The sequence below is a fragment of the Arthrobacter sp. SRS-W-1-2016 genome (assembly GCF_002009585.1).
Taxonomy (GTDB): domain Bacteria; phylum Actinomycetota; class Actinomycetes; order Actinomycetales; family Micrococcaceae; genus Arthrobacter; species Arthrobacter bambusae_A.
In genome coordinates, this window is sequence record NZ_MTPV01000057.1 from 1 (window position 1) to 56,325 (window position 56,325).

Below are 56,325 nucleotides of genomic sequence, written 5' to 3' on the forward strand. Positions count from 1 at the left end.
CACCCCCCCCCCGAACCGCGCGTTTTTCCGCTCCCCCCCCCCCCCCCCCCCGCCCCCGCGCCCCGCGGGGGCCCCCCCCCGGGGGGGCCCCCCCCCCGCCGGCGGGCGCCGCCCTCCCCGGGGGCGCCCGCCGTCGTTGTCGGCTCAGCCTTTCAGGTGTTTCGCGAAGTGGTCCTCGATCCGCTGCCAGGCTTCCGGAGCCGCGGCCGGATCGGGTTTGATGCCCATCACCCGCATCAACGGCCGCAGAGGCCGGGGTCCGACCGCAACGCCGTTCATGAAGGCGTGGCCCGCCGTCGGGAATTCCTTGACATCGTGCTCGATCCCGAGCGTCGTCAGGGCGGCCTCCAACTTCGCGGCCGCTCCGGGCATTGACCGGTCCTTGGCTCCGTAGTTGGCCACCACGGGGCAGGCGCCTTCCAAAGCCTGCTCCAGGTGCCGTGGCAATTGGCCATAGTTGACGGAGGCGGCGTCGAACTCGTCGTGGGCCATGAGCAGGGCGAAGGCGCCGCCCATGCAGAATCCGATGACCCCCACCTTTCCTGTGCACCGGGCATCGCTGCGGAGCCAGGAACGTGCCGTGGACACATCCGTGAATGCCCGCCCCGTGCCCGCGACCAGTGAGCGCATGGTTGCCACGAGGCAGCGCCTCGCGCCGCCGTCGCTGTAAAGGTCGACGGCGAGCGTCAAGTAACCGGCCGCGGCCAGCCGGTCCGCGTGCCTGTGCATCTCCTCGTCGAGGCCGAAGGCTTCATGGATGAGCACGACGCCGGGAAACGGTCCTTCGCCGTCGGGCTCGGCCAGGTAACCCCGCAGGGTCTTCGAGCCTCCTGCCAGCGCGCTTTGAGCGCTCAAGTCGATGTGCACCATGGTGCAATCCTGCCAGACCACGCGAATGTCTTCGCCGGAGGCTTTTGTCAGCGGTCGCCATTAGGCTCGATGCATGGACCACAGCACCACGCTCAGCCAGCATGTCAACGCCTCGCGGGAGAAAGTCTGGGCCGTCATTTCCGACATTCCGGGCTCTGCCAGGACCCTTTCCGGAGTCAAAGCCATTCAGATGCTCAGCGAGGGACCCTATGGTGTGGGCACGCGGTGGAGGGAAACCCGCGCCATGATGGGCAGGGAAGAGACCGTGGAAATGCACGTTGCCGAGTGTGATCCTCCGCGCGCCACCACGGTCAAGGCCAGGCAGGGCGGCGCCGATTACACCACCCGCTTCACCCTCGAAGAGCGCGACGGCGGGACCGAGCTCGCGTTGTTCTTCGGCGCCGAAGTCCTCAAGCCGACATTCTTCAGCAGGGTCCTGATGGCCGCGTTCGGAAAGCTCGGAATGAGCGTCACCCGCAAGGCGCTTGCGAAGGATCTCGTCGAGATCGCGGCGAAAGCGGAGACGCTCTGATGGCGGTTGCCAAGGTGACGGCACCCCGGATCTCCCCGATCAGGCTCGACGAGCTTCGCGACGATCCCACTCCGGACTTCCAGCGCGGGGAACGGTACGACGGCGTCCGACTCACCCGCGCCGTGGCCGACGGAGCGGAGCTGAGCGGAGCGGACTTCATTGAGTGTGAATTCAATCAGGTCTCCTTCAACGAGGCGCAACTGCGTGGCGCGACCTTCCGGGACTGCATCCTGAATGAGCCCTACGCCCCGGTGTTCACCGCTGCACGGACCTCGTGGCGTGAAGTGGAGATCAGCAACCCGCGGTGGGGTTCGGCGGAGATGTACGAGGGCGCCTGGCACTCAGTGAAGATCGACGGCGGCAAGCTGGACTTCCTGAACCTGCGTGGATCCAAGCTCACGGATGTGGTGATCACGGGCTGCATCATCAACGAACTCGACCTCGGGGCTTGCTCCGCAACGCGGATGGTGCTCAAGGATTGCACCATCGGGACGCTGGATGTCTCGGGGGCCAAGCTCAAGGATGTGGATCTGCGTGGCTCGGACTTCCGGATGATCAATGGACTTGGTGGACTCTCCGGCGTCGTCATCGATGATTACCAGCTCACACTGCTGGCACCCCTGTTGGCCGGACACCTGGGTATCCGGGTGATTTGAGTGACGGTTGACCGCGGCGCGGCGCCGTGTAATCTTTATAGAACGAACGGTCGGTAAATTATTCGCCGGCCCCGCTCCCTTCGCGAAGGATGTTCTCATGGTCGAGGCTTTTCTTGTTGGCGGTGCCCGCACCCCTGTAGGCCGTTATGGCGGCGCGCTTTCCGCGGTCCGGCCTGATGACCTGGCAGCGCTCGTGGTCCGTGAAGCCGTGGCCCGTGCCGGCGTCGACCCCGACGCGATCGATGAAGTCATCCTGGGCAACGCCAACGGCGCCGGCGAGGAAAACCGCAATGTTGCCCGCATGGCAACCCTTCTCGCGGGATTGCCCCTCCACATCCCCGGAATCACGGTCAACCGCCTCTGCGCCTCCGGAATGAGCGCCATCATCATGGCCAGCCACATGATCAAGGCCGGCGCTGCGGACATCGTGGTGGCGGGCGGCGTCGAGTCGATGAGCCGGGCCCCCTGGGTGCAGGAGAAGCCCACCGCAGCCTTCGCCAAGCCGGGCCAGATCTTCGACACGTCGATTGGCTGGCGCTTCGCCAACCCCCTCTTCAGCAAGGGCGAGCTGTCCCGCGGCGGCAAGATGACCTATTCCATGCCGGAAACTGCCGAGGAAGTCGCCCGCGTGGACGGCATCTCCCGCGAGGACGCCGATGCCTTCGCCGTCCGCTCGCACGAACGCGCGCTCGCCGCCATTGCCGGCGGCCGGTTCAAGGAAGAGATCGTGCCGGTCACGGTGAAGACCCGCAAGGGCGAGACGATCGTGGACACGGACGAAGGCCCACGTGAGGGAACCACCATGGAGGTCCTCGCCGGTCTCCGCCCAGTAGTCGCAGGCGGCTCCGTTGTCACGGCGGGCAACTCCTCCTCCCTCAACGACGGCGCGTCCGCCATCATCGTTGCGTCCGAGGCTGCCATCGAGAAGTTCGGCCTCACCCCGAGGGCCCGCATCATCGACGGCGGCTCGGCCGGCTGCGAACCGGAAATCATGGGCATCGGCCCCGTTCCGGCTTCCCAGAAGGTCCTGGCCCGGTCCGGGCTCACGGTCGGTCACCTTGGCGCCGTCGAACTCAATGAAGCCTTCGCGACGCAATCGCTCGCGAGCATGCGGCGCTTGGGCCTGGATCCGGACGTCGTCAACCTCGACGGCGGTGCGATCTCCCTGGGGCATCCGCTCGGTTCCAGCGGCTCGCGTATCGCGATCACCTTGCTGGGCCGCATGGAACGCGAGCTGGGCAGCGCCGACCGCAAGATCGGCCTCGCGACGATGTGCATCGGCGTCGGGCAGGGCGCGGCCATCCTCCTGGAAGGCATGTAATGGCGTTGAATCCCGAGGAATTCCGAACCCTGCTCATCGAGGAGCGCGAGGATCGCGTCACCGTCCTGCTGAACCGGCCCGAGGTGCGCAACGCGATCGACCAGCAGATGGTGGATGAACTCCATCGAGTGTGCGATCACCTTGAACGCGAGCCGAAAATCCTGATCATTGCCGGCGTCGAAGGCGTTTTCGCGTCGGGTGCCGATATCGGCCAGTTGAGGGAACGCCGGCGCGACGACGCTTTGCGCGGCATCAACTCCACGATTTTCGTGCGGATCGCGAAGCTGCCCATGCCGGTCATCGCGGCCCTGGACGGCTATTGCCTGGGCGGCGGGGCCGAACTCGCCTACGCCGCGGACTTCCGCATCGGCACGCCCAGCCTGCGGATCGGCAACCCGGAAACCGGACTGGGCATCATGGCCGCGGCCGGCGCAACGTGGCGCCTCAAGGAACTCGTGGGGGAGCCGATTGCCAAGGAAATCCTCTTGGCGGGCGCCGTTCTCCGGGCCGAGGAAGCCCTGCGCATCAACCTCATCACCCAGATCCATGATGCCCCCGTGCTGATGGAAGCGGCCCACAACCTTGCCGACCGGATCGGCCGGCAGGACCCCCTGGCTGTCCGGATCACCAAATCCGTGTTCCACGCTCCGGCCGAAGCGCATCCCGTAATCGACACCCTGGCCCAAGGCATGCTTTTCGAATCGCAGGCCAAGTTCGACCGCATGCAGGCGTTCCTGGACAAGAAGAGCGCCAAGCAATCCAGCGACAACCCGTCCAGCGACAACCCGTCCAGCGACAACCCAGACAGGACCCGAAAATGACAGCAACGTCCGCCATCCCGCATGTTGTCGGTGTCCTCGGCGGTGGCCGCATGGGCGCCGGTATCGCCCACGCCTTCCTGATCAAGGGCGCCACCGTGATCGTCGTCGAACGCGACCACGAATCCGCCGCAGCCGCGCAAGGTCGCGTTGCCGAGGCGGTGGCCAGGTCTGTTGCGCGTGGCACCCTGGCGGAAACAGCCGAGGAGGCCCTGTCCCGGTTCAGCACCTCTACCGACTACGACTCCTTCGTCCACTGCGGACTCGTCGTCGAAGCCGTGCCCGAGGACTACGAACTCAAGGTTGCGGCCCTCAAGGCTGTGGAGGAGCACCTCTCCGCTGACGCTTTCCTGGCCTCCAACACTTCGTCGCTCTCCGTGACCGGCCTCGCGTCGCAGCTGCGCAGGCCCGCCAATTTCGTGGGCCTGCACTTCTTCAACCCTGTCCCGGCTTCCACGCTCATCGAGGTCGTCCTGGCCAAGGAGACGTCGCCCGAGCTCGCCGCCACGGCGAAAAGCTGGACCGAGGCACTCGGCAAGACCGCCGTCGTCGTCAACGACGCACCGGGCTTTGCCTCCTCGCGGCTGGGTGTTGCTATCGCGCTCGAGGCGATGCGCATGGTTGAAGAAGGCGTCGCGTCTGCCGAGGACATCGACGCGGCCATGGTGCTCGGCTACAAGCACCCCACGGGACCACTGAAAACCACGGACATCGTAGGCCTGGATGTGCGCCTGGGCATCGCCGAATACCTGCATTCGACGCTGGGGGAGCGGTTCGCCCCGCCGCAGATCCTGCGCGACAAGGTTGCCCGCGGCGAACTGGGCCGCAAGACCGGCAAGGGATTCTTCGACTGGACTGACTAGCGCCTCGGGTCCCCCAACTGACTCGCATTTAATGTCGTTTTGAGGCTCCAAAACGACAACAACTGCGAGTCACTTGGGCGCCCAACTGCTACTTGGGCGCCCAACCGCGGTCCAGGAGTACGGCACTGATTTTCGCGACGGCGGACCGTGCGTCGTTCTCCGTGTGCCGTTTTGAGATCCTCACCAAGTGCCATCCGGCACGGGCGAAATCCTCTTCGCGGGCGATGTCCCGGACTATCTGGGCCGGCTCGGAATGCGGCTCGCCGTCGTATTCGACCGCCACGCGGTGTTCGAGATAGCCCAGGTCCGGTTGACGCACGACGCCGGCACCTAGCTCAGTGGCTACGTTAAGTTGCGGTTCGGGCAGCCCGGCATTTTCGAGGGCCAGCCGGAGCCGGGTTTCGGGGGCAGAGTCTGAGCCGATCCGTGCCTGTTCGAGAGCCAGGCGTGCTTTGCGGATTCCCGGCGTGCCTTTGTGCCGGTCCAGCATGTCGGCCAGCTGTTCCAACGTTGCGTACGGCTCTGTCCGGCCTTCAAACTCCGGGCGCGGGATCCGCACCAGATAATCGGCAACAACGGTCAATTCATCCACGCTCATCCTCCTGGACACATCGAGCCAGGTCCTGGTGCGCGTGGTGACCAGGAGGCCATCAAGACTCGTGATTTCGTCGTCGAAGAACTGCCCTACATGCCCAACCACCCCGGTTCGCCGAGGAATGGCCATGGTGTCCGGGCGTGAAATGTGAATGCGCGGATCATCCGTGCCGGGCAAAAATCCAGGGAACCGCCACAGGGCGAAAGCCGTTGCGTGCGAAGCAGCCGAAAACTCGGTCACAGCAGTGAAAGGCCGGACGAAACCGACGTCCCTCGGCTGTCCTTGGACCAGTGACTGGTCTGGAATCCTGATGCCGCGGCTTGGCGAGGGCAGCGATTGGTGCCGCAACCGCCGTCGGCTCACGCCGGCGTCGACCGCTTCTTGAAAGGTGAACGGGGCGTGCGCCAGCAGCGCCGGCAACGGTTGCGGGGTCTTCATCGCCTTATCGTTGCAAATCCTGGAACGCCATTTTGGGTTATCCACAGGCAATTGCCCCGGCACCCCAACTGACTCGCAGTTGTTGTCGTTTTCAGGCCCCATAACGACAACAACTGCGAGTCAGTTGGGTCGGTTAGGCTGGCTGGGTGACCCTCATTGCACCTGTGACCCTGGACGGTCGCTTCGTAACCCTGGAACCACTTAGCACCGAGCACCACGACGGCTTGGTGGATGCCGCCAAAGACGGCGAGTTGTGGAAACTCTGGTACACCTCGGTCCCGACGCCGGAGGGCATGGCCGCGGAGATCGACCGCCGGCTTGGGCTGCAGGAGCAAGGATCCATGCTGCCGTTCGCCACGCGGTCGAAGGCGGACGGCAAGCTCATCGGCATGACCACATACATGAACATCGACGCCGCCACTCCGCGCGTCGAGATCGGCTCCACCTGGAACGCGTCTTCGGCACAGGGCAGCGGGAGCAACCCGGACTCCAAACTGTTGCTCCTGGGACATGCGTTCGAAACCCTTGGCTGCCCCGCCGTCGAATTCCGGACGCACTGGCTCAACCACCAGTCCCGCGAGGCCATCGCACGGTTGGGCGCCAAACAGGACGGCGTCCTCCGGAGCCACTCCCGGACTGTGGACGGCGTGCTCCGCGACACCGTGGTGTTCTCGATCCTCGAACACGAGTGGCCCGCTGTCCGCACAGGCCTCGAATTCAGGCTCGCGAAGCGCCTCCCCAAGTAGCTCGCAATTGATGTCGTTTTGAGCGCTCATAACGACATTAAGTGCGAGTTAGTTGGGTTAGCCCGAGCCACATCCCTCCTCCGGAAGCAGCCCCACATGGTCGAACAACTCATGGCGTTCGCGCTGACCTGCGTCGTCGTGGTCCTCGTTCCAGGACCCGATTTTGCCCTGGTGCTGAAAAACGCGCCCCGCGGACCTGGATCAGCGGCGACCACCGCGATCGGAATCATGGTAGGCAACACGATCCTTGCCCTTCTCGCCGTGCTCGGCGTCACGGCGCTCCTAAGCGCGTCGGAAGCCCTGGGCAACGTCATCAGGATCGCCGGTGCCGCGTACCTGCTTTACCTGGGGACCCGCGCCCTGCTTGAGGCCTTCGGACGCCCCCGGAATCTACCCACCGCGGCCCCTGAGCCCAGGCTTGGATTCCGAGGTAACTCACCATTCCTTCAAGGAATGGTGAGCAATCTGCTCAACCCCAAGGTCGCCGTCTTCTATCTGTCCCTTTTCCCCCAATTCAATCTCGCACCGCTTCCCCCTCTGGGCCAGCACGCGTTGATGGCGGGCATCTTTCTGCTCACCGCGCTGGTTTGGTATGTCGCGCTGGTTCATGCGCTCAAGAGAATCTCCACGGCACTGGCCCGTCCCCGGGTGAAGCGAATCATCACGGGTGGATCCGGGACTGTCCTGATCGGCGTCGGCGGGACAATCCTGACGAAGTCGCTGGTCGCCAGCTAACGGCCCGCCCTTCCTGCCAACGCTCGCTCACCTATATCCGCCTCCCCGGAAACCCTCGCTCACCTATCCTGCATGTGGTTAGCTGTCCGGTATGGATGGGATCTCAACCGCCGCCAAGCAGCGGGGCGTCCATTGGGACGGTGCGGTGAACGCCTGGCACATCGCCGGAAGCGTGTACCGGATGGGGCGGCGGGAATGGCTCACGGACGCCGGGTGGCAGCAAATGTACGACGCCGGCATCCGCACCGTGATCGACTTGCGGACTCTTCGTGAGCAGCAGCCCAGGGAGGTCGATCCCGAGGTTTCAGCGGAGGCGACCGCGCGCTTTGACATCGTCCATTGCCCCACCGAGGACCCGGAGGACAAGGAATTCACCGAGCTCTTTGGCCCGTATTTGAAGGACCCTGCCCACTACGCCGACTATGTACGGCTCTTCCCGGACAAGCTCGCCGCAGTTTTCAAGGCCATCGCCGCGGCACCCGACGGGGTGGTAGTGCACTGCGCGGCCGGGCGCGACCGTAGCGGGATCATCGCCGTGATGCTGCAGAATCTGGCAGGAGCGAGCGACGAGGAAATCGTGCGGGGTTACCAGCAGGGAATGCGTGGAATCAACGAGCGCCACCGTCACCATCGCGCCCCTCACGCCCATGATCCTTTCCTCGAGGAAGACGCCCTTGAAGCGATGTTGTCCGTACGCACGGCCAGCCTCCTGGAATTCGCGCATTCCCTTGACACCTTCGCCTTCCTACGAGCGAACGGCGTTTCCGGTGCGGAAGTTGCCGCCATCCGGGCCAAACTCAACGCTCAGGGGAAGTAGAAGGACGCCGCCCGAAGCGGCATCTAGTGTGCAGATCGGGCCTCTCATGTATTCTGGGGATATTACCGAACGGCCGGTCAGTAATTTGCGGTCGTTCTGTCCATTTCGTGCCCGTGCCTTGGAAGGACCCGTCGACGATGACCAGTACCGCAGTCGCTCCGGAAGCCACAACCGTTGAAACCGTGCCCAGTTTCGTCCAGGGCGAGTGGTGGACCCCCAGCGCCGACGCCACCGCAGGCGTGCCCGTCCGCGACGCCAGCACGGGCGAGATCCTCGCAACGGTCAACACCGACGGACTGGACCTTGCCGGCGTCGTGAACTACGGCCGCACGGTGGGCCAGCGCGAGCTCGGCAAGCTCACCTTCCATCAGCGCGCCCTCAAGCTCAAGGAACTGGCGCAGTACCTCAACGGCCGTCGCGAGGAGTTCTACACCTCGTCCTTCAAGACCGGCGCCACCAAGATCGACTCGATGGTGGACATCGACGGTGGCATCGGGGTGCTCTTCACCTTCGGATCGAAGGGCCGTCGCGAACTGCCGAACTCGCAGATCGTGGTGGACGGTCCCATGGAAGTCCTGTCCAGGGACGGTTCCTTCGCCGGCGAGCACATTTACACCCGCATCCCGGGCGTCGCAGCGCAGATCAACGCCTTCAACTTCCCCGTGTGGGGAATGCTCGAGAAGTTCGCGCCTGCGTTCATCGCCGGCGTCCCCACCATCGTCAAGCCAGCCACCCCCACCGGTTACGTTGCCGCCGTCGTGGTCAAGGCAATCGTCGAGTCGGGCATCCTCCCGGAAGGCTCGCTGCAGCTCATCTCGGGATCCGCCCGCAGCCTGCTCGACCACCTCGACTACCGCGACATTCTCGCCTTCACCGGCTCCGCCTCCACCGCCAACTCGCTGAAGTCCCACGTCAACGTGGTCCAGGGCGGCGTCCGCTTCACCTCGGAAACCGACTCCCTCAACGCCGCCATCCTCGGCCCCGACGCCGTGCCCGGCACCCCCGAGTTCGACGCGTTCATCAAGTCGGTCGTCACCGAAATGACGGTCAAGGCCGGCCAGAAGTGCACCTCGATCCGCCGCACTATCGTGCCCGAGGCCCTGGTGTCCGACGTCGTCGCCGCCATCGGTGCGCGGGTGGACGAGCGCGTCGTGGTCGGCGACCCCCGCGCAGAGGGCGTCACGATGGGCGCCCTCGCGTCCCTCGAGCAGCTCGCCGACGTCCGCGCCGCAGTGCAGTCAATGCTCGACGCCGGTGGTGAGCTTGCGTACGGGACGCTCGATTCGCCGTCGGTCACCTCGCTCGACGGCACCGTCGGTGTCGTGGAGGGTGGCGCGTTCATGTCTCCGGTCGTCCTGAGCTGGGCCGACGTGGACTCGGAAGCAGTCCACTCGCTCGAGGCATTCGGTCCGGTGTCGTCCGTGATCGGGTACTCGGACCTCGACGATGCCGTCCGCCTCGCCGCCCGCGGTGGCGGCTCCCTCGTGGCCTCCGTGTGCACCAACGATCCTGCGGTCGCCCGCGAATTGGTGACCGGAATCGCGGCGCACCACGGCCGCGTCCTGATGCTCAACCGCGAGGACGCCCGCTCGTCAACCGGCCACGGCTCGCCCGTGCCGCACCTGGTCCACGGCGGCCCGGGCCGCGCCGGTGGTGGCGAGGAACTCGGTGGTATCCGTTCCGTCATGCACCACATGCAGCGCACCGCGATCCAGGGCTCGCCGAACATGCTCACGGCAGTGACCGGAGTCTGGCACGCAGGCGCGGACCGCAACTTCACGGTGGAGACGGAAGGTACGCACCCGTTCCGGAAATCACTTGCTACTCTGCGGATCGGTGATGCCGTGCGGTCCGAACTGCGGCAGGTCACCCTGGACGACATCACCGCTTTCGCCAACTCAACCGGCGACACCTTCTACGCCCACACCAACCAGGAAGCGGCCGAAGCCAACCCGTTCTTCCCGGGAATCGTGGCGCACGGCTACCTGCTGCTCAGCTGGGCCGCAGGACTCTTCGTGGAACCTGCTCCGGGTCCCGTCCTAGCCAACTACGGCCTGGAGAACCTGCGCTTCATCACACCCGTGGCCGCAGGGGATTCGATCCGCGTCACGCTCACGGCCAAGAAGATCACCCCCCGCGAGACCGACGAATACGGCGAGGTAGCCTGGGACGCCGTGCTGACCAACCAGAACGACGAAATCGTGGCCACCTACGACGTCCTGACCCTCGTCGAGAAGTAACCCCCTTCGGACGCGCGCTCACGTATGAGGGTGTTTGGCCCGACGCCCGCTCACGTATGTGGGTGTTTGGCCCGACGCCCGCTCACGTATGGGGGTGTTTGGCCCGACGCCCGCTCACGTATGGGGGTGTTTGGCCCGACGCCCGCTCACGTATGAGGGTGTTTGGCCCGACGCTCGCTCACTGTGCCTGCATACGTGGAACGCTCCCCAGCACTGGGGAGCGTTCCGTGTCTGAGGAGTTCTATTGCCCGGGGGCGCGGTATGCCGGGGTCTTCTTGGCAGCTTCGTCGAGATCCTCAACCGTCATGAGCGGCTTCAAATGCAGGCGCACGGCGCCAGTCGCATTGATCATGAGTGACAGGGCGGCGGCGCTAGCCGCGTCAGGGATTTCGAAGACCCCGACGACGTCGGTCTCGCCGAAAGCGTAGTAGAAACATTCGAGCGATCCGTCTACGGATTTGAGTGCATCGACCACAGCATCGCGGCGCTTGGTGCCGCCCTCGCGCAACAGCCCGTTGATTCCGTCGCCGACGTAGTTTGCTTCGAACAGATATTTCGTCATTGTCTTCCCGTCCCGTGATGTCCAGGACTCGGGCCTCCTGCGGTGCTCCCATCACCCGTTGAGGGAAGGTCCCGGAGTTGTTCCCCTGCGAGGGGGCTTTGCACATCGTAGGCCGAGGCTGCCGCCCTGACAACGGGCCAGACCAAAGTTTGCTCACAAGGTCTTTCCGATCGCGTGCGGCGTAAGATTTTTTGCGTAGGAGGTGGCGAAGTGAACCTAGCACTGAGAACAGCCACAACCGTCTTGCCCGTCGACGACGTGGACCGAGCCCGCAGCTTCTACGCAGAGAAACTCGGCCTCCCTCATCGCGGCATGACCTGGGATGGAAATGATTTGTTCGGCATCGATGGTGGTCCCATGCTGCAGTTGATGCCCATCAAGGACGGCATGCATTCATCGCACACTGCCCTTTCCTTTGAAGTCAGCGACATCGAGCGGACAGTCGGCGAAATGGAGGCGAGCGGCGTCGAATTCCGGGATTATGATCTCCCCGATCTCAAGACCGAACACCACATTTGTACTACCGACGCCGATCGTTGCGCCTGGTTCATGGACACGGAAAACAATGTCCTCTGCGTCCACGAAAGCTTGGGTATCCAGGCCGAATACCAGCTCTGAAAAGCATCACCGCACCACGCAGAACGCTCGCTCACTTTTTAGTGAGCGAGCGTTCTGCCACTTGGGGATATATGTGAGCGGGCGTCGGTTGAAAGGGCCGTATATGTGAGCGGGCGTCACAGGGGGAGGGCAGGGAGAGGGACGGAGGGGTGCCCCGGAACCGTCCTACGCCGAGGCGTGCAGGCCGTCGAACGCCATGGTGATGACGTCGTCGGCCAGGCGCTGCGGGGAGAGCGAGCCGCCCGGTTTGTACCACTCCACGATCGAGTTGATGGTGCCGAACAGGAGCCGGGTCACGGTGCGGGGATCGATGTCCTGGCGCAGCGTGCCTTCTTCGCGGGCGGCCGAGATCAGCGCGGCCACCTTGTGGTCGAAGGCACGACGCCGTTCCAGGGCGTCGCGCTCAATGTCGGTGTTGCCGCGGAGCCTCAGGAGCAACGTGACGAACGGCAGCCGGTCCACCAATACGGCGATGGTCTGCCGCAGCACGAATTCCAGGCGGGCGTCTGCTGCCCCGGTCACAGCTTCGGGCTGTTCGAGGATGGCCTCGAGCCCACCTAGCGCGTGCTCCAGGGCGAGCTTCAGGAGGTCGCCCTTGGACGGCACATGGTGGTAGATAGCCGACTTTGAGATTCCGAGGTTTTCGGCCAGAATGCCCATGGACGTGGCGTCGTAGCCGTGGCGGTTGAAGACGTCGACGGCGATGAGCAGCACTGATTGCTGGTCGTATCCGGGGCGTCCCCGCTTGGTTACTGTTTCACTAGGCATGCTGGCCATTTTCTCATGAACGTTCGGTTGATCCGTGTATCCGCCGGGCCGCGTTACCTCTTGGGTCGCATGTCGTAGACGCGGCGCAGTTTGCCGTTGGAACGCTCGAGCGAACCCGGCTCTACGACGTCGACGACGCACGAAGAACCCACATGGATCTTGATCTGCTCGCGCAAGGCGTGTGCCGCCGTCGTACCCGCCTCGATCGAAACGTTCTCGCGGCGCTCAATCTTGACCGTCAGCGAATCCATGCGCTTGCCCTCTGGGCGGGTGAGCTCGAGCTGGAAATGAGGACTGAGCTCGGGGATGCGCAGGGCGATTTCCTCGATCTGCGAGGGGAAGAGGTTCACGCCGCGCAGGATGATCATGTCGTCGCTGCGGCCGGTGATGCGGCCCATGCGGCGGTGCGCGGGGCGGGCGGTGCCGGGCAGCAGGCGGGTGAGGTCCTTGGTGCGGTACCGGATGATCGGCAGAGCTTCCTTGGTGAGCGAGGTGAAGACGAGCTCGCCCGGTTCGCCGTCGGCCAGCACGGCACTTTCCCCGCGCGAGGGATCGAACGGATCGATGATCTCCGGCCGGAAGTGGTCCTCCCAGATGTGGCAGCCATCCTGGGTCTCCACGGCCTCGCCCGCGACGCCCGGGCCCATGACCTCAGAGAGCCCGTAGATGTCGCACGCTTTGATGTTCATGGTGGTTTCGAGCTCGTGCCGCATTTCCTCGGTCCACGGTTCGGCTCCGAGCACCGCGTACTTGAGCGAGGTCGACGCCGGATCGACACCCATGTGGACCATCGCGTCGGCGATCGTGAGCAGGTAGGTGGGCGTTGCCAGGATGGCGTCCGGCTTGAAGTCCTGGATCAGCTGGATCTGGCGTTCGGTCTGGCCTCCGGACATCGGGATGACGGTGCAGCCGAGCGCTTCGGCACCCGCATGGGCGCCCAGGCCGCCGGTGAACAGGCCGTAGCCGTAGGCGTTGTGGACCTTCATTCCGGGACGGACCCCGGATGCGCGAAGCGAGCGGGCCACCAGGGTTGCCCAGTTGGCGAGGTCGTTCTTGGTGTACCCGACGACGGTCGGCCGGCCCGTGGTACCCGAGCTCGCGTGGATGCGCGCTACTTCGTCCTGGGGCACGGCGAACATCCCGAAGGGGTATTCCTGGCGAAGGTCTTCCTTGGTGGTGTACGGGAACTTGCCGAGATCGGACAGTTCACGGAGATCCGAAGGGTGGACGCCGGCGTCGTCGAACTTGCGCTTGTACAGCGGCACGCGATCGTAGGCGTAGGCCACGGTGTGCTGGAGGCGGCTGAGCTGCAGGGCCTCGAGCTCGTCGCGGGAGATGGTTTCTTCGCGATCCAGCTGTGCGGTGTTAAGCGGTGCGTCGGGAGCGGCGACGGTGTTCTGTGTCATGGTCTTCCTACTTCTTGGAGATGGTGCGGCTGCGGCCACGGAACTCGGCGATGAGCTCGCCATAGCTGCCCGGATCCTCGGGCGAGCCGGCTGCGGCGGCTTGGCTTGCGTCGGCCGCGAAGATTTGGATGTCGTACAGGCCGCTGCGGCCGTTGTTGGCGCGGCGGTTCGCGACGGCGGTGATCACCTGGCCTTGATAGGCCGGCTTCAGGAAGTTGATGTCGACGCCGGCGGCGACAGTTATGGTGTCGGCTTCCGACGGCGAGGGGTTGGCTGGGTTGCATGCCAAGGCAAACGCTGAATCAGCGAAGGCGAAGATCATTCCGCCGTGGGCCATTCCGAAGCCGTTGAGCATTTCCTGCCGGAGCTTCATGCGGACGGTGGCGTGGCCGTCGTCGACCTTGAGCACCTCCAGGCCCATCCACTCGGAGGCGTAGTCGTTCTTGAGGATCTGGTGCTGCGCTGCGCCAGAAAGGGTGGTCTCAACCATGCGTCATTGCCTCCAGCTTTATTTACCGAATGTTCATTAGGTAATCCCAGTTTGCTTGAACTGTCAAGAGGTGACCGCTCGGCGGGCCCGATCCGGACCCCCAAAAACCCGACGTAGTAGCCTCGAGTCATGCCGCTTATCGAACTGCCCATCCGGACTGCGAGGCTCGTGCTTCGCCGATTTGAGGCCGCTGACCTGGAGCGATTCCACGGCTACCAGTCACTGCCCGAGACTGCCAGGTTCCTGCTCCGGCAAGAGCTGACCCTCACGCAGTCCATGGAAGCGCTCGGCCGTTACGCCAACTTCACCTTCGAGCAAGAGGGCGACTGGGTGTGCCTCGCCATAGAGCGCGCGGACTCGCCGGGGCTGCTTGGCGAAGTGGTACTCAAATGGCTGCCGGGCACGGGGCAGGCCGAAATCGGCTGGATCCTCGCTCCGGAAAGCCGGGGCCAGGGCTACGCCGCCGAGGCAGCCGAGGCCGTCCTCCGCCTGGGTTTTGAGAAGCTGATGTTCCACCGGATCGACGCCAAATTGGATGCCCTGAACACCTCGTCGTCGGGATTGTGCGAGCGGCTTGGGATGCGCCGGGAAGCCGAGCTTGTGGACAACTGGCACTACAAGGGCCAATGGTCCACTGAAGTCATCTACGCAATGCTCGACTCTGAATGGCGCGCGCGGAAGTAATGCCCGGGGGTAGCCCGGACCTCAGAGAGCGCGTAGGACCTCCGCAAGCTGCTCGGCGTAAGCCTCGGCGCGTCGGACGGATGGCTCTGAGTACGCGCCCGCGACGTCCAGCAGATTGAGGCAGCCGAGGAATCGGCCGTTGTGGACGATTACCGCGTTGATCGCTGCGCCGAGATGGAGCGCGCCAAGGACATCCTGGTGTTCGAACGCATCGGAGTCGATGGCTCCCTGGTCCGAGGCGAGGAATGATTCCTGTTGTACAACGCAGTGCTGGAGCCAGTCTTCACCCAGTTCGCTTGAGATCCCTCCCAACCGGTAGAGCCCCGGCATGGTGGAAAACACCCGGACCAGGTCCCGGGTCCCCGGGCGCCAGAGGGAGATGGTCGTCAGCAATGCCCCCACGTCCGCCGTGGCGGAGGCGGCGATATCGGCGAGCTTGGCCGACGCGGCCGCAGGGAGCGGAATTTCGACGTATTCCTCCTCGAATTGGGGGACTGTCATGGTGCGGGCTCCAGTTCTTTCTCGGGTGCGATGGATGCGGTTGCCCGGGAGAGCAAGATGACGCCGGCCAATGCGGCCGTACCGCCCAGGAGTGAGGCGACACTGGGGACTTCGCCCAGCAAGATCCACCCGAGCAACAGGGACAGCACAGGCACGACGTACAGGAGCGAACCTCCCTCTGCCACGCTGGTCCGCGACAGCGAGACGTTCCAGAAACCGTAGGCCACTACGGTGCAGATCACCACGAGCAGGGCCAATGCCAGCCACGAGTTCAATGTGAACCCAGCCGGCGTCACTGCGAACCGGGCGGTCGGCAGGGTTGCCACTCCACCGATGAGGGATCCCCAGAAGACCACTTCGAGCGGGGGGACGCGTGCCAGCAGGGGCTGTTGGACGATGAGGAATGCTGACAGAAGAAGGGCGGCTGCCACGATGTACAAGGCGTCGCCGTTGAAGCCGACGGCCACGGAATCGCCCAGCGTAATGACTACGACGCCCGCTACTGCGAGCAGCATCCCCCAGTAGCCCAGGCCGGACGTTCGCTCCCGCAACATGAGATGACCCAGGGCGAACGCGAAGACCGGGGAGATGTTCAGGAGGAGACTTGTTGTTCCTGCTGGAACGGTCGTCTGCCCTAGGTTCAGCAGCAGCCCGAATCCTGCATACCCAAGTAATCCAGCGACCAGCATCCTCGGAATATCACGACCCCGCAGCGTAAGCCGCTGGCGCCGGACCAGCAAGATCAAGCCAAGCACGACGGCGGCACCCAAGTAGCGCAGCGGCGTCAGGTCCTGGGGGTCCATCACTTTCAGGGCCTCGCGGGTAGCCACGTATGTGGGCGCGGAAGACAGCACCATCAGCACATCTGGTCTTCGGTACCATCCGGTCACAATTGGGGCCTTCCCGGTGAAATGGCCCTTTGTTTCAGGGCGGTTAAATTATTCAGGGAACTATTGCTCTCCCAGACGATTTATTCGTACAGTACATGAATTAGATCGTTCGCGGAAGAAATAAAGATAAGGATTCGGCACCATGGATTCACGGATCGAAGCACCAACAGGGTGGCTGTCCCGGCGCACCCTTCTCGCCGGTTCAGCCCTGTTGCTGGCCCCCGCGGTCCTCGCAGCCTGCGGGGTCAGCCCGTCGTCGTCGACCACGGGAGCCGCGACCGGCACTGCCCGCCAGGGCGGGACGTTGCGCATCGCCCGGCCGCCGGCGTCGAAGGCCGAAACCTTGGACCCTGCCAGTTCCTTGTCCGCTTATGAATACCTGGGCGCCCTGTACAACCGCTTGGTCAAGCTTTCGGCCAAGGGGGAGCTGCTTCCGGACCTGGCCGAGTCGTGGACTTTGTCGGCAGACGCGATGACCTGGACTTTCGTCCTGCGCAAGGGTGTGACCTGGCACGACGGGAAGCCGTTCACAGCACAGGACGTCATTTTCTCGATTCAGCACATCCTGGATCCGGCCACCAAGTCTCCGCAGGCCGGGGTGCTTTCCCCCTTTGTCGATGGCAATTCCATCAAGGCTCCGGATGCCACAACCGTGGTTTTTGCCCTGAAATCTCCGAACGCCGAATTCGCGAGCTTGTTGACCGGTTACAACTGCTACATCATCCCCGCTGGTTCCGCGGCCACTATCGGTGCCACCGGCATCGGCACTGGTCCGTTCAAACTGAAGAGTTTCACGGCAGCAGGGCCCGGTTCCATCGTGCGTAACCCCAACTACTTCGGCGACAAACCAGCATTGGACGGAATTGAGTTCTCCTCCATTGCCGACACCCAGGCCCGGGTGAACGCCTTGCTAGCAGGGCAGGTTGACCTGGTTGCCCAGACCAACCTCGACTTCGCCACCGCCAAGACGGTTTCGGCCTCTTCGGTCGCAACGGTCTCCAGCGTGAAGAACGCCCAGTGGTATCCGGTACCCATGCTCAACACCAGCCCGGAATTCAAAGACCCGGATATCCGCCGCGCATTCGCTCATGCCTACAACCCTGACGACGTGTTCAAACTGGCGGTGCAGGGCAACGGAACCATCGCGCACAACAATCCCGTGCCGCCCTCCGAGGCCTACTACCTCGACTATGGCCTGGGTTACGACCCGGATAAGTCGAAGGCCCTGCTGAAGGCAAAGGGCTTTGACCACTTCGATGTGCCCATCTACACCTCCAGCTACGATCCGGTGCTGTCGCCGCTCGCGCTGGCCCTGCAGAGTTCCATGAAAGCCGCCAATATCAACCTGGCCGTGACCAACTCTCCTGCGGATTCCTACTTCACCGACGTCTGGATGAAGAAGCCGTTGATGACCACCTACTGGTACACCGGCCGCCCCATCGACCAGTTGCTGAACCAGATCTTCCGTACCGGGTCCTCGTACAACGAGACCGCGTACTCGAATGCCACGTTCGATCAGACTCTGGATGCGGCCCGCGCCACCGTGGACCCGGCCAAGCGGAAGACGCTCTACCAGGATGCGCAGAAAATCCTGGTCGACGACGGCGGCTCTCTCACTCCGTTCTTCTCCGACCGGATCACCGGGCTGAGCAAGCAGGTAGTCAACTACAGCGAGCACGGCTTCGAATTCGACTACATCAACATCGGGCTGCGTGCGTAGTGCTCACGTTTTTCGCCAAGCGGTTGGGTTGGTCCGTCTTCACGGTGCTGCTGGCCACGGTGCTGGTCTTCAGTGCCATCCAGTCTCTGCCGGGAGATGCGGCCACCCAGCTGCTGGGCCAGAACGCCACGCCGTCGGCGGTGGCCACTATGCGGCAACAACTCGGATTGGATGAGCCGCCTGTCTCACGTTTCTTTACTTGGCTCGGCAATGCATTGCACGGCGACTTTGGGAACTCCCTCGTCGGCGGCGGCAGCGTCGCGAGGGAGGTGGGTTCCGCCTTGGTGAACACGTCCCTCCTGGCCGGCATCACCATCGTGATCGGCATCCTGCTCTCCCTTGTACTGGGCCTTGTTGCCGGCCTGACCCGCGACCGGTGGCCGGACATATCCATTTCCACGCTGGCGCTTGTGGGAATGAGCGTTCCGGAGTTTGTGGTCGCCACCGTGCTGGTGCTCCTCTTCTCCATCTACATCCCGATTTTCCCGGCAGTGGTGATTGCGGGGCAGAACGCTTCCCTCACGGATCTTCTACCCTCTGTGTGGTTACCTGCCGGGGCCCTGATCTGCGTTCTTGCGGCCTACATCATCCGGATGATGCGCACCTCGGTGATTGACGTGATGGAGAGCGAGTTTGTCCGGACAGCCATCCTGAAGGGCAACTCGACTTCACGGGTAGTCTTCAAACACCTCCTGCCCAGCGCCATGTTGCCCACCTTGAATGTGATCGCCATGAACATCGCTTGGCTGATCGGCGGTGTGGTGGTTGTGGAAAGCATTTTCAACTATCCAGGGATCGGCACCCTGATGATCAGGTCTGTCCAAACGCGTGACCTTCCCACCATCTTGCTGATCACGGTTATGAGCGCGTTGACATATGTGGTGTGCAACCTGCTGGCGGACTTTGCAGCGTTTCTGCTGAATCCGCGGCTGCGATACCCGAGGAGCAGCAAATGAGCGCAATGACGACGACGGCCCCGGCGCCCAAAGGCGCGGCCCCCAAGTCCCCGAGCAGCTTTGCACGGACCGTCCGGTCCATCCTGAAGTCCCGGGCAGCCACTTTCGGCTTTGCTCTGGTGATAGTGAACATCGCCGTGGCGGTCCTGGCCCCGGTGTTGACCTCCTATGATCCGATCGCCACGGATGCGATGAGCGCACTGCAAGAGAGCTCCGGGGCCCACTTGCTGGGCACGGATGCCCTCGGCCGCGATACCCTGACGCGAACCTTGTTTGGTGGCCAGTACGCATTGGCCATCAGTTTCACTGCCACCGCGCTGACGGTTTTGCTGGGATCCGTCATCGCGGGGATCGCAGCGTACCGCGGCGGCATTGTGGATGACATCATCACCAGGGTTTTGGATTCGGTGCTGGCGGTACCGGCGATCCTGTCCATGTTGGTGGTGGTGACCATCTTCGGTACCGGTCCTTGGGTCATCATTTTGGCCGTTGTGGTGGTTTACACCGGCGGGGTGACCCGTATTGTCCGGGCCGCGGCAATGGATGTGATGCCCAAGGACTTCATCACCGCAGCCAAGGCTAGGGGCGAGGGGATGTTCTCGATCCTCGTCCGGGAAGTCTTCCCCAATGTCCTGGACATCATCCTGGTGGAATTCGCCATGCGGGCCTCTTGGGTTGTGCTGCTTATCAGCTCGCTGTCCTTCCTGGGCTTCGGCGCCAGCCCACCGACGCCGGATTGGGGCCTCATGGTTGCCGAGAACCGGAACTTGATGGCTGTGGTGCCATTGGCCACGTTGTCGCCCATCGCGGCGCTGGCGTCCTTGATTGTTGGACTCAACCTTGCGGCCGATGGGCTTGCGAAGAGCTTCGGCATCGACCGAATGAAGGAGGTGCTGGGCTAGTGACGATAGATGCAGCCGACACCACGTATGAAGCAACAATGCGCAGCGGAACGGACATTGTCCGGATCCAGAACCTCAGCGTTTCCTACCTCTCGGGAAAGCGCCAGGTGGACGTCCTCAAGGACGTGACCCTGCAGTTGCGGCGCGGCCACGTTTTGGGGCTGGTAGGGGAGTCGGGTTCCGGGAAATCCACGCTGGCCAGTGCCCTGCTGGGCTCCCTGCGGAGCACGTCGTTCGTGTCAAACGGATCCGTGCACGTTGCGGGCCAGGACGTCTTCGCGCTCGCTCCGCGGGAGCTGCGCCGCCTTCGCATGGCTGAGGTTGCGATGGTCCCGCAGAATGCCGGAAACGCGCTGACTCCCACCATGAAGATCGGAGAGCAGATCGCCGAAGTCCTTCACCACCTCAAGGGAAACAAGGCCGCCCAGCGCGCCCGGGCCGAGGACTTGCTCCGTTTGGTCAGGCTTCCCAACCCCGGGCCAGCGCTGGACCGGTACCCGCATCAGTTTTCCGGCGGGCAACAACAGCGCATCGGCATTGCCATGGCGCTCGCCGCAAATCCGTCCCTTCTCGTCCTCGACGAACCGACTACGGGGCTGGACGTGGTCACGCAGGCTGCCATCCTTGACCTCCTGACGGAGCTGCAGCAGACGCTGGGCATGTCCATGGTGATGGTCAGCCATGACTTGGGCGTCATTGACAAGATGTGCACGGACATCGCCCTGCTCCGCAAAGGTGCGGTGGTGGAGTCCGGCTTGACCCGAAGCATCCTTGCACAGCCGCAACATGCATACACGCGCGGCCTCATAGATAGCGTGCCGCGCATCGACACCCCAGGCATCCCTCCTGGAATGGATCAGGCAGTCATCGACGCCGGGACCGTTCGGGAAGGCGCCGTGGAGTTGTACATCCGTACTCCGCCCCGGGAGGCCAAGCCCGTGCTGACCGTCCGGGACCTGACAATCGACTACCGCAAGAGGCCGGTTCCCGGGACGGGTCCCACAGTGCAGGATGTCAGCTTTGAGGTCAACGCCGGCGAGATTGTGGCGCTTGTGGGCGAGTCCGGTTCCGGAAAGTCCACCATCGCCAACGCGATTGCGGGCTTGCAAAAGAGCGAAGGGGGACAGATGTCCCTCACCGGGGCCGGTGACGGGTCTGCAAACCACCGGGAGAGTGGCGGCAATCTGGCCCGGACTGTGTCTAGTCGCCCCAAGAGACTCCGCCAAGCCGTGCAGTTGATCTTCCAGAACGCCGATACTTCGCTGAATCCGAGGCACTCGGTCCGGACGGCTATCGCGCGGCCCCTGACGCTTTTCGGCGTCAAAGGAGCCACCGTGGAGCGGGCCCTGGAAGAGGTGGAACTCCCGGCCAGTTTCGCTCAACGATTGCCCGGCCAGCTCTCGGGTGGTCAACGCCAGCGGGTTGGCATCGCCCGGGCCATTGCCGCCGGCCCGTCCCTCGTCCTGGCGGACGAGGTTGTGTCAGCGCTTGACGTCTCGGTGCAATCCTCCATCCTGCGCCTGATGGACACCCTGAGCCGGGACAAGGACATCGGCTTCCTTTTCATCACCCATGACCTCGCCGTCGTCCGGTCAGTAGCGGACCGTGTAGTGGTCCTGTATCTCGGACGCATCGTCGAGGACGGCACGGTGGAAGAGATCTTCTCTCACACCTCCCATCCATACACCCGGCTCCTGCTGGACTCGGTGATCGAACTCGGCGATGACCACGGGGCCAAGGCGCAAGGTGTCCGGGACGAAATCCCTGATGCCCCGCCCGAGCTCGGGTGCCCCTTCGCTAGCCGGTGTCCGATTGTCCGCGACGTTTGCCGCACGGTGGTCCCGCCCATCATCCAGGTTTCGGACACACACCGCATCAAATGCCACGCTGACGTGGCAGACCTCCGCCAGGCGCCCGCTGCCCCCTAGCGCTGCACGCACCCTAGAAAGGAAATACCCGTGAAGATCCGCCTGGACTTCCCACATTCCGTCACCGTCATGGAACACGTCCTCATTCCGATGAGCGACGGCGTCCAGCTGGCTGCCACAATCTGGCTTCCTGAAGACGCGGTCTCACAGCCGGTGCCTGCACTGTTGGAATACCTGCCCTACCGACGCGGGGACTGGACTGCGCCGCGTGACGCGCAGCGCCACCCCTGGTACGCGGGCCATGGCTACGCCTCGATCCGTGTGGACATGCGCGGCTGCGGAGATTCCGAAGGCGTCATGCTCGACGAGTACCACCCGCAGGAACAAGCAGACGGAGTTGAGGTCATCCGGTGGCTGGCCGCCCAGGCCTGGTGTACCGGAAAAGTAGGAATGTTCGGAATCTCCTGGGGCGGATTCAATGCCTTGCAGCTCGCCGCGGAGCAGCCGGAGGCGCTTAAGGCTATTGTCACCGTCTGCTCCACGGACGACCGCTATGCCGACGATGTGCACTATTACGGTGGTGCGATGCTTGGCATTGACATGACCTCCTGGGCTGGAACCATGCTGGCGTTCCAATGCCGCCCGCCCGCGCCTTGGCGGGTTGGCGACGCCTGGGAAACCATGTGGAAGGAACGCTTGGAAGCCCTCCAGCCTTTCTCCGAAATTTGGATGGACCACCAAGAACGCGATGACTACTGGCGTCACGGTTCGGTCTGCGAGGACTACTCCAAAATCACCGCGGCCGTCCTGGCCGTCGGAGGCTGGGCGGATCCCTACCGCAACACGGTTTTTCGGTTGCTGGAGCATCTTGACGCCCCCGCGCAAGGTCTGATCGGGCCCTGGTCGCACCAGTATCCAGACATCCAGCGCACGCCCGGGCCCACCATTGGCTTCCTCCAAGAGACCTTGCGTTGGTGGGACTACTGGCTCAAAGGCATCGAAACGGATGTCATGGCTGAACCCGCGCTGCGCGCTTATCACCAGGACTCCGTACGGCCTGCCACCCATTACCCGGAGCGAGCGGGCACCTGGGTGGGACTGGACGGCTGGCCGTCCGCCGACGTCGGGCAGCGGCAATTCAACCTAGCCTCAGATTTGCACAGCCTGGCAACGGACGCCGCCGGGATGGCCGTCGTCGACACACCGCAACACAACGGCGGGGATGCCGCCAGGTGGTTCCCCTTCGGGAATCTGTCCGATCTGCCGCCGGACCAGCGTGCCGAGGATGGGCGCTCGGTCGTATTCGAGACGCCTGTCCTTGCAGAGGACATCAACCTGTTTGGCTACGCCCGGCTCAAGGTGCGGGTCAACAGCAGCACGCCCCGGGCCAATGTGATTGCTCGGCTCTGCGATGTCGGGCCGGACGGATCGTCCACCCTGATCACCCGCGGGGCCATCAACCTGGCAAGGCGCAACGGGATGGACATGGCGGAGGAGCTCGTTCCGGGTCAATTCGTGGACGCTGAGATCGAGTTGACGTCCATGTCGTGGCAGATTCCGGCCGGACACAGGCTCCGGCTCGCATTGGCCACGACGTACTGGCCTTGGATCTGGCCACACGGCGAACGAGGGTTTGTGACCGTTGACGCCGGGCAGAGCGTACTGACGCTTGATGACCTCGATCCGGTCGCCATTGGAAGGCGTGACATCACCTTCGAGGAGGCTGAGCAGGCCGCGCCCATGGACATTAGGCCCGGCCCCGCCCAGACACCCCGCCCCGAGCGTGAGGTCAGGTACGAGCCGCAGTCGGATTCCTGGACCTTGACTGTGGACCCGAACTACGGCGGCAACCGGATTTACCCGGATGGCCTGAACTTTGGTGAAGAGGCCCTCGAGCGGTATTCGATATCGGGAAACGATCCCCTGACGGCGCGTGCTGAGTCCATGTGGAACGTTTCGCTGCAGCGCGAGGACTGGGGAGTTAGGATCGAAACCCACGCTACGGTCACTGCGAGCAAAGACCATTATGTGCTGCACAACGAAGTCAAGACGTTCAAGGACGAGCAACTATTCTTTGAAAAGACTTTTGAGAAGCGCATCAGTCGGACATCGGCCTGACCCGGGGAAACGAGGACGAACGACATGACAACTACCGCCAAGGACCACGAAGAGCGGCCCCGCGCCAAGACTGTCAGCGAACGGCAGCGGCACCCTACTGAAGTGCGGCGCCAGCTGGTGATTGATGCCGCGCGGGACCTGATCGCGGACAAAGGGCTGTTCAATGTCCTGATCCGCGACATTTCGAAAGCCTGCGGAGTGTCACCCGGGACCATCACCTACCACTTCAAGAGTCTCGACGAAGTTCTGATGGAAGTTGTCAAGGCAGAAACCGCGGACTTCTACGTTCCGCTCCAGGAAAGCGCCAGAGGGTCGGGCGACCCCACTAAGGAACTGCTGTATTTCCTCGAGGGGATGTTCGGCTCCGACGCGAGTTCCCGTCGGCACTGGCTGATCTGGTTCGACTTCTGGTCCGCTGCGGCCAGGGATGAAGCCTACGGACGCTGGATGAGCGAACACTATGACGGCTGGCGTAGCGCCTTGCGCGAGATTACCGAGCGTGGAGTCAGCGAAGGATCCTTCGTCTGCGACGATCCCCAAAGCTTCGCCATCGAAACGGCCGCCATGGTGGATGGCCTCGCCGTCCAATGCTATGCGCGGGGTTCATCCCTTCCGGTGGAAACCTCGCGGAACCTGCTTATCGCGTTCGTGAGGCGTGAGCTCCAGATCAGGTGAAGCGGGACTTACGCCGACATGCGCGAGAATAGCGGGTACCGCCGGTGTTAAGGTGGGCTGAGCATAAGAGAGATGGGGATCTTGACGTGGGCGCATCGGGCGTGGCTGTAGTAATCGAGGATGACGATGACATCCGTGAGGTAGTCCATGCCGTCCTCGAGGCATCGGGCCTGGAGGTTTACGCGGCCGGAAACGGCATCGATGGCGTGGATGCCGTCCGCCGTCACAACCCCGACGTGATCACCTTGGACCTTGGCCTGCCGGACATTGACGGGATCGAGGTCACCCGTCGCGTCCGGGAGTTCAGCGACGCGTACATCATTATGCTCACGGCCCGAGCGCGCGAAGTGGACACCCTGCAAGGGCTGGCCATCGGCGCCGACGACTTCGTCACCAAGCCCTTCCGCCCCCGCGAGCTCCTGGCCCGGGTCGAGACGCTTCTTCGCCGGCCGCGCGGCAGCAAGCTTTTGAGCGGTTCCGCGGGGAGCCCGACGGCGGAGCTGCCGCCGGCCCAGGCGCCGAACGCACCCACCGCGCCCACCCTCGTGATTCCGGGGGCCGAGCCTTCGGGGCTGGAACACAACGGCCTCTTCCTTGACGTGGCCACGCGGACTACCCGGGTGGGTAACGAAGAGGTGCAATTGACCCGCACCGAGTTCGACCTCCTTCAGGCCCTGATGGAGGCTGGACGCGTTGTCCGAAGCACTACTGGGCTTGCCCGCTGGCTCCATGCCAGGGAGTACGAAACCGGAGGCTACGTCAGCGAGTCCGAAGAGCGTGCGATCCAGGTGCACATCGCCAATCTGCGACGGAAACTCGGCGATTCGGCGCAGTCGCCGCGTTGGGTGGAAACCGTGCGCGGCGTCGGTTACCGGCTGGCAGCAAAGACGTCCGAAAACTGAGCCAATCTTAAGCGAACCTTTAACGGGCCTCCTTACGCTGGGAATGTCAACTTCGGATTTTTACGGCTCAAAGGAGCACTGCATGAAAAAATTCGCCGCAACACTTCTCATGACGGGCGTGCTCGCTATTGGCGGATTTGTCACCCCCGCCAACGCCGCCCCGAAGCACGACACCACGAGCTCCACGAGCTCCACGAGCTCCACGAGCACCACAGTAACGACGGTTACCACCGGCACCGTTGTGAACTACGCTCAGACCGGTTGGTGGCCCAACTGACTCACAGTAGATGCCGTTTTGGCGCCTCATAACGGCATCTACTGCCAGTTACTTGGGTAGAGGCACATAGAACACCGCCCCGTAGTCAGCGGCGCGCCTTAGCTCTCTGTATCCAAGGGGAGCCGGACTGAAACCGTGGTTCCCACGCCAAGGGCGGATTCGACATCGAGCCGGCCGGAATGGCGTTCCACAATGTCGTGGGCTATCGCCAGGCCAAGCCCGCTGCCTGGGATGGCCGCGGTGGAGGCGTTTGAAGCGCGGAAGAACCGCGTGAATACTTGCTCGATTTCCGTTTCCGGGATCCCGACGCCGGTGTCCTCCACGCTGACCACGACGCTGGGAACCGTGCCTGGATCCGAGGTGATCCCGCTGCTGACCGCCACGTGGCCGCCGTCGGGCGTGAACTTGATCGCGTTGCTGATGATGTTGGCGAAGACCTGCTCGAGCTTGGCTTCATCGGCCTGGACAGTCACGGTTCCCGGCGCGTGCATCACGGTGAGGGACAGCGAACGGGAGTCGGCGAGCGGCTGCAACGTCGAGACAACAAGCCTGAGCAAGGTGCCCACATTCACGCGGCTCAACTGGAGATCCCCGGAAGTGTCCTGGTGCGAGACGGTGAGCATGTCTTCGATCAGCCGTCGGAGCCGCTCGGCATTTCGTGAAATGACGTCGACCATGCGCTCGACACCTGCGGGAAGAGGTCCGCCGGCGCCGCTGCGCATCATGTCCAGATAGGCCGTGATGGACGTCAAGGGAGTTCGAAGTTCGTGGTTCACCGTGGTGAGGAAGTCTGTCTTGGCCTGGTCGAGCTCCTGGAGCTTGTACATGACCTGCTGTTGCGCGCCGATCAGGTGGCTCTGCATCAGGCCATACGCCAAGTTCCCCGAGACGTGCTGGATCAGGCCTATTTCGGCGCGGGTCCATTCCTGCGCCGTGTCCGGGCGCGCGATCCAGATGACCCCCAGAACGAGATCTCCCTCGCCTACCGGCACCACAACAGACGCCGACGGCGCACCCGCACCACTCGGCGCACCCGCACCACCCGGCGCGCCCGCGCCTCCCGGCGCGCCCGCGCCACTGGATTCACCCGCGGGAGCCCGTTTCGGCAGCGGCTGCACCTCCGCTTCCGCCCACAACCGTTCCGCGAGTTCGAACGTGGCGATGTCCCCGGTGAGTTCGCCCGGCAGGACTCCCGGTACCAGTCCCGGAGCGTTCCATTCGGCGCTGACTTGCGGCACCCGCGTGTCCGGGAACGTCGTGAACCAGACGTGTTCCGCGCCCAGGGCCTCGCCGATACCCTTCACCAGATGCTGCGCTATCCGGTCCGGGTCAATGGTGGACCGGATCGCCGCGGACACCTTCCGCAGGCTCTCCCGCAGCGACTCGGCTTCCGAACGGCGGCGCGTGCGTTCGGCGGCCCGGGCTATCAGTACCAAGGCCCGGTGCACCCGAAATGCGGGAGGCTGGCCCCGATAGGTGAAATCAGCAATCGTCCACCCTTCCAGAGCCGTAACATCCAGCTCGTCCTCGGGGTCCAGCAGGAGCAAGACCGGGGCGTCATTCCGGGGAAGGAACTCGCGGAGGTCGTTGTCTACCACCAGCACGTCGCTCGGTTCGCTTTTCAGCGCGGCAGCAAGTGAACCGGCGTCGTGCGCTGAACGAACCAGGAACCCTGCTGCGGTGAGCGCCGCCACCGTCTCGGCAAGGCGTCCGGGGTCAGGGTCAGCCACCAAGGCGCGGTTCGGTGCCGATGCGTCGTTAGTCAAGCGACTGTCCACTACGCTCCTACTGTTTCGGTTCGGCCCCCATGGGAGAGCCTACTATCGAGGGCGCTACTTAAGCCCTGCTCCAGGCAGGAGTTCGACGGCGCCGAGCGAGTCCGCGACGAAGGCATAGTCCCACGCGCGCTCGCGCCACTGCACGTATCGTCCCGAGGCTCCACCGTGTCCTCCGTCCATCTCGATCTTCATGACGATCGGCGCCGTGCCGGTGGTCTCGGAACGCAATACCTGGACCCATTTGGCGGGTTCGACATAGAGCACACGGGTGTCGTTGAAGGACGTGACGGCTGCGATCCTCGGGTACGACACGGCGCGGATGTTCTCGTACGGCGTGTACGACTTCATGTATTCGTACACCTCAGGATCGGTGATGGGGTTGCCCCATTCTTCCCATTCGAGCGCGGAGAGCGGCAGTTCCGGGTCCAGGATGGTGTTGAGCGCGTCCACGAACGGCACGGCCGCCACGATTGCCGCATACTTTTCCGGCGCAAGGTTGGCCACGGCGCCCATCAGCAGGCCGCCCGCGGAGCCACCCATCGCGGCGATCCGCTCCGGCGCCACCCAACCGGAGGACGCGAGCCAGTCCGTTGCCGCGATGAAGTCCGTGAAGGTGTTCTTCTTGTTGAGCTTCTTGCCGTCGTCGTACCAGCGCCGGCCGAGCTCGCCGCCGCCGCGGATGTGGGCGATCACCATGACGATTCCGCGGTCGAGGAGTGACAGCCGGGCCACACCGAAGCCGGGATCCATGCTGACCTCGTACGAGCCGTAGCCGTAGACCAGGCCCGCGGCGCTCGAATCCTGCGCAAGGGAGGCGTGCCGCAGAACGGACAGCGGTACGCGCGTGCCGTCCGCCGCCGTCGCCCATTCGCGGGTGGCCACGTAGTCGGACGCGGTGTACCCGCCCAGCACGGGGCTTTCCTTGCGCAGCAGCAGTTCGCCTTGCGGCAGCGCAGCGGTGGGCAGCACGAAGTCGTACACCCGCGACGGCGTGAAGTAGGAGGTGTATCCGATGCGGATCACCGGCGCTTCATAGTCGGTTCCGCCCACACCGGCCGTGTACAGCTCCTCATCGAAGGCTGGATCCACGGCGGCACCCTGGGCGGCGGTGCCCAGCCCGGCGAGCGGGAGCACCTGCACGCGTTCGATCGTGTCCTGCCGTACCGACACCACTAGATGCGTCGAGGTGACGCCCGCGCCGTTGACGCGAACGGCGTCGGAATGCCCGACGACGGTGCGCCAGCGCTGCTCGGCCAGCGGCTTGGCGAACTCGGCCGGGTCCGCGATGGACACCATCGAGTTGATGGCGTCCTTGTTGTGGGTCAGCAGGATGGTCTCGACACCCTCGAGGAGGAACGGCTCGGCCTCGTAAAGGATGTGCTCGTCCCGGGAAATCACGGTGGACAGGCCGGCGTCGAAGTCGTCGAAGCGGAGCAGGCGCGTCTCGCTGAATTCCGAGCAGCCGATGCTCAGCACGAGGTACCTCCGGTCGGAGGAGAGCTCGAACCCGAGCCACATGGCGACGTCGTCCTCTTGGTAGATGACCTCGTCCTCGCTGACGGGCGTGCCCAGGACGTGCGACTTCACTTGGTACGGGCGCCAGGAATCGTCCACCACGGTGTAGAAGATCCGGGTGCCGTCGGGGGAGAAGGCCACGCCATAGAAGATGTTCTCAATGACGTCGGGCAGCGGTTCACCCGTGCGCAGGTCCTTGATGCGGAGCGTGAAGCGTTCCTCGCCGGAGTTGTCCACGGCGTACGCATAAAGGTTGCCGTCCAGCGTCACGGCAGTGCCGCCAACGGAGAAGAACGGCTTGCCTTCCGCCTCCGTGTTGCCGTCCAGCAACACTTCTTCACCCTGGAGTTCGACGCCGGGTTCCACCGCCGGCGGGGTCCAGTCCGCCACGGGATTGCCGGAGTTCGCAGCACGGACGCGGCACTGGATGCCGTACTCCTTGCCTTCGACGGAGCGGGTGTAGTACCACCAATCGTCCTTGCGGCTGGGGACCGAAAGGTCGGTCTCCTGGGTGCGTCCCTTGATTTCCTGGAAGATCGCCTCCCGCAGCGGTTCCTGGTGCGCGGTGACGGCCTCCTGGTAGGCATTTTCAGCCTTCAAGTGCTCAATGACCTCGGTGGATTCCTTGTCCCGCAGCCATTCGTAGTTGTCCACGAAAACATCGCCGTGGTGCTCGCGGGTGTGCGGCACCTTCTTGGCGACGGGGGCCGTTGGGCTGTCGACGTGGGATGGCTGGGCGGAACCGGAAGTCTGGGTCATCCTCTCAATATATAGAGGGCGTGCGACATCGGCGCCCGCGTTCGCTGCGGGGGTAGCGGCGTGCGGGTAGACGTCGGCTTAGGTGCAGGTGAACTGGCCCGTCGTGGCTGGTCCTGTCCAGGTGTTGCTGGTGCCGGGGACCGGGTACTGGTTTTGGACGGTCCAGGTCCAGGTGCCGGTGTGGGGTGTGATGGACGCTTTGTAGCTTGCGCCGCCGCTTTGTTTGCTGGTGCCCGTGAATACGGTGCTTCCGCCGCTGGAAACGGTGAAGACTCCTGTGAATCGCGGATCTGTTATCGCCCAGGACGTGACGGTGATGGTGAGGTTCGAACCTTGGCAGGATGCGGTGACGGTGGCGGCGGATGTCAGGGTGGCCGAGGAAACGGGAAGTGAAGCGCTGTCGGACCCATTGAACGCAGCCTGCGCGATACCGGGAGCGAAGATCAATACCGCAGCCGCCGCCAGGACCGCGGCGACGCGTCCGGACGCAGGCGTCCGCCCGGCGTCGGCGGTGCTCCGGCTTCTACGCAAGGTCGGCGGCTTTCTGTCGGGCCCGGTGGTCCATTCCATTCTTACGACTTTCACACGGTAAGGGCAGCGGATCCGGTTCGGTTCTTTGAAGGGGTTTTCATGCAGCGCGGCGCATGGTGTGACCGCCCAGGGCTTTTTCCAACTGCGGCTGGTGTTCGCGGACAAGTTCGCCGGCTTGGATTGCCGCGGTGTGGTCGGTCATGACCAGGGCGTGTTCGAGGCGGACGCAGTGCTGTTCCATCCGGAGCGCCCCGACCATCGAGGAGCTGGTTTTCAGGCTGAGCACCGCGTCCATCGCAAGGTCACTGTTCCCGGTGCTGAGGGCGTGGCTGATCTTGTCCACCCGCTGGGGCAACAGCCTGGCGTAGGCGGCCGCGAACTTCTCGGCGGCCTCCTTGCTCTTCATCTCCCGCGCCAGGCGCTTCAGGGGGCGTCGGTCGAAGGCCGGCAGGGGGCGTTGGGCAGCGCCGGCGTCCGCGTCGTCGCCCTCGGGCTTTTTCCGCCAGATGGAGACGAGCACCATGACCACCAGTGCGGCCGGAGCGCCGTACATCAGGACCTTCAGGACCACGGGATCACGAAGGGCGCGGATCGCGTTGCCGAGGTAGGGGACGGTGAACACCTGGCGGTCCACCTGGCCTGCTGCCAGCGTTGCTGTCCAGGGGTCGGCGCCGTTGTTGGCATCGCCCTTGGTGCGGACGGTGGCGGTGCCCTGGCTGTTCACTGCCAGGTCGATGATCCGGTGGGTTTCCACCCTTTGGTCCTCCACCGGAATGTGGTACGTGATGATGTCTCCGACCTTCAGGTCTTTGACTGCGACGGGAACCGTGACAACCACGTCTCCCGGGTTGATCAGCGGCGACATCGAGCCGGTGAGCATCGTGCTGGTCTGGTAGCCGAGGACGCGGGGCCCGACGGCGAGGAACAGGAACGCAGCGACGGCGGCCACCATCACCGTGGTCGTGATGACGTTGACCATGGCCCGGACAAACGTCGAGACCCGCCGGTGGCGGACCAGTGGTGCGGTCATGGCTGGGTCTCCGTTCCTGTGGAAGGCCCTCCGCCGTCGTTTTTCAGGGGGGCTCGACGGCGGAGGGCTGGCTGGGGTGGGGCGGCGTTACTGGGCGGTGGCGGTGCGCTGGGTGCCCGTGAAGGTGAACGCGATGGTGCTGCTCTGGCTCTGGAGGGTGTTGTCCGCGGTAGCGGGGAGGGTCAGGGTGACGCGCAGGTTGTCGGTGTGTCCGGCGGTGACCGAGGTCAGGTTGGCCAAGGCAACGTTGGCGCCGATGACGGGCCGGGAAGCGAGGACGCTGGTGGTGGTTCCGGGGCAGGTGTAGGTGTACGCGGGGGCGGTGCCGGCTTCGGTCCAGGGGACGGAGCAGGCATCGACAACAACCTGCAGGCCCATGGTGGTGTTGGTGTCCAGCAAGGAGGTGGGGGAGGCCGCGGTGGTCAGGGTGATTGCGGAGAGGTTCTGGTTGCTGGCTGCGTTGCTCAGGGTGGCTACGCGCTGCACGGTGTCGCCCGGGACCAGGCCGGAAGCGGCGACGCTGAGCCGGTTCGCGGTGCCTGTGGCGCCGAGGGCGATGCTCACGCTGCCGGAGGCGACGGTGTTGCTGGCCGAGGTGCTGGAGGTGAAGGCGCCGTAGGTTCCCAGACCCGCCACGCCGGCAGCAGTGCCGACCAGGGCCAGGGAAGCAATGACTTTACCGGAGGTGGTTTTCAGGTTGAGACCCATGATGATTTCCGTTTCTTGAAGCCCGTTGAGACCGGGATTTCACGGACTTTGCTGCCCGATGACCTCTACTTTCCGGCAGGAATTTTAGGAAGGCGCAAGGATTCCCCAAGCTTCCCTTCAAGATTAGTTAAATATTCAATCAAGATCTTTGCGAGTGTTGAGCGGGAGCTTAGTAACCATGTGCGGCCACATACTCCGGCAAGGTTCCGTCCCGCAGTGCCCCGGCCACTTGCCCGATCCCGGCGTAGTCAGGCACCACGATGGACTGCCCGTCCGGGGAAGTACCTGTGCCTGCCGTGGGCAGGGTGAAGAAGACGGAAGCGGCGGGATCCACCGTGCGGAGGGCGTAGGCCAGTCTCGCGACGGAAGCCGGATCGTATCCTTGGTCCACCGTGAGGTAATTTGTGGCGAAGTTGACCAGGCCAAGGACGGCGGCGGGAGTCTGGATTCCGCTCCTGAGCTTGCCCAGGAGTGCGCGGAGGAACGTTTGCTGGTTGCGGACTCGTTGGTAGTCTCCGTCCACGAACGAGTAGCGCTCGCGGATGAACTCCAAGGCAGCTTCCCCGTCCAAATGGTTGACGCCCGCAACAAAGGTGTGATGGGTGTCAAAGCTCGCGGTGAAGGGCAGCGTGACATTGACGTCGATTCCGCCGAGGGCATCCGTGAGGACCTTGAAGCCCTGGAAATCAAGCATGACGGTGTGGTCGATGTGCGTGCCCAACAGCGTCTCAACGGTCCGGACCACCAGGGGGATGCCTCCCACCTCCAGGCTGGCGTTGATTTTGGCTGCGCCATAGCCCGGGATGTTCACCCAGTTGTCGCGCATGATCGAAATGCCGTAGACCTTTTGCCGATCCGCTGGAACGTGGATCAGCATCAGGCAATCCGAACGTTGGTCCGCTGACTGGCCTGTTGTGACGGTCTGGTTGTTTTGGTCCCTCGCATTCGCCCGGCTGTCGCTGCCAATCACCAGGATATTCATGGGGGTCGCGGGCAGCTCGGGGATTATCGGCGGTGCGGGTGCTGCGGCGGTTGGCGCGGGGGACTTAGAGGGGGACGGGGCACGGGTAGCCGTGGCGCCGGCGGAGGCGCTTGAGGGCGATGGCCCGGACGACGTCCTACCGGAGCCGGCGATGACTGCCGCCAGGACCACGACGAGCGCCAGCAGGACTGCAAGCCCCGCCGATAGCCACAGTCGCCGTCGTCTGTCCATGTCCGGAAATTACCACTCAGCTGGGTTAAAAACGCCTCCGGGAAAGCCTCAATTCGGCCACAAAGACAGCCCGAATGTAGTCCTTATATCTCGACAAAATAACATTCCAGGAGCACGATGAGAGGTAAATCTCTCGCCTTCACCTGGGCCGGCTTTGCCGTGTCCTATCCGTTCCGCAATGGGGGGCTCTTTTGCCCACGGAACCGGACGTCATCCCTCCGAGCAAAGGAGGACCCTGCATGGCCCCAACGTCGTGGCGCCGCACCTTATGCGGGGGAGGGGCAGCAGCTGCGAGCTGAAGTCCATAGGGAAGTTCAAGGAATCCGAGTCACCGTCAAACGACGCCATGGTCTCCGGCGCCTCAAAATTTCCAGGCTAATAACAGCCGGTCAGCAATGATTTTCCTAAGGAATGAGTCTTATGACTGCTCATCCAAAACCCCTCCTATTGCCGCGCCTTCGAGCGCTCATGATTTTGCTCCTCGCCCTGGTCCTGCCGGTGGCACTCAGCGGCACAGCAGCAGCGGACAGTGGCAAATCCGCAAGGACCTGGACCGTCCAGGTCGGCTCCGAATCGTCGGACCAGGCCATCCAGGGGATGTCCTTCCTGCCGAAGAACATCTTCATCAATGCCGGTGACAAGGTCACCTGGGAGGCCAACTCGGCCGAAATCCACACAGTCACGTTCCTGGCCGCAGGGCAAACCATCGAGTCAACGCAACCTTTTGATCCTTTCAGCCCCCTCTATATCTCCGCACAGGGCGGCACGTCCTACGACGGGCACTCCTATTACAACTCCGGCGTGATGTCGAATGTCTCGGACAGTGGGTTCGCCGAAGTTGATTCCTACACCCTGAAGTTCCCGGATGCCGGCGATTTCACGTATTACTGCCTGGTGCATGGCGCGGCCCAGAAGGGCACCGTACATGTGCGGGCCAAAGGAACGGACTACCCGTACACCCAGGAGCAATACAACAACCGGGTAGATCGGGCTGAACGGGCCATCATCCGTGACGGCTACAAACAATGGAGCGACGCCCGCGATCAGGCGGACAGCCACACCGTGATTGCCGGGTCCGACGACGGCGTCGCCATGGTCATGCGGTTCATCGAACCTAAAGTGGTCATCCACGTTGGCGAAAAAGTGAGCTTCGTCAACAACGGCATGGGCGAGCCGCACACGATCACCTTCGGCGACGAGCCTGCCAACCCGTTCCCGCCGTTGGGCGATCCGGCGAATTACACGGGCGGGCAGCTCAATTCGGGCCTTTTGCCGCCGGGCGTGACATTCACCGTGACATTCAACAAGGCAGGGGTGTATGACTACATCTGCGCGCTGCATGACTATTTTGGAATGGCCGGCAAGGTGGTGGTGAAGGACTGACCCCTATTGTGAACGCAGAGAGGGGCTTGTTGGGCCGCCAGCGTCGTGCACCCGCTGTATTCTGTACGCTTAGCTAAATTAGTAAGCACACTTAGGAAGTGAGTCTTTGCGCCATGTTGGACAGCCCTCATACGTACTCGAGTGCACTGGGCGCCCCCGGCTTTCTGGCCGGAACCTTCCTCTTTGACCCGCCCTCGGGGAAAGCGGAATGGTCCGACGGGCTCTTCAATCTCCACGGCTACCAGCGGGGGGAAGTAGTTCCCACACTTGAGCTGCTGATGTCGCACAAACACCCGGATGACAGGCCACGGGCTATGGAGATACTAGCTCAAGTCTTCCGCGACGGCGGGCACTTCTGTATCTACCACCGGATCATTGACGCGCAGGGACATGTCCGTCGCGTGCTGACGGCCGGGAACGCGCAGCTGGGTCCGTCGGGGACCGTCGCGGTCGAGGGAACCGTGATCGACCTGACGTCCACGCTGCGCCGGGAAACCGAGCAAGCGGCGCGTGACGCCGTCGCGGGCGCCAATGCCACGCGGGGCGTCATCAACCAGGCGCGCGGCATCCTGATGGGGCGGTTGCTCCTTGACTCCGACGCCGCCTTCAAACTGCTCGTGAATTGCAGCAGCATGACGAACGTCAAGGTCGCAGTCCTGGCCTCGCACCTTGTTCGCGTGGCGGACACAGATCAGGGGCCGGAAGCAATGGATGAGTTCATCGGCGTTCTCCAGGCTTGCGACCAGGCGGCGCTAAAACGCGCCCTGGACCAGCAGCAAGACTTGGACCAACGGTAAGGCTCAGGCCAGCTCAGCCATCGCCTCCCGCCCGGCAGCGTGGCAGTATGTTGTGGGTCAGGCTCGATGAGGGCGTCTCCGCGATAAGGAGCGACGGTCATGACCTACATCTACAACTTCGCCGATGTCCAAGCGGCCGACGTCGCCGTGGCGGGCGGCAAGGGCGTCGGGCTGGGCAACCTGGTTCGCGCCGGGCTGCCGGTTCCCCCGGGTTTCGTGCTGGCCACTGCGGCGTATGGGGCCTTCGTGGATGCCAATGGGATTCAGGCGCGCATCCAGGAGTTGGCGGCGCTCACGCCCGAGCCTGCGCCGCAGGATTACGAGGACGCCTCGGCCGCAATCCGGGCCCTTTTCACCGACGGCACCATGCCTGCCGCCATCGCCTACGAGCTCGCCGCCGCTTATGAGCGCCTTCGCGACGGCGGCGGGCCCGGCGACGGCGACGGCGAGTCCGCCGGTGCGCCCGTCGCGGTGCGCTCGTCCGCCACGGCGGAGGACCTTGCCTCGGCCAGCTTCGCCGGGCAACAGGAAACCTACCTCAACGTCCGCGGCGCGGAAGCACTGGATGCGGCCGTCATTGACTGCTGGTCTTCCCTGTGGACGGCGCGGGCCATGGCCTACCGGGACCGCGAAGGCATCGCACCGGGCGACGTCCGCCTCGCCGTCGTCGTCCAGCGGATGGTCGAGGCCGAGGCGGCGGGGGTCATGTTCACCGCCAATCCGGCCAACGGTCGGCGGGACCAGATCGCGATCAGTGCCGCGTGGGGCCTGGGGGAGTCCGTGGTTAGCGGAACAGTCACCACGGACGACCTTGTTGTGGAAGCCGGAACCGGCCGCGTACTCTCGCGCCGGACAGCCGGCAAGGAAGTCATGACCGTCTACGCGGACCACGCGGCGGACCGCGGCTCCGGCGTCGTCCCGGACCAAGGCGTCCCGGACCAAGGAGGGACGACCGACCAGCCGGTCCCTGCGGCGCTTCGGAACCGGGCCGTGCTCGACGACGGAGCTGCCGCCGCGCTGGCCCGTTACGGAACGCGGATTGCGGACTACTTCGGAACTCCGCAGGACATCGAATGGGCACGGGCAGACGGCGATTTCTTCATGCTGCAATCCCGGCCCATCACGGCACTTCCGGAACCCGTAGCGGACACTCCGGATACCTGGCCGTTGCCCTATCCGAAGGGGCTCTATTTCCGGGCGAGCATCGTGGAGCAACTGCCGGATCCGCTCTCGCCCCTCTTCGCCGACCTCATTGACGGCTCGGTGACCCGCTCGCTCAAAGCCCTGATGAACGAAGCCGTGGGCAGCGAAGTCGTCAGGGACGGCGACGTCGGACTGCCCACCATCAACGGTTACGCCTATTACTACTACCGCACCACGGCACTGTGGCGAGTGATGGGCAAGTCTCCGGCCGCCATGCTCGCCTTGGTTCGCGGCAAGGCGCACATGGGTGTGGCGGGCTGGCGGGAATTCTCGCATCCCCGCTACGAGCGGGCGATCCGGGCCTGGTCGGCAAACCCTGCGGGGGAGCTTTCGGGAGAGGAATTGCTTGAGGGTGTCCGGACGTTGCTCGACGCCGGAACCGTGTACTACACGGCTGTGCAGTCAATCATTCCGGTCGCTGCGACGAGCGAAATGGCCTTCCGGGCGTTCTACGACAAACTCATCCGGCGCGCCGGAGATCCCCCTGCCGAGACATTCCTCCTGGGCTATGACAGTGAACCCATCCGTGCGGAGAAGTCGCTGTACGACCTTGCGGCCTGGGCCCGGGAGGTTGAGGGGCTGGCCCCGGCGATCCTCAATCAACCGACGGCGGCGCTGGCCGAGTCGCAGAGAAACTGGCTCCCGCCCGCCGGGATGGACCCGGCGCTTTGGCAGCAGTGGCGGCCGCGTTTCCAGGCCCATCTCGATCGCTTCGGCCATGCGGTCTACAACCTGGACTTCCTCAGCCCGGTACCGGCAGACGATCCTTCGGTGCTGCTGGATACGGTGAAGTTCTACCTGCGGGGGCACGGAAATGACCCGCACGAGCGCCAGCGTCTCTCGGCCGCCCGACGGGAGGACCAAACCGACCGGATCGTCGCACGGCTGGGTCGGACCCGGCTCGGGCGGAGTCGCAGGGCCCCGTTCATCCGCCTGCTCCGGTGGGCGCAGAAGTCCGCACCCGTCCGCGAAGACGCCCTGGCCGACGTCGGGCTCGCCTGGCCGCTGATCCGGCGGATGCTGTTCGAACTCGGACAACGGCTGGTCTACTCTGGCGTCATCGCCCGTCCCGCCGACGTGTTCTGGCTGCGGCAGCAGGAGCTGCAAAGCGCCGTCGAGTTCGGCCTCGCCGCGCCGCAACCTTCGGGCACGACGGAGCCGCTAGCACCGGTGGCGGTGGCGATTACCGGGGCGACGCGCCCTGTCCGGGCCGACGTCGTCGAGGAGCGCAAGATGCTTTGGCGGGGCCAGGCCAAGGCGGCTGCCCCGCAGTTGCTGCCGGAGACCCGTTGGATGAAGGACGCCTTCGAATCAATGATGCCGGCGCGCTCCCAGGACCAGCCGAGCGACGTCATCAAAGGAGTCGGCGCCAGCGCCGGCCGGGTCAGTGCTCCTGCGCGCGTCCTGACCGGGCCACAGGATTTCGGCCAGATGGCGCCCGGGGATGTCCTGGTTGCGCGCATCACCACTCCCGCGTGGACCTCGCTGTTCGCCATGGCCTCCGCCGTGGTCACCGACGTCGGCGGCCCGTTGAGCCATAGCTCCATCGTGGCCCGGGAGTACGGCATACCCGCCGTGCTCGGCACCGGAGTCGCGACCCAGCGGCTCACGAGCGGCCAACAGATCACCGTCGACGGCGACGCCGGCACCGTGACCGTCGAACACCCAGCCGGCTAACGGAGCGCCCCCTCCCCGGACGCCCGCTCACATATGTCGGGTTTCCGGCGGACGCCCGCTCACGTATGTGGTGTTTCCGGCGGACGCTCGCTCACGTGTGTGGTGTTTCCGGCGGACGCTCGCTCACGTATGTGGGGTTTCCGGCGGACGCTCGCTCGGTTGATGTGAGCGAGGGTTTTGGGATTTGGGCGTATATGTGAGCGAGCGTCCTGGAGGGACCGCGGACAGGTCGGTTAGAGCCCGACGGCGGGAGTCGGGTTTCGTTGTTTTCTGGCCTCTCGGGGGTGCTCCTCACGGACGCTCGCTCACGTATGTGGTGTTTCCGGCGGACCCTCGCTCACTTGATCTGAGCGAGGGTTTTGGGATTTGGGCGTATATGTGAGCGAGCGTCCTGGAGGGACCGCGGACAGGTCGGTTAGGGCCCGACGGCGGGAGTCGGATTGCGCTGTTTTCTGGCCATGGCCGGAGGCGGCAGGGATGCCCAAGATCGCCGGGTTTCCCTAGGTTTAACCCAAGAAATGCGCAGGATCGCGAGTCTTGACACAGGATGTCCCAAGGACTGCTCCACGGGGTATCGGGCGTTGCTAAGTTGCTTGTGAGCTGGTGCTGGACCAGCCCACCCCAACTCGCTCAGGAGTTTCACATGCTTACCTTCTTCTCCAACGCTGCGTCCCGCATCCGCCGTGATGAAAAGGGCGCCACCGCCGTCGAATACGGCATCATGGTCGCCCTCATTGCTGTCGTCATCATCGTCGCCGTCACGGCACTGGGTGGGACGGTCAAGAACACCTTCTCCCAGGTCCAATGCTCAGTTTCCGGCAAAACGTGGAGCACTACCACGAACACTTGCGGCTAGTAGCTTCGCGTCCTGCCCTACCGTTCGTACCAGAAAACAAGGAGCATCAATGCTGTCCGCTTTCCTAAAGTCCGTTTCTCACGCCCGGCGTGACGAAACCGGTGCCACCGCCGTCGAATACGGCATCATGGTTGCCCTCATTGCAGTGGTCATCATCGCCGCTGTGACGCTGCTGGGTAGCACCGTCAGGGAGACGTTCTCCCAGGTCCAGTGTTCCGTGAGCGGCAAAACCTGGACGGCTGCCACCACTTCAGGTGGCACTGGCACCTGCGCCTAGAAGTCGTGCTGCGAGTGCCCGGGAGGCCACTCCGGCACCAAGCAATTCCCGAGTGGCGGCGGCATACACGCGGCCGCCACTCTGCTTGATCCGAACCATCTGTTCTCTGGAAGGGCAACACTATGCCGAGGTCTTCAGAGCGCGGTGCCGTGGCAGTCGAGTTCGCCATCCTGGCGCCCCTCCTGATCATGCTGCTCCTGGGCATCATGGAATTCGGCAGGGCTTACAACGTGCAGGTGTCGCTCTCGAACGCGGCCCGCGAAGGTGTCCGGGTCATGGCGATCTCAAACGACCAGACGGCCGCGAAGACAGCGGCAAAAAACGCAGCGGTGGCGTTGAATCCAGGGCTGGCAGACACGAACTTCACCTTCAGCCCAGCCAGCTGCACGGCCGGAGCCCAGATGTCCGTGACGATCAAGTACACCCTCAGCACCCTCACGGGGATCGCGGGGCCATTCCCCATGCAAGGAGTAGGAGTCATGGTATGCGGCGGCTGATGGTCCCCGAGAACGACGACGGCGAGCGCGGCGCGATTGCGGTTCTCGTCGCTCTCTTGCTGGTGGTGCTGCTCGGTTTTGCCGCCCTCGCCGTGGATGCGGGAATGCTGTATTCGGAACGGGCGCAAGTGCAGAACGGTTCCGACGCCGCCGCCCTCGCCGTGGCGCAGAAATGCGCCGCGAATACGAGCGATCCGAATTGCTCCACCACGTCCCCCATCGCGAGCGACATCGCAAACAAGAACGCAAACGATGGCCTGAACAACGTCAAGTCGATCAGTCTGGACCTGACAAACCGGAAAGTCACCGTGACCGCCGGGTCCCAGCAGGCAGGCGGCACGCCCAATGCCGTTTCGCTCCTCTTCGCCCGCGTCCTGGGCTTTAGCTCGGCCAACGTGCTGACCACGTCGAGTGTTCAGTGGGGGAGCGCCGTCGCCGGCAGGACTCCTTTTCCCCTCGCGTATTCCATCTGCCAGGTGCAGGGATACATCGGTGGCGGTCTCCAGCTGCTTCAGGATCACGGCACCGGCGCCAACCCTAGCTGCAATTACGGTCCTTCCGGCGCCACGGTTGCCGGTGGATACGGCTGGATCACGCAGGATGCCGGCGTGTGCGGAGGAACCATCAACCTCGCGGTCAGCGAAGGGGGCAGCGCTCCCGGGAACAGCATTCCCACGAACTGTTCAACCACCCTTCAAAATTGGGCCACCAACATCACGGCCGGCCGTGACGTTATTGTTTTGCTCCCCGTGTTCAATTCGGTGACTGGAACGGGAAGCGGAGCTGTTTACGGTCTTGTGGCATTTGCCGCTTTCAAAGTGGCGGGGTGGACGTTCAGCGGCAACAACAGTCTTCCGGACAGTTTCCGTAATACCAGTCCGTATGTGTCTTCGGCGCTTTCCTGCAACGGAAACTGCCGCGGAATCATCGGGAGCTTCGTCAAATACGTCTCGCTGGCGGACGGCTACTCGCTGGGGCCCGTAGACGCCTACGGGGCCACCATTGTCCGCCTCACCAACTAGTTTTCATCCGTTCTTTGAGCACAGGAGTTGTAAGTGAAGTCACGCTTGTTGGCCGGGTCGGCAGCGGCAGTGCTGGCACTGGTCGGGGTGATTCTCGTCTTTTCCTACGCGCAAGGAGCGGATCAACGGGCAGTCCAGAACCTGGCCCCTGTTGACGTGTTGGTGGTCAAGACTGCCATCCCGGCCGGCACTTCAGTGGACGCCATGAAGGATTCCCTGGTCACCCAGCAATTGCCGGGATCGGCGGTTCCCAAGACGGCGCTACACACCTTGGCGGACGCAGCAGGCAAGGTGGCCGCCGTCGACCTCGTCCCCGGCGAGACACTGGTGTCCGAAAGACTGGTGGCCCCGGACGCGCTCAAGACCCCCGGGGACGTTAAGGTGCCCGCAGGGCTTCAGGAGGTCTCGTTCCAGTTGGAACCCCAGCGGGTTGTCGGGGGACGACTCGTTCCTGGAGACCATGTTGGTATCTTCATCTCCATATCCGGCGGCGGAAGTGACTCGAAGTCGGACAAAGGGACCACGCAACTGACCATCCCCAAGGTTCTGCTGACCGCGGTGCAGCGCGCTCCCCAAGCGACCGCAAGCCCGCAGCCGACGCCGGCTCCCGGGTCTGGTGCCGCTGCCAACCCGGGCGATACGAGCCTTCCCACCGGATCACTCTTGCTCACCGTTGCGGTAAGCGATGTGGACGCAGCCAAGATTGTCTTCGCTGCCGAGTACGCCAAGATCTGGTTGAGCAAAGAGCCGTTGGATGCCAAAGACAGCGGCCCCATCGTTATCCAGCCGAGCGGAGTATACAGGTGAGCCGTTTTGTCCTCATAACTCCCAACACCGAATTTGACCAGCGGTTGCGCCAAGCTGTTGCCGGTGGCCTGCCGGGAAGCGTACAGACCTTCTTCACGAGCATTTTGCCGGCCGATCCGGCAGAACTGTTCGGTGCGCTCAACCAGGAACAACTCGAAGTGCTGATTCTCGGGCCCGACGTGCCCGTGGAGGACGCCCTTCGCCTGGCCACGGTCTTCGATGTGCAGTTGCCGGAACTGAGCGTGATCCTCGTCAGTGAACTGGATCCCGCGTTTGTCCTCCAAGCCATGCGCTCGGGAATCCGCGACATCATGAGCCCGGATGCTGACCTGGCCCAGATAAGGGTCATGCTTGAGCGCGCGTGCCAGTCTTTCGCCAGCCGACAGCGCACCGGGGAACCAAAGCAATCGGGTTCGCCGAAGGGCCTGGTGATTGGCGTCTTTTCTCCCAAGGGTGGCGTGGGCAAGACAACCATTGCCACGAACATCGCAGTGGGCCTGGGCAAGATCGCGCCGATGAGCGTGGTGATCGTGGATCTCGACCTGCAATTCGGTGACGTTGCCTCCGGGCTCTACCTCAACCCGGAGCACACCGTTACTGACGCCGTCACGCCGTCGGCCAGCCAGGATTCGCTGGTGCTCAAGGCCTTTCTCACCGTCCACCCGGCGAGCATCTATGCGTTGTGCGCGCCGAAGGACCCCGTCGAAGCTGATGAAATCTCGCCGGAACAAGTGGGCAGGCTGCTCGAGCAGCTCGCTCATGAGTTCCAGTACGTGGTTGTCGACACGGCACCCGGACTGCCAGAAATCGGGCTCGCCGCCCTCGAGCAGTGCTCGGACGCAGTCTGGGTGACCGGCATGGACGTTCCAAGCGTCCGGGGCCTTCGCTCCGGGCTGGACATCCTCCGCAGGCTGAACCTCCTTCCCGAAACCCGCCACGTGGTGCTCAACATGGCTGATTCCAAGTCGGGGCTGTCGGTCCAGGACGTCGAATCGACAGTCGGTGCGCCGGTTGACGTGAGCATCCCCCGATCGAAGGCCGTAGCGTTCTCCACCAACCGCGGCATTCCCGTGCTCCAGGACTCGGTGAAGGATCCTGCCGTCAAAGGTCTCAAACAACTTGTGGACCGCTTCAACCCCACGTGGCGTGCCACAGCACAGCGCAAACTGCACAGAAGGGTCGTCGTCTAATGAAGCTGTCTGAACGGCTGCATGCCGCCGAGGACAAGACCGAAGCGTCTCCCCGCCCAGGGGTGGATCTTGGCGCGAGCACACCCTCTACCCCTAAACCGACATTCGCTGACTCGACGCAGCAGGTCAGGCCACTTCCCTCGGGGAAGCCCGGCGGCGCCCTGAAACCCCACACCTCGGTCAAGCTGTCCGACGTCCCTGACTCGCCGAAGCTCAGGGCCCAGCAACCCGTGGACGCTTTCGCTGCCCTCAAGGTGCGCGCCGCCACCGCATTGTTCGAGCGGCTGGGCGCGAGGTTCAACGACTCGGGTGTCAGCGAACACGAGTTGCGGTCAACTGCCCGGGAAGAACTCATCCGGATCATCGACGCCGAACAGGTCCCGCTGTCCGCGGACGAGCGCAGCCGGCTGGTCGCGGACGTGGCGGATGACGTCCTTGGCTATGGGCCGCTCCAACGCTTGCTGGACGACCCGGAAGTCACCGAAATCATGGTCAACAGGATGGACCAGATCTACGTCGAACGAAAAGGCAAGCTGACCCTCACGGACTCCGGATTCAGCTCAGAAGAGCACCTCCGGAGAGTCATCGAACGCATCGTTTCGAAAGTGGGCCGCCGGATCGATGAGTCGTCCCCCCTTGTTGACGCGCGGCTTGAGGACGGGTCCCGAGTCAATGCGGTGATCCCTCCGCTTGCGGTGGGCGGTTCGTCGCTGACCATCCGAAAATTCAGCAAAATACCGTTGACCATCAGGAACCTGATCGATTTCGGAACGCTCACGCCCGAAATGGCGGAGCTCCTCAATGCGTGCGTCAAGGCGAAGCTGAACATCATTGTTTCCGGAGGTACCGGAACCGGAAAGACGACACTGTTGAATGTCCTCTCGTCTTTCATCCCGGAAGACAACCGGATTGTCACCATCGAAGATGCCGTGGAACTGCAGATCCAGCAGCAACACGTGGTCAGGCTTGAGAGCAGGCCACCGAACACCGAGGGCAAGGGGGCCGTGACCATCAGGGAACTGCTGAGGAACTCGCTTCGTATGCGGCCGGACAGGATCGTCGTCGGCGAGGTCCGCGGTGGAGAATCCCTCGACATGCTGCAGGCCATGAACACCGGCCACGACGGTTCCCTCTCCACGGTGCACTCGAATTCCCCTCGCGACGCCGTGGCGCGCCTCGAAACCCTCGTGCTCATGGCCGGTATGGACCTGCCATTGCGGGCAATCCGCGAGCAAATAGCGTCCGCGGTGAATCTCATCATCCAGATCTCCCGGTTGCGGGACGGAACGCGCCGCATCACCCACGTGACTGAGGTCCAGGGCATGGAAGGCGACATTGTCACCCTTCAAGACGCCTTTGTTTTCGATTACTCGGCAGGCGTCGACTCCCACGGAAGGTTCCTGGGACGGCCGGTCCCCACGGGTATCCGTCCGCGCTTCATCGACCGCTTCGATGACTTGGGTATCCATGTATCTCCCGGAGTATTCGCCGCGCCCCTGGCAACAGCAACAGCAGCAAGGACGTGAGCGGAAAATGATGCTCTTGACCGGTATGGCCCTGATGTTTTCAGCCATCCTGCTCCTCGGCGTGGCCGTGATCCTGCCGAAAACTCCGGAAGTTCCGTTCGATCGACGCCGGCCCTACCACGTAGGTTCGGGCTCCCAGCTGACGCGTTTTGCAGGTTCTGCCGCCGACGCAGTCCACGGGGTGTTGACCAGGCGCAATATCCGGCTCTTCAACCGTGAACAACTGGAGAATGCCGGGCTGCGGATGAGCCAGGCGGATTTCTTCATCCTTGTCATTGCCGGTGCATTCGTGGGTGCCCTGATCGGTCTGGTCATCGGCGGTCCGTTGGTGGCCTTCCTGTTCTTTCTCCCGGCGCCCCTCGTAGCGCGGGTCATCTTGAGCTCCCTGGCCGGCAAAAGGCGCGCCAAATTCGATGAGCAGCTCGGGGACACGCTCCAACTACTGGCTGGCGGCCTGCGGGCCGGGCACAGCATCCTCCGCGCCATCGATGCTGCCGCCACGGAATCTGCCAGCCCGACGTCCGAGGAAATGCGCCGGATCATTACAGAGACGAGCCTTGGCCGTGATCTTGAGGCATCGCTGAACGACACAGCGGAGCGGATGCGGAGCGAGGACTTCGTGTGGATAGCGCAAGCCATCCAAATCAACCGCGAGGTGGGCGGAAACCTTGCGGAGGTCCTGGACCAAGTCAACGAGACCATACGCGAACGCAGCGAGATCAAGGGACACATCAAATCCTTGGCCGCGGAAGGAAAGTTCTCGGGATACATCCTGATGGCGCTTCCCTTCGGCATCGTCACCATGCTCTTGCTTATCAACCCCGGCTACATGAACGTGATGTTCACCCAGCCGCTTGGTTGGGGAATGATCGGCTTGTCAGTCATTCTCATGACGATCGGCGGTCTCTGGATGCGCAAGATCATCGACTTGAAGTTTTGAGGTGACGAGTGAATCCCTCTCTTCTAATCTCCCTCGTCCTGGTTCCTCTGCCTATCGCCTACCTCGCCTGGTCATTCCTGTCGGTTGACCGCAAAGCCCAACGTGCCGTCCGGGATCTTTTGACCCAAGGCGCAGCCATTGCCGAAGCTGGTCCACAAAGTCGTGGCAGTGCGCTCGAGCTCATTGGCTACCGTTTGACCCCCGGCGGCTACGTCCAGAAACTGGACCGGCTGCTCTCGCTGGCCGGCCGCCCGCCGTCGCTCCCTTTGGGGCGCGTCCTCGCTGCCAAACCCCTGCTCGGATTGTTCGGCGCACTTTTTGGGTTTCTCATCAGTGCCAACAGCTCAAGCGGAATCCTTAAGCTCGTAGGGATATTTGTCGTATTACTCGGATACTTTATCCCGGACCTAATGCTGTACAGCAAAGGGCAAGAGCGCCAAAAGGCCATGCAATTGGAACTCGCAAATACCATGGACCAAATGCTGATTTCCGTTGAGGCTGGCCTCGGTTTTGAAGGAGCAATGGCCCGGGCCGGAGAAAACGGGAAGGGGCCGCTGGCCGAGGAGTTGGTGCGGACGCTGCAGGACATGCAGGTCGGAAGGAGCCGCCGCGAGTCCTATCTCGCCCTCGCCGAACGAACCAACGTTCCGGAGCTCCGGAGCTTTGTACAGGCCGTGATCCAGGCTGACACTTACGGCATTGCCATCAGCCGGGTCCTCAGGGTCCAGGCGAAGGTTATGAGGGTTAAGCGCCGCCAACGTGCAGAAGAGAAGGCGATGAAGCTTCCGGTGATGGTTCTCTTCCCGCTTCTGCTCTTCATCTTCCCTGTGTTGTTCATCGCCATCCTGGGGCCGGCCGTCATCAACGCTATAGCCACCTTCAGCGGAGGTTAAGCGCAATATCACATTCTCCGAATGGGTGTGCTGGAGGAAAAGGAGTTAAATCAAGAAAGGCCTAAGATTTCCTTAAGATAGGCATAAGTTCGGTTTTTTCCGGAATTCAGAAAGTAGCATTGGGCTATGTTCAGTTCAGGTTCAAGCGAGGTCAACGAGGATTCAGACCCCAGCCATACGGGTTCGGTCGGGGACTCCACTGCGCTGCCAGTCGTCCCGCTTATCGAACTTCCCATACTGGACCTGGCTGAATTCCAACTCCTGGAAGATCAAGTGGACAATCCGCTGATCGCGCGAACGTTCGCCGGCGACTTTGCGAAACTCTGGGCGAAGCGATACGAAATCCTGGCAACCGCCGTCGAGCGCGGCGACATGGCCGCAGCCCTGAACGCGGTCCTTAGCCTCAGGACCTCTTCCATCATGGTTGGCGGCGTCCGCCTCGCGGTACTTGCAGCGCAACTGGAGGAACGTATTAGAAAGAGCGAACTGCGTGAAGCCAGGCCGCTCCTCAAGGAAGTTGCAGAATGCGGGCACCTAACGGTCCAGGAACTCAAGGACAGCTACGTGCTCAGGAACGATTGACGGACGCCGCCTAATCCGAACTTTTCGGCGTCAGGCGATAGCCGACTCCTCGGACAGTCTGTAAAAAGCGCGGCGATTGTGGATCTTCACGAAGCTTTCGGCGGAGGTTCCCGATGTGGGTCTCAACGGCCCGTTCGTCGGCGTCGCTGATGTACGCATCGTCGTCGTAGTACTCACCGCGCGCCGCCCGCACCAGGTCAGCCCGGGTGCGCACCTCGCCATTGGCCCGAAGCAAGTCGAGAAGCAGATCGAACTCGCTTCGCGTCAACGTCACGGCGGAACCTTGAAGCGTCACCGTGCGTGATTTGTGGTTCAGGGCCAAGCCATTGTGCCTGATCACTGCATGGTCGACGCCGGCAGAGCCGCCGTCGGCGCCTCTCGAAACAGCGCCGGCGTTAGCACCGCCGTCGGGCACCGAACCAGAGCGATCCTCCTCCAGCAACGCAAGCCTGCCGTCCGCGCGAGGCCGCCGCATCATGGCCGTGACCCGCGCCCGCAATTCACGCGGCAGGAACGGCTTCTTGACGTAGTCGTCTGCGCCGGTCAGGAACGCGGTCAACGTGTCCGGCTCGTCGCGCCTGGCCGTCAGCATCACCACATATGCGTCGCTGAATTGCCGAATCCGACGCAGGACCTCGTGGCCGTCCATGTCGGGAAGCCCGACGTCGAGCGTCACCACGGTGGCGTGGTGGTCCCGCACGACCTCCACGCCTTCGCGTCCGGTGGCGGCAGAGTGCACCACAAATCCAGCTTCCTTAAGGATGGCGTCGACCAGATTTCGCACGTCTTCGTCATCCTCAATGACTACAGCTACCCCAGGCTCGCTCATAGAACATCCTCGAGGGTGCACATCGCCGCACAGCCCAGCGCAATGCGGTAAATGCCACCCAAATACTCACGATACAAGCATTGAAGCCATCTGGCATCTAATATGTGGATTAAGCGCTTGCTTCGAACTTCCAGTTGGATGGTTTGGGCCGTCGTATTGTGGTTCCTTGGGGGAATAGTGGGCTCCGGGTGCTTCCTTCGGGAAGCGCGTGGAGCGGTAATTGGTTCGCGATTCTCCAAGGAAGGGTCTTGACTTTGAGTGAGCAGCCATTTTTTCGCGCGGCCGCCCGTTTCTTCCGCAAACTCACACCTCGTGCCCGCCTGGCTGTCTGTGAATTACCACTAACGCTCATCGTCGCCGGCCTTGCGATCGCAGCCCCAACTGTTTGGCCAGGGTTAATCCAGAATTGGCTGTTTGTTACCGGGGTTTTCCTTCATGGGGCGCTGTTCCTTGGCTGCCTGCTGGTTCCCTGGGAGCGATTGTCGCCGAGTGCGGGCCTGGCAATCCCCGTTTTGGATTTTGTCGCCCTCTGGTTCACCCGAAACGGCGCTTTCAGCGCAATACCGGGCCTCATCACTTTGGCTATCTTTCCCGTGATCTGGTTGTCTGCCTCAGGCATGCTTTCGAAGACAAGCCTGGTCCTCAGTTTTGTGGGTCCTTTTGTCATTGCGTTTCCGCCAGTGGTCACGCACTTGCCACGTCCTACGCCGTCGGACATTTCTTCCGTACTGCTATTACCGCTGATGATGTTCGCAATGGCAGTGTCCATTCGCTTGGCTGGCTCCAATGCCCGTCTCCAGCAACGGCGGGTAAGCCAGCGCGACCAGTCCCTGCGGCAATTGTTGGCTGCCAGCCGGGAGCGGGAAACGCTGCTCAAGACGATCCTGGACACGATCGACGTCGGAATTGTCGCCGTCGATTCGAAGGGCGAAACCCTCCTGATCAACAATCAACAAAAGGCGTTCCTCAAGATGGCGATGCCCGCGGGAGGCTCGCGGGGTCCCGCGGAACGCGACTGGCTCGTTTTTGGCCAGGACAGGCGGACGCCGATTCCGCTTGAAAAGGGACCCGTTCGGAGGGCCGTTCAAGGGGAAACATTCTCCGACTATCTCCTTTGGTTCGGCGCCGGAACCGACCAACGGGTCATCTCAACCGCCGCGCGGGGTATGAAGAGCGACGTCGACGACGGGTTTGGCGGTGCGGTGATCGTATTCAAAGACGTGACGGATGTTGTGGATGCCCTTGCCGCCAAGGACGAATTGGTTGCCAACGTTTCGCACGAATTCGGTTCGCCGCTGACGTCGATCTTGGGCAACATCGATCTTGTGCTGCGCGGCGCCCAGGAACTCCAGCCGGCAACAAGGCTTGGATTGGAAATTGCGGAGCGGAATGCCGAGCGGCTCCGGGCCCTGGTGGAGGACCTGCTTTCGTCGGCCGCGGCAGTAGAGAGCGTACATCTGAGGCGCACGGATTTGGCAGGGTTGGTTGAAAATAGCTTGGTTTCTGCACGCGCACAGGCCGACGCCGCCCACGTGGGCCTCGTCGCCGACGTTCCTGCACCCCTGTGGGCAAACGCCGACCCCTTGAGGCTGGGACAGGCCTTGGACAACCTGGTGTCCAACGCCATCAAGTATTCGCCCGGTGGCGGACTGGTGACCGTCCGGGCGGAGCGGAACGACGGTTGGGTCCGGCTTGAAGTGAAAGATACGGGAATGGGCATGACCACTGACGAGTCGGCCAGGATTTTCACCCGGTTCTTCCGGACTAACGCCGCCCGTCAGGCCGCGATTCCCGGCGTCGGCCTCGGGCTGTCCATCACCAAGTCCATCGTCGAGCGACACGGAGGCAGCATCTCCTGCCGCAGCGAGCCCGGCAGCGGAAGCACTTTCACGGTGGCACTGCCGGCTGGACCGCCGCAAGAGCCGTCCCAGACAGACATGCCGGCGCTGTACTAAGCCGGCACTGCAACAGGCCGGATCCCGGAGCGGGTAGCGGCCAGCCGTGCAAGTACCCGGCCGGGCAAATTAGAGTACCCACTACTCGTGACCGGCCCTAGAGGCAGCCGATTCAATGGAACTCAGTTGGTCTCAAACGCAGTTCCTGGTCTCTGGGGGTTATCCGTATGTGTGCTTTCTGCAATCCCGTTGTGCCCTTCCCGCGTCTCACAGTCAGTTCCACAGCGACGGAGGCAGTCCGTTGAGCGCGGCAGCGATGTTCGCCGGGTCGTTGCCCGGGCTGATCCTGATGGACTTCGGCCAGGCAATGGTGGTGGTGTGCGTGTGTTTCGACATGGTCCGTGCCGTGTCCGTGCCTCGATCGCATCGACGTTACGTCGCCAATACCATCTTCAAGACCCTGGCGGTGCCGTCGATTCTCGTCATGGGCGTCAGCGTCCTCGCGAAGGCAATCCAATGGAATTGGACCGACGTGGCGATGGGCGTTTTCGTGATCGTGATGATCATCTTCCGCTGGCACCAGGACAAGGACGAGGACAGCTGGTGGAAAGGCAAAGGCAAGAAGCTGGCCCGCTGGGCGCGGAAGCAACTGACGCCGCGACCCGCCTTCGTCCCGGCGTCGGCGTCAGCCTAAGCGCCTAGCCTCCCCGGACGCTCGCTCACCTTTAGGCTGTTTTCCGCCGACGCTCGCTCACCTTTGAGGCGTTTTCCGCCGACGCTCGCTCACCTTTGAGGCGTTTTCCGCCGACGCTCGCTCACATGATCTGAGCGAGCGTTCCGGCGTTTGGCCCTATATGTGAGCGGGCGTCCGGCGTTTGGCCCTATATGTGAGCGAGCGTCCGGGCTGATGCGCTGGGAACAGTGCCTTAGCGCCCGACGGCGGCAGCCCGATGGCGCCGTCGTCCCGCCTTGTGTGCCGTTCCCCCCGGACGCTCGCTCACCTTTGAGGCGTTTTCCGCCGACGCTCGCTCACTTGATCTGAGCGGGCGTTCCGGCGTTTGGCCCTATAGGTGAGCGGGCGTCCGGGCTGATGCGCTGGGAACAGTGCCTTAGCGCCCGACGGCGGCGGTCCGGTGGCGCCGTCGTCCCGCCTTGTGTGCCGTTCCCCCTCAGACGCTCGCTCACCTTTGAGGCGTTTTCCGCCGACGCTCGCTCACTTGATGATCTGAGCGAGCGTTCCGGCGTTTGGCCATATACGTGAGCGAGCGTTCGGGCATTTGGCCCCATATCTGAGCGGGCGTTCCGGCGTTTGGCCCCATATGTGAGCGGGCGTTCCGGCGTTTGGCCATATATGTGAGCGAGCGTTGGGGAAGAGAGCCATATACGTGAGCGAGCGTTGGGGAAGAGAGCCGTATAGGTGAGCGAGCGTTCGGTTGACGCCCCCGAGCGACCCGAACGCTTGACGCATCTCGCGCCTTCCGCATATTCTGAACGAACGGTCGGTAAATATTTAGGAGCAACCATGGCATCGCAGAATCTGCAGTCTGTGCCCGCTGAGCTGTCCCCCGAAGAGCTTGAGCGGGAACAGGCCGGTCAGGCGTACTTTGACCGCATCATTTCCGAGGATTCGCGCATCGAACCCCGCGACTGGATGCCGGAGGCCTACCGCAAGACCCTGCTCCGCCAGATCTCGCAGCACGCGCACTCGGAGATCATCGGCATGCAGCCGGAAGCCAACTGGATCACCAGGGCTCCGAGCCTCAAGCGCAAGGCCATCCTCATGGCCAAGGTCCAGGATGAGGCGGGCCACGGCCTGTACCTCTACTCGGCCGCGGAGACCCTTGGCCAGAGCAGGGACAAGATGACCAGCGACTTGATCGCCGGCAAGGCCCGGTACTCGTCCATCTTCAACTACCCCGCGGTTTCCTGGGCGGACATGGGTGCGATCGGCTGGCTGGTGGACGGCGCCGCGATCTGCAACCAGGTTCCCCTCTGCCGGGCTTCCTACGGCCCCTACGGACGCGCAATGGTGCGCATCTGCAAGGAAGAGTCGTTCCACCAGCGCCAGGGTTTCGAGATCCTCCTTGAACTGTCCAACGGGACGCCCGCCCAGAAGGCGATGGCCCAGGATGCCGTCAACCGCTGGTACGCGCCGGCGCTGATGATGTTCGGGCCGCCCGACGATGATTCGCCCAACTCCAAGCAGTCCATGGCGTGGAACATCAAGCGGTTCAGCAACGACGAGCTCCGCAGCCGCTTCGTCGGCATGATGGTGGAGCAGGTCAAGGTCCTGGGCCTCACGCTCCCGGACAAGGACATCCGTTTCAACGAAGAAACCAAGAAATGGGAGCACGGGCCCCTGGACTGGAACGAGTTCAAAGACGTTCTCGCCGGGAAGGGTCCCTGCAACGCGCAGCGGCTTGAGCGCCGCCGCGAAGCGCACGACGACGGCGCCTGGGTCCGCGAAGCGGCCGCCGAGTACGCCCGCAAGCAAGCAGAGAAGGAATACGCAGCATGATCCCCAACGACTCCCCAACCTCGCAAGCTCGGCCGGGGACCCCGGTCGTCGTGGCCCCTGACTCAGCAGCCAACGAACCCCACGAAACTCACTGGAGCCTCTGGGAAGTCTTCGTCCGCTCCAGCCGCGGCCTGTCCCACGTCCACGCTGGATCCTTGCACGCACCGGACGCGGCGATGGCGCTGCGCAACGCCCGCGACCTGTACACCCGCCGCAACGAAGGCGTGTCCATCTGGGTGGTTCCGGCCGACGCTATCTCCTCGAGCGACCCGGATTCCAAGGGTTCCTTCTTCGAATCCCCGCAGGGCAAGGACTACCGCCACGCGACGTATTACACCAAGAGCGAAGGCGTGAAGCACCTGTGACCGCCCCCGTAAACGAAAACGTAAACGAAAACGAAAACAAAGACTTCTCCATCGAAGGCCACGGCGACATTTCCGTCGGCGTCAAGGGCGCAGGTGCTTCCGGAGACGGTTCCGCAAGCGCCACGCGCATCACCCCCGGAAACGCCTTGCGCCCCGAAGACATTGCCCTCGAGGTCCGCAAGGGACAAGTCAAGCCGAGCGACGACGTCGCGGAATACGCCCTGCGCATCGGCGACGACGGATTGATCCTCGCCCAGCGCCTGGGGCACTGGATCTCCCGGGCTCCTGAGCTCGAAGAAGACGTCGCCCTCGGCAACATCGCCCTCGACCAGCTGGGCCACGCCCGTTCCTTCCTGACCTACGCCGGCGCGGCATGGGACAAGTCCGAGGACGATCTGGCGTACTTCCGCCGCGAGCACGAGTTCCGCTCAGCGCACCTGTTCGAGCAGCCGAACGGGGACTTCGCCGTCACCATCGCCCGGCAATTCATCGTGAGCTACTACCAGTTCGAGCTCTACAAGCGGCTGACCGGATCCACGGATGCCACCATCGCGGCCATCGCCGCGAAGGCACTCAAAGAGGTCGACTACCACCGCGACCACAGCGCACAGTGGGTCCTCCGGCTTGCCGGCGGCACGGAAGAGTCCCGCCGTCGTATCGTCCGGGCGTTCAAGCTCGTCTGGCCCTACGTCGAAGAACTCTTCGAAGACGACGAGCTCACGGCGCGCCTCGCGGAAAGCGGAGCAGGCGTGCAGCCCTCCGGCCTCCGCGCGGACTTCGACCACCTCACCGGAGAAATCCTGAGCGAAGCCGGCCTTGAAGGGGAACTCAACCTCGAACGTATCCCACAATCCTTGGGTGGCGGCCGCCAGGGCAAGCATTCCGAGCACTTGGGCTACCTGCTCGCCGAGATGCAGGTGCTGGCCCGCGAACATCCCGGCGCAAGCTGGTGACGGTGGACATGTTCGTTCACGAGACACCAACCCAGGCCAAGCAAACCGCCGAGCAAAAGGCCTGGGGGATTGCCGCCACGGTCTGCGATCCCGAGATTCCGGTCCTCACCATTGAGGATCTGGGGATCCTCCGCAACGTCCAACTGTTCGACGACGGCGGGCTGGTCCCCGCGGTCCAGGTCACCATTACGCCGACCTACTCGGGCTGCCCCGCGATGGACGCCATCCGCGACGACCTCAAGACCGCGTTCCACAAAGCGGGATACCCCAGCGTCTACGTCGAGCTCGTCCTGGCTCCGGCCTGGACCACGGACTGGATGACTGAGCGGGGCAAGGCCAAGCTGCAGGAATACGGCATCGCGCCGCCATCCGGAAGGGCAGCAGCCGGGGGACATGCCGGCAAAGTGCGGCTCAACCTCGCCGTGAAATGCCCCCAGTGTTCGTCGCTGAACACCAAGGAACTCACCCGCTTTGGTTCCACGTCCTGCAAGGCGCTCTTCGTCTGCCAGGACTGCAAGGAACCGTTCGACTACTTCAAAGTCCTGTAAGGAATCCGACATGCCCGTTGTCCGCCAGACCGCAGCCGAACAAGCGCAGGCCACCGGCCGCCGTCGTGCGTCTTTTCATTCCCTCAGCGTTTCGGAAGTCCGCCGCCTGACTGAAGACGCCATCGAGGTCACGTTCGATGTTCCGTCGGAACTCGCCGGCCAGTACGACTACCTTCCCGGCCAGTACGTGGCGCTCCGGACCACCCTTCCTGACGAGAGCGGTGAGCCGCATGAAGTCCGCCGCAGCTACTCCATCTGCGCAGAGCCTCGCAGCTTCGCGGACGGCAGCAGCGAGATCCGCGTAGCGATCAAGAAGGACCTGGGCGGCATCTTCTCCACCTGGGCGAATGCGGAGCTCAAGGCCGGCGACACCCTGGATGTCATGAGCCCAATGGGCGCGTTCATTTCGAAGCATGGCAAGGACGGCAAGACTGTCCAGCAGAATGTCATGAACTCCATGAACAATCCGGAGAACATGGCAGGGGAGTTCGGCGACGCCGGTTCTTTCGTGGCCATCGCCGCGGGCTCGGGCATCACCCCGGTGATCGCGATCGCCCGCACGCTGCTGGCCGCGAACCCGGAGACGCGCTTCGACCTGATCTACGCCAACAAGGCCGCGATGGACGTCATGTTCCTCGAAGAGCTGGCGGACCTGAAGGACAAGTACCCGTCCCGATTGGCGCTGCACCATGTGTTGTCCCGCGAGCAGCGCATCGCGCCGCTCATGACGGGCCGTATCGACGCCGAGAAGCTGCAGCAACTGTTGGGCACCGCCATCCACGCGGAGGATGTAGACGAATGGTTCCTGTGCGGGCCGTTCGAGCTGGTCCAGCTGTGCCGGGATACCCTCGCTGCCCGCGGCGTCGAGCCCGAGCACGTGCGCTTCGAGCTGTTCACCACCGGCCGCCCGGACCGCCCCGAGGGCAACGCCGGCCGGCCCGTTGTGGAGGACGAGTCGAAGGACACGTTCAAGATCACCTTCACGCTGGATGGTTTGACCGGCGATGTCGCCAGCCCCACCCACGCACGGGAATCCATCCTCAACGCCGCCTTGCGGGTCCGCCCGGATGTTCCGTTCGCGTGCGCCGGTGGCGTATGCGGCACGTGCCGCGCCAAACTGGTTTCCGGGACGGTCAGCATGGACGAGAACTACGCCTTGGAGCAGGATGAGTTGGACAAGGGCTACGTGCTGACATGCCAGTCCCACCCCACCAGTGAATCCGTCACGGTCGATTTCGACGTCTAAGGAATAAACGAATGATCGAGCTCTCCATCGCCAACGGCATCGCCGAAATTGTCCTCAACGCCCCGGAAAAGCTGAACTCGCTTGACGAGGCAGCGCTTGCCGAACTGGATAGAGCGTACGACGACGCCGCTGCCGCCGCCTCCCGCGGGATGGTGCGGGCGCTGCTCCTTCGCGGAGAGGGCCGCGCCTTTTGCGCGGGACGCGACATTGCGGGCGTGACCCCGGAGAGCGACGACGCGAAGGCGTACTTGAACGGGCTCGTCGAGCCGCTGCTCAAGAAGATGGCGGCCTTCCCGGCCCCGACCTTCGCGGCAGCGCACGGCGCGTGCCTCGGCGTCGGGCTCGGCCTGTTGCTGGCGACGGACGTGGTGTACGTGGCGGAGACTGCCAAGTTCGGTTCGCCGTTCGCCAAGCTGGGCGCCACTTTGGATTCGGGCGGGCACTGGTACTTCACGGAACGCCTGGGCATGCACCGGACCCTGGACCTCATCTACACGGCCGACCTGATCAGCGGTGCCGAGGCTGTGGCGCAGGGCATGTTCAGCCGGGTTATGCCGGACGACGCCCTGCTGGAGGCCACGCGGATCATCGTGGAGCGGGTCGCGGCGGGTGCCACCGGCGCGTTCACCGCGAGCAAGGAGCTCGTGGCCCATATCCGCGACCAGCGCCTGGGCTTGTGGGCTGCCATGTCCGAAGAGAACGACGAACAAGCCCGGCTGTGCAAGACAGAGGACTACGCCGAAGGTTTCCGTGCGTTCCAGGAGAAGCGGGCGCCGGTCTTCAAGGGGTAGCAGGGGTCCGGGGTTCACAGCCGCGGAC

The 56,325-nt window shown here is 63.5% G+C and carries 55 protein-coding genes; 40 read left to right on the forward strand and 15 right to left on the reverse strand.

Going from position 1 to position 56,325, the window contains the following annotated elements:
- Positions 1 to 144 precede the first annotated feature (144 nt).
- The gene (locus tag BMF89_RS13865) at positions 145 to 870 is read right to left on the reverse strand and encodes a dienelactone hydrolase family protein (RefSeq protein ID WP_078107693.1); all 726 of its coding nucleotides are present in this window, start codon (positions 868 to 870) and stop codon (positions 145 to 147) included.
- Between the two features lie 73 nt (positions 871 to 943).
- On the opposite strand from BMF89_RS13865, the gene BMF89_RS13870 reads away from it, so the two are divergent.
- The 5 genes from BMF89_RS13870 to BMF89_RS13890 all read left to right on the forward strand — a co-directional run bounded on the left by BMF89_RS13870 (position 944) and on the right by BMF89_RS13890 (position 5,060).
- Positions 944 to 1,402 (forward strand): SRPBCC family protein, encoded by a 459-nt coding sequence (locus BMF89_RS13870; RefSeq protein WP_078107694.1) that lies wholly within the window; start codon positions 944 to 946, stop codon positions 1,400 to 1,402.
- On the forward strand, positions 1,402 to 2,058 hold the full coding sequence (locus BMF89_RS13875) for a pentapeptide repeat-containing protein (protein ID WP_078107695.1): 657 nt from the start codon (positions 1,402 to 1,404) through the stop codon (positions 2,056 to 2,058). Before BMF89_RS13870 ends, BMF89_RS13875 begins: the two co-directional genes overlap by 1 nt.
- Before the next feature lie 97 nt (positions 2,059 to 2,155).
- Positions 2,156 to 3,379, forward strand: coding sequence for an acetyl-CoA C-acyltransferase (locus tag BMF89_RS13880; RefSeq protein ID WP_078107696.1), 1,224 nt, complete (start codon positions 2,156 to 2,158; stop codon positions 3,377 to 3,379).
- On the forward strand, positions 3,379 to 4,200 hold the full coding sequence (locus BMF89_RS13885) for an enoyl-CoA hydratase/isomerase family protein (protein WP_078107697.1): 822 nt from the start codon (positions 3,379 to 3,381) through the stop codon (positions 4,198 to 4,200). Before BMF89_RS13880 ends, BMF89_RS13885 begins: the two co-directional genes overlap by 1 nt.
- Entirely contained in the window at positions 4,197 to 5,060 is an 864-nt protein-coding gene (locus BMF89_RS13890) for a 3-hydroxyacyl-CoA dehydrogenase family protein (protein WP_078107698.1), read from the forward strand. Before BMF89_RS13885 ends, BMF89_RS13890 begins: the two co-directional genes overlap by 4 nt.
- Positions 5,061 to 5,148: 88 nt before the next feature.
- On the opposite strand, the gene BMF89_RS13895 is transcribed toward BMF89_RS13890, so the two are convergent.
- Positions 5,149 to 6,093 carry a hypothetical protein gene (locus BMF89_RS13895; RefSeq protein ID WP_078107699.1) on the reverse strand — a complete coding sequence of 315 codons (945 nt, stop codon included), beginning with the start codon at positions 6,091 to 6,093 and terminating at the stop codon, positions 5,149 to 5,151.
- A gap of 146 nt (positions 6,094 to 6,239) precedes the next feature.
- Here BMF89_RS13895 and BMF89_RS13900 point away from each other — a divergent pair, with 146 nt between their 5' ends.
- The 4 genes from BMF89_RS13900 (at position 6,240) to paaZ (ending at position 10,631) form a co-directional block, all read left to right on the forward strand.
- Positions 6,240 to 6,839 (forward strand): GNAT family protein, encoded by a 600-nt coding sequence (locus BMF89_RS13900; protein ID WP_078107700.1) that lies wholly within the window; start codon positions 6,240 to 6,242, stop codon positions 6,837 to 6,839.
- A 96-nt stretch (positions 6,840 to 6,935) separates the two neighbouring features.
- The gene (locus BMF89_RS13905; protein ID WP_078107701.1) at positions 6,936 to 7,574 is read left to right on the forward strand and encodes a LysE family translocator; all 639 of its coding nucleotides are present in this window, start codon (positions 6,936 to 6,938) and stop codon (positions 7,572 to 7,574) included.
- 91 nt (positions 7,575 to 7,665) lie between these two features.
- Positions 7,666 to 8,391, forward strand: a complete 726-nt coding sequence (locus BMF89_RS13910; RefSeq protein WP_078107702.1) for a tyrosine-protein phosphatase — start codon at positions 7,666 to 7,668, stop codon at positions 8,389 to 8,391.
- Positions 8,392 to 8,528: 137 nt separating this feature from the next.
- Positions 8,529 to 10,631: a phenylacetic acid degradation bifunctional protein PaaZ gene (gene paaZ, locus BMF89_RS13915; RefSeq protein WP_078107703.1), complete on the forward strand. Its 2,103-nt coding sequence runs from the start codon at positions 8,529 to 8,531 to the stop codon at positions 10,629 to 10,631.
- Between the two features lie 241 nt (positions 10,632 to 10,872).
- Here paaZ and BMF89_RS13920 read toward each other — a convergent pair whose 3' ends face one another.
- On the reverse strand, positions 10,873 to 11,193 hold the full coding sequence (locus BMF89_RS13920) for a GYD domain-containing protein (RefSeq protein WP_078107704.1): 321 nt from the start codon (positions 11,191 to 11,193) through the stop codon (positions 10,873 to 10,875).
- 210 nt (positions 11,194 to 11,403) lie between these two features.
- On the opposite strand from BMF89_RS13920, the gene BMF89_RS13925 reads away from it, so the two are divergent.
- Complete coding sequence (locus tag BMF89_RS13925; protein ID WP_078107705.1) at positions 11,404 to 11,811, forward strand: VOC family protein; 408 nt, start codon at positions 11,404 to 11,406, stop codon at positions 11,809 to 11,811.
- A gap of 165 nt (positions 11,812 to 11,976) precedes the next feature.
- Here BMF89_RS13925 and BMF89_RS13930 read toward each other — a convergent pair whose 3' ends face one another.
- Genes BMF89_RS13930 through BMF89_RS13940 form a run of 3 tightly spaced genes read right to left on the reverse strand, consistent with a single transcriptional unit; the run spans position 11,977 to position 14,475 of the window.
- Positions 11,977 to 12,579 (reverse strand): TetR/AcrR family transcriptional regulator, encoded by a 603-nt coding sequence (locus tag BMF89_RS13930; protein WP_078107744.1) that lies wholly within the window; start codon positions 12,577 to 12,579, stop codon positions 11,977 to 11,979.
- 53 nt (positions 12,580 to 12,632) lie between these two features.
- Positions 12,633 to 13,985, reverse strand: a complete 1,353-nt coding sequence (gene paaK / locus BMF89_RS13935) for a phenylacetate--CoA ligase PaaK (protein WP_078107706.1) — start codon at positions 13,983 to 13,985, stop codon at positions 12,633 to 12,635.
- Positions 13,986 to 13,992: 7 nt separating this feature from the next.
- Entirely contained in the window at positions 13,993 to 14,475 is a 483-nt protein-coding gene (locus tag BMF89_RS13940) for a hotdog fold thioesterase (RefSeq protein WP_078107707.1), read from the reverse strand.
- A 129-nt stretch (positions 14,476 to 14,604) separates the two neighbouring features.
- Between BMF89_RS13940 and BMF89_RS13945 the strand changes: the two genes are divergently transcribed.
- On the forward strand, positions 14,605 to 15,159 hold the full coding sequence (locus BMF89_RS13945) for a GNAT family protein (RefSeq protein ID WP_078107708.1): 555 nt from the start codon (positions 14,605 to 14,607) through the stop codon (positions 15,157 to 15,159).
- 21 nt (positions 15,160 to 15,180) lie between these two features.
- Here BMF89_RS13945 and BMF89_RS13950 read toward each other — a convergent pair whose 3' ends face one another.
- Both BMF89_RS13950 and BMF89_RS13955 read right to left on the reverse strand, forming a co-directional pair.
- Positions 15,181 to 15,660, reverse strand: coding sequence for a hypothetical protein (locus BMF89_RS13950; protein WP_078107709.1), 480 nt, complete (start codon positions 15,658 to 15,660; stop codon positions 15,181 to 15,183).
- Positions 15,657 to 16,517, reverse strand: a complete 861-nt coding sequence (locus BMF89_RS13955; RefSeq protein ID WP_078107710.1) for a DMT family transporter — start codon at positions 16,515 to 16,517, stop codon at positions 15,657 to 15,659. The genes BMF89_RS13950 and BMF89_RS13955 overlap by 4 nt, the downstream gene beginning before the upstream one ends.
- A 175-nt stretch (positions 16,518 to 16,692) precedes the next feature.
- Between BMF89_RS13955 and BMF89_RS13960 the strand changes: the two genes are divergently transcribed.
- From BMF89_RS13960 to BMF89_RS21970, 8 genes are all read left to right on the forward strand, one after another.
- The gene (locus BMF89_RS13960; RefSeq protein WP_078107711.1) at positions 16,693 to 18,270 is read left to right on the forward strand and encodes an ABC transporter substrate-binding protein; all 1,578 of its coding nucleotides are present in this window, start codon (positions 16,693 to 16,695) and stop codon (positions 18,268 to 18,270) included.
- Positions 18,270 to 19,226, forward strand: coding sequence for an ABC transporter permease (locus BMF89_RS13965; RefSeq protein ID WP_078107712.1), 957 nt, complete (start codon positions 18,270 to 18,272; stop codon positions 19,224 to 19,226). Before BMF89_RS13960 ends, BMF89_RS13965 begins: the two co-directional genes overlap by 1 nt.
- Positions 19,223 to 20,128: an ABC transporter permease gene (locus BMF89_RS13970; protein WP_078107713.1), complete on the forward strand. Its 906-nt coding sequence runs from the start codon at positions 19,223 to 19,225 to the stop codon at positions 20,126 to 20,128. Before BMF89_RS13965 ends, BMF89_RS13970 begins: the two co-directional genes overlap by 4 nt.
- Positions 20,128 to 22,056 (forward strand): ABC transporter ATP-binding protein, encoded by a 1,929-nt coding sequence (locus tag BMF89_RS13975; protein WP_139359662.1) that lies wholly within the window; start codon positions 20,128 to 20,130, stop codon positions 22,054 to 22,056. Before BMF89_RS13970 ends, BMF89_RS13975 begins: the two co-directional genes overlap by 1 nt.
- A 30-nt stretch (positions 22,057 to 22,086) precedes the next feature.
- Positions 22,087 to 24,114, forward strand: coding sequence for a CocE/NonD family hydrolase (locus tag BMF89_RS13980; protein WP_078107714.1), 2,028 nt, complete (start codon positions 22,087 to 22,089; stop codon positions 24,112 to 24,114).
- Positions 24,115 to 24,138: 24 nt separating this feature from the next.
- On the forward strand, positions 24,139 to 24,789 hold the full coding sequence (locus BMF89_RS13985) for a TetR/AcrR family transcriptional regulator (protein ID WP_078107715.1): 651 nt from the start codon (positions 24,139 to 24,141) through the stop codon (positions 24,787 to 24,789).
- Between the two features lie 101 nt (positions 24,790 to 24,890).
- The gene (locus tag BMF89_RS13990) at positions 24,891 to 25,691 is read left to right on the forward strand and encodes a response regulator transcription factor (RefSeq protein WP_078107746.1); all 801 of its coding nucleotides are present in this window, start codon (positions 24,891 to 24,893) and stop codon (positions 25,689 to 25,691) included.
- 82 nt (positions 25,692 to 25,773) lie between these two features.
- Positions 25,774 to 25,968, forward strand: a complete 195-nt coding sequence (locus tag BMF89_RS21970; protein WP_078107716.1) for a hypothetical protein — start codon at positions 25,774 to 25,776, stop codon at positions 25,966 to 25,968.
- Between the two features lie 98 nt (positions 25,969 to 26,066).
- On the opposite strand, the gene BMF89_RS14000 is transcribed toward BMF89_RS21970, so the two are convergent.
- From BMF89_RS14000 to BMF89_RS14025, 6 genes are all read right to left on the reverse strand, one after another.
- Positions 26,067 to 27,734 (reverse strand): ATP-binding protein, encoded by a 1,668-nt coding sequence (locus BMF89_RS14000; protein ID WP_253190821.1) that lies wholly within the window; start codon positions 27,732 to 27,734, stop codon positions 26,067 to 26,069.
- Between the two features lie 66 nt (positions 27,735 to 27,800).
- Positions 27,801 to 30,020, reverse strand: coding sequence for a S9 family peptidase (locus tag BMF89_RS14005; RefSeq protein ID WP_078107718.1), 2,220 nt, complete (start codon positions 30,018 to 30,020; stop codon positions 27,801 to 27,803).
- Positions 30,021 to 30,098: 78 nt separating this feature from the next.
- Positions 30,099 to 30,551 carry a hypothetical protein gene (locus tag BMF89_RS14010; RefSeq protein ID WP_139359663.1) on the reverse strand — a complete coding sequence of 151 codons (453 nt, stop codon included), beginning with the start codon at positions 30,549 to 30,551 and terminating at the stop codon, positions 30,099 to 30,101.
- A gap of 97 nt (positions 30,552 to 30,648) precedes the next feature.
- A complete protein-coding gene (locus BMF89_RS22430) occupies positions 30,649 to 31,581 on the reverse strand; it encodes a signal peptidase I (protein WP_078107720.1) in 933 nt (310 codons plus the stop codon).
- A gap of 87 nt (positions 31,582 to 31,668) precedes the next feature.
- The gene (locus BMF89_RS14020; protein WP_078107721.1) at positions 31,669 to 32,289 is read right to left on the reverse strand and encodes a TasA family protein; all 621 of its coding nucleotides are present in this window, start codon (positions 32,287 to 32,289) and stop codon (positions 31,669 to 31,671) included.
- Between the two features lie 169 nt (positions 32,290 to 32,458).
- Complete coding sequence (locus BMF89_RS14025) at positions 32,459 to 33,502, reverse strand: LCP family protein (RefSeq protein ID WP_078107722.1); 1,044 nt, start codon at positions 33,500 to 33,502, stop codon at positions 32,459 to 32,461.
- Positions 33,503 to 33,922: 420 nt separating this feature from the next.
- Between BMF89_RS14025 and BMF89_RS14030 the strand changes: the two genes are divergently transcribed.
- From BMF89_RS14030 to BMF89_RS14090, 13 genes are all read left to right on the forward strand, one after another.
- Positions 33,923 to 34,885: a plastocyanin/azurin family copper-binding protein gene (locus tag BMF89_RS14030; protein WP_078107723.1), complete on the forward strand. Its 963-nt coding sequence runs from the start codon at positions 33,923 to 33,925 to the stop codon at positions 34,883 to 34,885.
- Between the two features lie 113 nt (positions 34,886 to 34,998).
- Positions 34,999 to 35,682, forward strand: a complete 684-nt coding sequence (locus BMF89_RS14035; protein WP_078107724.1) for a PAS and ANTAR domain-containing protein — start codon at positions 34,999 to 35,001, stop codon at positions 35,680 to 35,682.
- Between the two features lie 99 nt (positions 35,683 to 35,781).
- The gene (locus tag BMF89_RS14040) at positions 35,782 to 38,562 is read left to right on the forward strand and encodes a PEP/pyruvate-binding domain-containing protein (RefSeq protein ID WP_078107725.1); all 2,781 of its coding nucleotides are present in this window, start codon (positions 35,782 to 35,784) and stop codon (positions 38,560 to 38,562) included.
- A 643-nt stretch (positions 38,563 to 39,205) separates the two neighbouring features.
- The gene (locus tag BMF89_RS14045; protein ID WP_078107726.1) at positions 39,206 to 39,418 is read left to right on the forward strand and encodes a Flp family type IVb pilin; all 213 of its coding nucleotides are present in this window, start codon (positions 39,206 to 39,208) and stop codon (positions 39,416 to 39,418) included.
- 49 nt (positions 39,419 to 39,467) lie between these two features.
- The gene (locus BMF89_RS14050) at positions 39,468 to 39,695 is read left to right on the forward strand and encodes a Flp family type IVb pilin (protein WP_078107727.1); all 228 of its coding nucleotides are present in this window, start codon (positions 39,468 to 39,470) and stop codon (positions 39,693 to 39,695) included.
- 122 nt (positions 39,696 to 39,817) lie between these two features.
- Complete coding sequence (locus tag BMF89_RS14055) at positions 39,818 to 40,192, forward strand: TadE family protein (protein WP_078107728.1); 375 nt, start codon at positions 39,818 to 39,820, stop codon at positions 40,190 to 40,192.
- Positions 40,180 to 41,214 carry a Tad domain-containing protein gene (locus BMF89_RS14060; RefSeq protein ID WP_078107729.1) on the forward strand — a complete coding sequence of 345 codons (1,035 nt, stop codon included), beginning with the start codon at positions 40,180 to 40,182 and terminating at the stop codon, positions 41,212 to 41,214. Before BMF89_RS14055 ends, BMF89_RS14060 begins: the two co-directional genes overlap by 13 nt.
- 33 nt (positions 41,215 to 41,247) lie before the next feature.
- Positions 41,248 to 42,021, forward strand: coding sequence for an RcpC/CpaB family pilus assembly protein (locus tag BMF89_RS14065; protein ID WP_078107730.1), 774 nt, complete (start codon positions 41,248 to 41,250; stop codon positions 42,019 to 42,021).
- Positions 42,018 to 43,211: an AAA family ATPase gene (locus BMF89_RS14070; protein ID WP_078107731.1), complete on the forward strand. Its 1,194-nt coding sequence runs from the start codon at positions 42,018 to 42,020 to the stop codon at positions 43,209 to 43,211. Before BMF89_RS14065 ends, BMF89_RS14070 begins: the two co-directional genes overlap by 4 nt.
- Positions 43,211 to 44,737: a CpaF family protein gene (locus BMF89_RS14075; protein ID WP_078107732.1), complete on the forward strand. Its 1,527-nt coding sequence runs from the start codon at positions 43,211 to 43,213 to the stop codon at positions 44,735 to 44,737. The genes BMF89_RS14070 and BMF89_RS14075 overlap by 1 nt, the downstream gene beginning before the upstream one ends.
- 7 nt (positions 44,738 to 44,744) lie before the next feature.
- A complete protein-coding gene (locus BMF89_RS14080) occupies positions 44,745 to 45,677 on the forward strand; it encodes a type II secretion system F family protein (protein ID WP_078107733.1) in 933 nt (310 codons plus the stop codon).
- Positions 45,678 to 45,685: 8 nt separating this feature from the next.
- Complete coding sequence (locus tag BMF89_RS14085; RefSeq protein ID WP_078107734.1) at positions 45,686 to 46,570, forward strand: type II secretion system F family protein; 885 nt, start codon at positions 45,686 to 45,688, stop codon at positions 46,568 to 46,570.
- Between the two features lie 126 nt (positions 46,571 to 46,696).
- Positions 46,697 to 47,152 (forward strand): Hpt domain-containing protein, encoded by a 456-nt coding sequence (locus BMF89_RS14090; protein WP_139359664.1) that lies wholly within the window; start codon positions 46,697 to 46,699, stop codon positions 47,150 to 47,152.
- Between the two features lie 10 nt (positions 47,153 to 47,162).
- On the opposite strand, the gene BMF89_RS14095 is transcribed toward BMF89_RS14090, so the two are convergent.
- On the reverse strand, positions 47,163 to 47,981 hold the full coding sequence (locus tag BMF89_RS14095; protein WP_078107735.1) for a response regulator transcription factor: 819 nt from the start codon (positions 47,979 to 47,981) through the stop codon (positions 47,163 to 47,165).
- A 755-nt stretch (positions 47,982 to 48,736) separates the two neighbouring features.
- Between BMF89_RS14095 and BMF89_RS14100 the strand changes: the two genes are divergently transcribed.
- The 8 genes from BMF89_RS14100 to BMF89_RS14135 all read left to right on the forward strand — a co-directional run bounded on the left by BMF89_RS14100 (position 48,737) and on the right by BMF89_RS14135 (position 56,297).
- Complete coding sequence (locus BMF89_RS14100) at positions 48,737 to 49,936, forward strand: HAMP domain-containing sensor histidine kinase (protein WP_306874452.1); 1,200 nt, start codon at positions 48,737 to 48,739, stop codon at positions 49,934 to 49,936.
- Positions 49,937 to 50,177: 241 nt separating this feature from the next.
- Positions 50,178 to 50,570, forward strand: coding sequence for a hypothetical protein (locus BMF89_RS14105; protein WP_078107736.1), 393 nt, complete (start codon positions 50,178 to 50,180; stop codon positions 50,568 to 50,570).
- Positions 50,571 to 51,398: 828 nt separating this feature from the next.
- Positions 51,399 to 52,394, forward strand: coding sequence for a 1,2-phenylacetyl-CoA epoxidase subunit PaaA (paaA, locus tag BMF89_RS14110; RefSeq protein ID WP_078107737.1), 996 nt, complete (start codon positions 51,399 to 51,401; stop codon positions 52,392 to 52,394).
- Positions 52,391 to 52,759 (forward strand): 1,2-phenylacetyl-CoA epoxidase subunit PaaB, encoded by a 369-nt coding sequence (gene paaB, locus BMF89_RS14115; RefSeq protein WP_078107738.1) that lies wholly within the window; start codon positions 52,391 to 52,393, stop codon positions 52,757 to 52,759. The genes paaA and paaB overlap by 4 nt, the downstream gene beginning before the upstream one ends.
- The gene (gene paaC / locus BMF89_RS14120; RefSeq protein WP_078107739.1) at positions 52,756 to 53,712 is read left to right on the forward strand and encodes a 1,2-phenylacetyl-CoA epoxidase subunit PaaC; all 957 of its coding nucleotides are present in this window, start codon (positions 52,756 to 52,758) and stop codon (positions 53,710 to 53,712) included. The genes paaB and paaC overlap by 4 nt, the downstream gene beginning before the upstream one ends.
- A gap of 8 nt (positions 53,713 to 53,720) precedes the next feature.
- Positions 53,721 to 54,260: a 1,2-phenylacetyl-CoA epoxidase subunit PaaD gene (paaD, locus tag BMF89_RS14125; protein ID WP_078107749.1), complete on the forward strand. Its 540-nt coding sequence runs from the start codon at positions 53,721 to 53,723 to the stop codon at positions 54,258 to 54,260.
- Between the two features lie 10 nt (positions 54,261 to 54,270).
- On the forward strand, positions 54,271 to 55,506 hold the full coding sequence (gene paaE, locus BMF89_RS14130; RefSeq protein WP_078107740.1) for a 1,2-phenylacetyl-CoA epoxidase subunit PaaE: 1,236 nt from the start codon (positions 54,271 to 54,273) through the stop codon (positions 55,504 to 55,506).
- Positions 55,507 to 55,517: 11 nt separating this feature from the next.
- Positions 55,518 to 56,297 (forward strand): enoyl-CoA hydratase-related protein, encoded by a 780-nt coding sequence (locus BMF89_RS14135; protein WP_078107741.1) that lies wholly within the window; start codon positions 55,518 to 55,520, stop codon positions 56,295 to 56,297.
- Positions 56,298 to 56,325 lie beyond the last annotated feature (28 nt).

Excerpts from the sequence above, each read along its gene's own strand:
- BMF89_RS13865 (WP_078107693.1), bottom strand. The coding sequence starts at position 870 with ATGGTGCACATCGACTTGAGCGCTCAAAGCGCGCTGGCAGGAGGCTCG.
- BMF89_RS13870 (WP_078107694.1), top strand. The coding sequence starts at position 944 with ATGGACCACAGCACCACGCTCAGCCAGCATGTCAACGCCTCGCGGGAG.
- BMF89_RS13875 (WP_078107695.1), top strand. The coding sequence starts at position 1,402 with ATGGCGGTTGCCAAGGTGACGGCACCCCGGATCTCCCCGATCAGGCTC.
- BMF89_RS13880 (WP_078107696.1), top strand. The coding sequence starts at position 2,156 with ATGGTCGAGGCTTTTCTTGTTGGCGGTGCCCGCACCCCTGTAGGCCGT.
- BMF89_RS13885 (WP_078107697.1), top strand. The coding sequence starts at position 3,379 with ATGGCGTTGAATCCCGAGGAATTCCGAACCCTGCTCATCGAGGAGCGC.
- BMF89_RS13890 (WP_078107698.1), top strand. The coding sequence starts at position 4,197 with ATGACAGCAACGTCCGCCATCCCGCATGTTGTCGGTGTCCTCGGCGGT.
- BMF89_RS13895 (WP_078107699.1), bottom strand. The coding sequence starts at position 6,093 with ATGAAGACCCCGCAACCGTTGCCGGCGCTGCTGGCGCACGCCCCGTTC.
- BMF89_RS13905 (WP_078107701.1), top strand. The coding sequence starts at position 6,936 with ATGGTCGAACAACTCATGGCGTTCGCGCTGACCTGCGTCGTCGTGGTC.
- BMF89_RS13910 (WP_078107702.1), top strand. The coding sequence starts at position 7,666 with ATGGATGGGATCTCAACCGCCGCCAAGCAGCGGGGCGTCCATTGGGAC.
- paaZ (WP_078107703.1), top strand. The coding sequence starts at position 8,529 with ATGACCAGTACCGCAGTCGCTCCGGAAGCCACAACCGTTGAAACCGTG.
- BMF89_RS13920 (WP_078107704.1), bottom strand. The coding sequence starts at position 11,193 with ATGACGAAATATCTGTTCGAAGCAAACTACGTCGGCGACGGAATCAAC.
- BMF89_RS13930 (WP_078107744.1), bottom strand. The coding sequence starts at position 12,579 with ATGCCTAGTGAAACAGTAACCAAGCGGGGACGCCCCGGATACGACCAG.
- paaK (WP_078107706.1), bottom strand. The coding sequence starts at position 13,985 with ATGACACAGAACACCGTCGCCGCTCCCGACGCACCGCTTAACACCGCA.
- BMF89_RS13940 (WP_078107707.1), bottom strand. The coding sequence starts at position 14,475 with ATGGTTGAGACCACCCTTTCTGGCGCAGCGCAGCACCAGATCCTCAAG.
- BMF89_RS13945 (WP_078107708.1), top strand. The coding sequence starts at position 14,605 with ATGCCGCTTATCGAACTGCCCATCCGGACTGCGAGGCTCGTGCTTCGC.
- BMF89_RS13950 (WP_078107709.1), bottom strand. The coding sequence starts at position 15,660 with ATGACAGTCCCCCAATTCGAGGAGGAATACGTCGAAATTCCGCTCCCT.
- BMF89_RS13955 (WP_078107710.1), bottom strand. The coding sequence starts at position 16,517 with ATGGTGCTGTCTTCCGCGCCCACATACGTGGCTACCCGCGAGGCCCTG.
- BMF89_RS13960 (WP_078107711.1), top strand. The coding sequence starts at position 16,693 with ATGGATTCACGGATCGAAGCACCAACAGGGTGGCTGTCCCGGCGCACC.
- BMF89_RS13970 (WP_078107713.1), top strand. The coding sequence starts at position 19,223 with ATGAGCGCAATGACGACGACGGCCCCGGCGCCCAAAGGCGCGGCCCCC.
- BMF89_RS13985 (WP_078107715.1), top strand. The coding sequence starts at position 24,139 with ATGACAACTACCGCCAAGGACCACGAAGAGCGGCCCCGCGCCAAGACT.
- BMF89_RS21970 (WP_078107716.1), top strand. The coding sequence starts at position 25,774 with ATGAAAAAATTCGCCGCAACACTTCTCATGACGGGCGTGCTCGCTATT.
- BMF89_RS14005 (WP_078107718.1), bottom strand. The coding sequence starts at position 30,020 with ATGACCCAGACTTCCGGTTCCGCCCAGCCATCCCACGTCGACAGCCCA.
- BMF89_RS22430 (WP_078107720.1), bottom strand. The coding sequence starts at position 31,581 with ATGACCGCACCACTGGTCCGCCACCGGCGGGTCTCGACGTTTGTCCGG.
- BMF89_RS14020 (WP_078107721.1), bottom strand. The coding sequence starts at position 32,289 with ATGGGTCTCAACCTGAAAACCACCTCCGGTAAAGTCATTGCTTCCCTG.
- BMF89_RS14025 (WP_078107722.1), bottom strand. The coding sequence starts at position 33,502 with ATGGACAGACGACGGCGACTGTGGCTATCGGCGGGGCTTGCAGTCCTG.
- BMF89_RS14030 (WP_078107723.1), top strand. The coding sequence starts at position 33,923 with ATGACTGCTCATCCAAAACCCCTCCTATTGCCGCGCCTTCGAGCGCTC.
- BMF89_RS14035 (WP_078107724.1), top strand. The coding sequence starts at position 34,999 with ATGTTGGACAGCCCTCATACGTACTCGAGTGCACTGGGCGCCCCCGGC.
- BMF89_RS14040 (WP_078107725.1), top strand. The coding sequence starts at position 35,782 with ATGACCTACATCTACAACTTCGCCGATGTCCAAGCGGCCGACGTCGCC.
- BMF89_RS14045 (WP_078107726.1), top strand. The coding sequence starts at position 39,206 with ATGCTTACCTTCTTCTCCAACGCTGCGTCCCGCATCCGCCGTGATGAA.
- BMF89_RS14050 (WP_078107727.1), top strand. The coding sequence starts at position 39,468 with ATGCTGTCCGCTTTCCTAAAGTCCGTTTCTCACGCCCGGCGTGACGAA.
- BMF89_RS14055 (WP_078107728.1), top strand. The coding sequence starts at position 39,818 with ATGCCGAGGTCTTCAGAGCGCGGTGCCGTGGCAGTCGAGTTCGCCATC.
- BMF89_RS14060 (WP_078107729.1), top strand. The coding sequence starts at position 40,180 with ATGCGGCGGCTGATGGTCCCCGAGAACGACGACGGCGAGCGCGGCGCG.
- BMF89_RS14075 (WP_078107732.1), top strand. The coding sequence starts at position 43,211 with ATGAAGCTGTCTGAACGGCTGCATGCCGCCGAGGACAAGACCGAAGCG.
- BMF89_RS14080 (WP_078107733.1), top strand. The coding sequence starts at position 44,745 with ATGATGCTCTTGACCGGTATGGCCCTGATGTTTTCAGCCATCCTGCTC.
- BMF89_RS14090 (WP_139359664.1), top strand. The coding sequence starts at position 46,697 with ATGTTCAGTTCAGGTTCAAGCGAGGTCAACGAGGATTCAGACCCCAGC.
- BMF89_RS14095 (WP_078107735.1), bottom strand. The coding sequence starts at position 47,981 with ATGAGCGAGCCTGGGGTAGCTGTAGTCATTGAGGATGACGAAGACGTG.
- BMF89_RS14100 (WP_306874452.1), top strand. The coding sequence starts at position 48,737 with ATGGCAGTGTCCATTCGCTTGGCTGGCTCCAATGCCCGTCTCCAGCAA.
- paaA (WP_078107737.1), top strand. The coding sequence starts at position 51,399 with ATGGCATCGCAGAATCTGCAGTCTGTGCCCGCTGAGCTGTCCCCCGAA.
- paaB (WP_078107738.1), top strand. The coding sequence starts at position 52,391 with ATGATCCCCAACGACTCCCCAACCTCGCAAGCTCGGCCGGGGACCCCG.
- paaD (WP_078107749.1), top strand. The coding sequence starts at position 53,721 with ATGTTCGTTCACGAGACACCAACCCAGGCCAAGCAAACCGCCGAGCAA.
- paaE (WP_078107740.1), top strand. The coding sequence starts at position 54,271 with ATGCCCGTTGTCCGCCAGACCGCAGCCGAACAAGCGCAGGCCACCGGC.
- BMF89_RS14135 (WP_078107741.1), top strand. The coding sequence starts at position 55,518 with ATGATCGAGCTCTCCATCGCCAACGGCATCGCCGAAATTGTCCTCAAC.